We start from the raw sequence: 49431 nt of genomic DNA, 5'->3' as shown, positions 1-49431 counted from the left end.
GAACATGCCCTTGCCGTCGTCGATAGCCTTGATGTAACCGTCCTTGTCGCCGACGTAGAAGTCTTTCGGCATCTTGTCCGCGATCTCGGCAGCTGAATGCGTGTTGATGTAGCGCAGCGTCTTGACGAAGGCGTTGGCGAGCTTCTGCGCCTCTTCCTTGTGTGCGTCGACCCAGGAGGCTTCCATGTAGAGTGAGGCGGCCGGATAGGTGCCACCGAGCGCCTGACGGGTCGACTCGACCGTGCGCATGTCGACAAGCACGCTCGCCTCGCCGGTCTTGATCATGCGCGAGATCGTCGGCTCTGTCGTCATGCCGGCCTGGATCTGATCCTGTTGCATGGCGGCGATGAAGGTGCCGCCGGCGCCGACCGGGACCGTCACGACGTCGCCGGGCTTCAGGCCGGCCTTCGAGGCCATGAAGAGGGTCAGGAAGTTCGTGGACGAGCCGAGACCAGTGACGCCGAGGCTCTTGCCCTTGAAGTCGGCCGGCGACTTGATGTCAGGGTGCTTGCTCGAAACCATCTCGACTTCGCCCGGCGCCTGGCTGAACTGGACGATGGATTCGACGAATTTGCCTTTGGCCTGCAGGTCCACACAATGGTCGTAGAAGCCGACCACGCCCTGGACGGCGCCGGCCAGAAGCTGGTTTTCGGCATCGACGCCGGCAGCTTCATTCAGCAGTTCGACGTCGAGACCCTCGTCCTTGAAGTATCCCAGCGATTCGGCAAGCTTGGCGGGCAGATAGATCTGCTTCTCATAACCGCCGACCATGATGGTGATCTTATCGGCCGCATGTGCGGCGCTGGTAGCCAAAGATGCTGCGGCGAGAAGCGTCGAAAAAGCGACGGTGTGAAAAAGGCTGCGTGAAGAACGCATGGAAATCTCCTCCTGTGGTTTGCTAGCATCGTCGTCTCGCCACTTTGACCGTGTCTCCTCCACGATGCTGCCCCTTCCTATGACGTCGAAGCTTTCAATTAGCTTTCAGTCACGGATGGGTAAGCAGCCCGTGGAATTCCATCCATGCATCCCCCGTCGTGGCAAGCGCTTCAACGTGAAAATTGGGAGAGAATATGTCCGCGACCGTCATCGCGATCTGGTGACCGGTGGTGAGCAGCCTATGAACCTGCGGGCAGCCTTGCCCGCGCCGCGCTCGGCGGGCCGTCATTCAAACGGTTCCAGGCGCGGCGGAGCTGCCGCGCCGAGCCGAAGCCGGCGCGCATCGCGACGGCCTCCATGTCCAGCCGCGAACCAGAGAGCATCTCGCGGGCAAGAGCCACGCGCATGCGGTTGACGAAATCCGTAACGCTCATGCCCGTCTGCTCGTTGAACAGCCGTGAAAGGTTGCGCGGGCTGGCGCCGCTGAGGCGGGCGAGGGACGCCACCGACCAGTCCTGAGTGGGGTTGGCGACCACCGCATCCTGTGCACGGTGAATGACCGGGTGAATATGGTTGCGACCTTCAAGCCAGGGCGAAAGCTGCGGATCCGAGCCGCCGCGCCTGAGATAGACGACAAGATATCGCGCCACCGCAAGCGCGCAGGCATGCCCCACCGCTTCGGCGACGATATGCAACATGAGGTCTATGCCGGCGGTGATGCCGGCACTCGTGAGGCGGTCTCCGTCCTCGACATAGAGCCGGTTGTCCCGGACGCGCGCGGTGGGCGCGAGCCTGATCAGATCTTCCATACAGCCGTGATGGGTGGTGCATTCGCGACCGTCGAGCATTCCGGCCTCGGCAGCGAGCAATGCGCCCGAGCAGATCGAAGCCAGTCGAATTCCCGGACGGATGGCGCGCTTCAGCCATGCGATAATGGCAGCCTGGTCAGCGCGTTCCTGTTTGTCCCACGGACGACTGTTTGCCATCGGGGCGTCGGCGCTGCCGGCAATGACGACAAGCGCGCTATCGGGCAAGCGTTCCGGCAATGCGACGACACCCGTAACGGCAAGACCGATCGAACTGCCGACCGTCGCTGATGGGCCGATATAGGTGACGGTAAAGCGGACTGTGCGCTGTTCGAGGTTCGCCTTGCGCAGCACTTCGATCGGGCCGGCGACGTCGAGCAGCAGCACGCGCGGCGGCACGACGACGAAGACCGGGATATCGAAGGGCTGCGCGGCGTCCGTCATGCGGCGAGTGACTTTTCGCGCCCCGCCAATGCCTGTTCGACGGTCGCGATCCGAGCGAAACGGCCTGAGAGGACCAGTTCGGTCCGGTCCCGGATTTCCCTTGCGCTCCAAGTGCGTCCCGTTGCGTCGGTCATCGGGAAGGTCAGGGTCGCTTCGCCGACATAGTCGACCTGATAGCCGAGATCGGAGGCGTGTCGGGTGGTGGTCTCGCAGCACTGTTCCGTGCGAATGCCGGAGACGAGGATACGACGGACGCCGTTCTCGGTCAGCCACACGTCGAGACCGGAACCGACCAGGGCGCTGTGGCGCCCCTTCCTGAACGTCGCCTTGGGAGTGATCCTGAGCGGGGCGAGTGTGCTGACGAATCCGGATGCTTCCGAAAACGGCCCGTTTTCATCGACATGGAAGATCTGGATGATGGGTATTCCATCGGCTTCCGCGCCGTCGATCAGAGCCTGCTGACGATCGATGTAGGCGGATGCCAGGTTTTCATCCCAGTAATCGCGTTGTCTGAAAGACTCTTGGGCGTCGATAACGAGAAGGACAGTATCGTGGCCGGACATTTTTTGCTCCATGGCGGTTGATCATGAAGCCATATTCGGCAATTTGATGGCACGAGAAAATGCGCGCACCGGACAAATAGCGGACAATTCGCGCCAATCGCTGCGGACGCTTCCAGACAGTTCCGGGATCAACTATCAGCTCGTAAAGCTTCGCAGATCCTTCAGCAGGTTGCGGTACCTTGCCTGGCTGCCGACCAGGTGCTCACGCATGGCGTTGCGGGCAGCCTGATCGTCCCTGTCGGAGATGGCGATGACGATCGCTTCGTGCTCCCTGTGTATCAGCTTTCGGTAGGCGGTCTGCTCGGCTGTCCTTGTTTCAGGGACCAGCCGCGACTGCGGGATGATCGCCGAGCCCTGGGACTCCAGGAACTGCCGGAAGAGCGGATTGTTCGTGGCTTCGGCGATGGCGGCATGGAGTTCCAGATCCGCCTCGCGAATGGAGTGATCGCTCTCGATGCACAGGAGGATTTTCCGGTGGCATTCGAAAATCGCCTCCTCCTGCGCGGGCGAGCGGCGCAAGGCCGCAAGACCGGCGGCTTCGATTTCGACAGGCGTTCTGATCTCGAGCACTTCCAGATCGGAAACAACGCGGGCCTTGTCGGCTTTCCCAGCGGAGAGAACCGGATCGGCGCCGAGGACGAAGATACCCGCTCCCTGACGCACCTCGACAAGCCCGTCGGAGCGAAGCGCGGCCACGGCCTCGCGCACGACGGTGCGGCTGACGCTGTGCGTTTCGGTCAGTTCATGCTCACTCGGAAGCTTGTCGCCGGCCGAATACTGGCCGCTCAATATGGCTTGCCGGAGGCTTTCGCCGACCTGTGAGACCAGCGACCCGGAGCCTTTGCTGCGATCCTTCATCTGCATAGCCACGCACGCCCCCGCATCGGCTTTGATCCGCATGCCGTTCAAACGCGGCATTGCGAAATTCACAATTCATCACACATGTATGACAAATTTTTCCGACTTTCAATGCATAACGGCCGGCCAGTGAAAATCCGGCACTGCGCTTACATCTCTCGACGCGGCTTTGGCATATGCGTGAGGACCGGTGGAAGCACTCACAGCCGCCTGGTCGATTCCCCGCGCACGAATCTCGGCGTCAGGATGAAATCCTGCGGCGGTGCGGCGGCGCCCTCCGGGCTTGCTATTCTAGCCAGCAGACGCTGCGCCGCCAATTCCCCGAGCTTCTGCGCATCCTGCACCACCATGGTGATGCGGGGCGTGATGACATTGCTCCAGGGCACGTCGTCGACCATCGCTAGCGACACGTCGTCAGGGCAGCGGAAACCCATCTCCTGCATCACCTGAAGTGCTGCGAGGCCTGTCATATTGTTGGCGCCGATGATGGCGGTCGGCCGGTCGCGGCGGGTCAAGAGCCGCATCGCCTGTGCATGGCCGCCGGTCCTGGTGTAGCCGCCTTCGACCACCAGCGAAGGATCGATGTCCACACCGGCGCCGGCCATCGTGTTCATGAAGCCCTTCAGGCGCTCGTCGGCAGTGTGCAGGCCGCTCGGCCCGGAGATGAAGCCGATGCGCCTGTGGCCGAGCTGCAGCAGATGTTCCGTCAGGATGGTGGTGGTCAGCGGATTGTCGGAGCCGACAAAATCGCGCTCGGCGCCCTCCACTTTCTGGTCGAACATCACGATCGGAGTTTTGAAGTCGCGCAGGAATGTGGCGTACTCCTCGCCCCGCCCATTTGCCGCCAGCGCAATGCCGGCGATCTTCTGCGCCTCCAGCCGCTCCAGCAGCGCCCGTTCGAGATCGGCCCTGCCGGAGGAGTCGGCGATGAGGACGAAATAGCCGTGGTCGAGCGCCTGGTGCTCGATCTCTCGCCGGATGTCGCCGAAGAACATGTTTCCGAGATTGGCCGAAACGAAACCGATCAGCGAACTGCGTCCGCGCGCCAGCGTCTGGGCCACCGGGTCGATGCGGTAACCGGTCGATTTTATCGCCTGCTGGATGCGGTCAAGCGTCTCGGCGCCGACCCGCTTCGGGCTATTGAGCGCCAGCGAGACGGTCGAGATTGAAACCCCCGCAAGGCGCGCGACATCTCGTATGGTGGTCATAGCTATCGAACCGGTTCTAATGTCTTGTTATGTCCGATTTTATTGGTCGGCGCAACATGCATGCTTCAAATCAGTTGTTTTGCAGGGTTTGCTTTTCTGATCTTGTGATCGCGAATTTCGGCTTGACAGATATAGGATCAGGCGAGATGATCATTTGCCGAACCGGTTCGATATGACGTTCAACCGGAAAACAGGGAGGAGAAACCTGTCATGAGTTCGGAACGCCAGCCGGAAAATCCGGCATCAGGAGGGGCGGGCAAACACGCCTGGTTCAGCCAGGATCGCCTGGGCATGTTCATCCATTGGGGCCTCTATGCCTTGGGAGCCCGGCACGAGTGGTTGAAGAACCGCGAAGAGCTGACCGACGACCACTACCAGCGCTATTTCGACAATTTCGATCCCGATCTCTACGATCCCAAGGAATGGGCTCGCCGGGCGCGTCTTGCCGGCATGAAATATGTCGTGGTGACGACCAAGCACCACGAGGGTTTCTGCCTCTGGGACAGCAAGGTGACGGACTACAAGGCGACGAACACGCCCTGTGGCAAAGATCTGCTGACGCCGCTGGTCGACGCCTTCCGCGCCGAAGGGCTGAAGATCGGCTTCTACTATTCGCTGCTTGACTGGCACCATCCCGATTTCCCGATCGACGTTCACCATCCGCTACGCAACCATCCCGACGCCAAGGCGCTGAACGCTGGCAGAAACATAGCCAACTACGCTGCCTATATGCGCGAACAGGTGCGCGAGCTTCTGACCGGCTTCGGCCGCATCGACATCATCTGGTTCGATTTCAGCTATCCCGGGCGCGAATATCGCGGCCTGCCCGGCAAGGGGCGCGCCGACTGGGAGAGCGAGCGCCTGGTTGATCTGGTGCGCGAGCTGCAGCCTGAGATCATTGTCAACAACCGCCTCGACCTGCCGCCCGGCAACCTGCCTGACGTCACGACGCCGGAGCAATATACGCCGCGGGTCGCACCCGCCATCGCCAGCCAGGGGGTACTCTGGGAAGCCTGCCACACCTTCAGCGGCTCCTGGGGTTATCACCGCGACGAAGATACCTGGAAGAGCCCGGAACAGATCATCCAGCTGCTGATCGATTCCGTCGCGCTCGGCGGCAACCTGCTGATGAATGTCGGCCCGACCGGCCGGGGCACGCTCGATGCGCGCGCCGTCAGCGCGCTCGAGGTCTATCAGAACTGGATGGCCGTCAACGGACGTTCCATCTATGGGGCAGGGCCCTCCCGCTATCCGGTGCCGGCTGGCTGCCGTTATACCCAGCGCGGTAACCGCCTTTATCTGCACGTCTACAATTGGCCTTACCGCCACATCCACATCGAAGGTCTCGCCGACAGGATCGCCTATGCGCAGTTCCTGCACGACGCCAGCGAGGTGCACTGGCTGAGCCATGCCAAGGATGTGGATTCCAATATCGGCGTGACGGTGCCGGAAGGCATGATCACGCTCGAACTGCCGGTCCGGCGCCCGGACGTTACCGTGCCGGTGATCGAGATCGTCCTGAAGGCGTGAGCTCGATCGCACTCGCGTGTCCTTTGCGTTCATGGAGGGAGGAGAAACCCATGAAGGTTCTGCAGAAAACGCTTTTGCTTGCCGCTATCGGCAGCAGTCTTTTTGCCACTGCCGCATCGGCCGAACAGGTCAACCTGACCTGGCAGATGTGGACCGGCTCCGAAACCGACACCAAGAGCTGGCAACACCTGGCAGAGATGGTGACCGCCAAGTATCCCGACATCAAGGTGACGCTGACGACGACGGGCTGGGTCGATTATTGGACGAGGCTGCCGGTGCTGGCGGCATCGGGCCAACTCGCCGACATCGTTTCCATGCAGTCGCTGCGCATGCCGAACTTCTATTCGCTGCTCGAGCCCCTGAATGACCGGATCGAGGCTGACAAATTCGACGTCGGCGCCTTTACCCCCTCGATCATTGGCGGCATGTCCGTCGAAAAGCAGCTTTACGGCCTGCCCTACGATGTCGGTCCGTGGGTCATCTATTATAACCAGGACGCGCTCGAAGCCGCCGGCGTTCCGCTGCCGAAGCCGGGCTGGACGCTTGCCGAGTTCACCGATGCCGCCAAGAAGCTGACGAAGGACGGCAAGTATGGCTTCGGTATCACCCCGACCAACTATTCGGTCCTGGCCGCGGCCTGGGGCGATAAATACGTCAACGATGCCGGCGAGCTTGACTTGACCAGTGCGAGTGCAGTTGCCGCCGCCGAGAGAGTGGTCGGTTTCGCCGCCAAGGATAAGATCGCGCCGCTGGTTCCCTCGGGTGGCGCAGATCCCGGTGATGTCATCCAGGGGCGGTTCAATTCGGGCAATGTCGCCATGTATATCGACGGCCCCTGGTCGATCATCGGCATGAAGGATCAGGCCAAGTTCAAGATCGGCCTCACCACCCTGCCGCGCGATGAGGGCGAACTTTCCGCCGTCACCGCAGGCTCCGGTTTCGGCATCGCCACGACGAGCAAGAACAAGGATGCTGCCTGGAAGGCGATCCAGGTGCTGACCAGCCCTGAAGCCTTATCCTATCTCGCTGAGCAGGGCCGTGCCCTGCCGGCGCGCACGGCGTCGCAATCCGCCTGGTACAAGGTGGCGGCCAAGGACATCACCAATGGCGGCGAGGCCATCGACTATTCCCTGGCGCACTCCGTGCCCTACGTGATCACCAACAACTGGGCGGCGGTGGAAAACCTGTTCAACCAGTATTTCCCGCCGGCTTTCGCCGGCAGCGCCGATGCCAAGCAGACGATGGAGTCTATCCAGAGCCTTGCACAGCAATAGAGCCAGCGCGTCCGACAGGACGCGCGGTCGCTTTGAAATCTGCGCATGATCCTATCGGAAAATCGATTCCGATTTTCGGGTCATGCGCCAGCTCGCGCTGCGGCAGGTCCTGCCGCGCATGGAGGAAGACATGTCGCAAAGCGCTGTTGCCGCAGTTCCCTTGCAGCCCGGTCAGCCACGGCGCTTCCTGAAGCCGGAGACGCAGACAGCCATGCTGTTCCTGCTGCCGAGCTTCCTCGGCTTCATGGTCTTCATGGCGCTGCCGATCCTGGCGTCGCTGGCGCTCAGCTTTACCAATTGGCAGCTGATCTCGACGCCATCCTTCGTCGGCTTTCAGAATTATATCAGGCTCTTCACTGTCGATCCGGCCTTCTACACCGTATTGAGCAACACGCTGTTCTTCGCCGTCGAGTATCTGGCGCTGAATATAATCGTCTCGCTGACGCTCGCGGTCTGGATATCGAGCCTGAAGCGCGGCAAGGCGATCTTCCGGGTGATCTTCTTCCTGCCGACCTTCACGCCCACCATCGCCGCATCGGTGGTATGGCTGCTGATCTTCACGCCGGACGGGCTGGCCGACAGCATCATCCGCGCGCTCGGCCTCGGTCTGCCGAATTTCCTGTTGAGCTCGAGCTGGGCCATGCAGGCGGTCGTGCTCGTCACCCTGTGGGCGAATGTCGGCTACAACGTTGTGATGTTCAACGCCGCGCTCGACCTCGTGCCGAAGCATTACCTCGAGGCGGCGACGATCGACGGTGCCAATGCCTGGCAGCGCTTCTGGCGCATCCGCCTGCCGCTCATATCGCCGACCATCTTCTTTGGCACCGTGATGACGGCGATCACCTCGCTGCAGGTCTTCGACGAGATATTCGCGATGACGCGCGGCGGCCCGGGCTCGGCGACGGCCACGCTCGGTTTCGCCATCTACCAGAAGGGCTTCACCAACTTCCAGATGGGCTATGCCTCCGCATTGGCCTGGGTGATGTTCGTCATGATCATGGCGCTCACCATCCTGCAATTCCACATGCAGCGCAAATGGGTGCATTATGACGATTGATCCGACCTCACGGCATCCGCATTCCGTGTCCCAGCATCGTCACCGCATATTGCGGCGCGTCGGCGCCTTCGTCAGCTACACGGCACTTTCGCTGATCGCGCTGCTTTTCCTCTTCCCCTTCTTCTGGATGGTGTCGAACGCGGTGCGCTCCAATGCCGAGGTGATGGCCGTGCCGGTCCGCATCTTCCCCGAGGAGTATCGTTGGGGAACATTCGTCGAAGCCCTGGTTTCCCTGCCGTTCGGAACCTTCCTGTTGAATTCCTTCGTGGTCGCCTGCGGCGTCACGGCGATCGTGATTGCGGTATCCTGCCTGTCTGCCTACGCTTTTGCCCGGCTAAAGTTTCCCGGCCGGGAGGGGTTGCTGCTCACCTATCTCAGTACGCTGATGATCCCGCAGGTGATGCTGGTCATCCCGCTGTTTCTCATCGTCAGCAAGTTCGGCTGGATCAACACCTATCACGGCATGATCCTGCCGGTCGCCTTCAGCTCCTTCGGCACCTTTCTGCTGCGACAGTTCATCCTCGGCATTCCCAAGGATCTCGACGAGGCGGCGATGATGGACGGGGCTTCGCGCCTGCGCATCCTGGTCACGGTCATCGTTCCGCTTGCCATGCCGGCCATCGGCCTCTTGTCGCTGTTCACCTTCATCGCGCAGTGGAAGAGCTTCCTCTGGCCGCTGATCGCCACCAGCGGCGTTGAAAAAGCCACGCTGCCGCTCGGGCTCACCCTGTTCCAGACACAGCAAGGCACCGCGTGGAACTACATCATGGCGGGTGCGACGATCTCCATGCTGCCGGGCGTCGTCCTGGCCATTGTGCTGCAGAGGGTGATCTACAAGGGTATCACCGTCAGCTCCGGCTTTGGTGGACGCTAATAGTTAAAAAACAAAGATTTAAGCGCATCGCATCAAGTTTGTTGTGATGCCCTTCAAGTCCGCTCGGTTGCCGCCCAAGAAGGCGCTCGTGCCGTCGCAATCATAGCCTCGCGCTTAACTTTTGCTTCCGGCCGAAAAGTAAAATTTAACCAAAATTTGAAATAACGCATTTCATATACGAATTGTGCAGGGGAATTCATGAAAACGGCCACGCTTGCATCCATCGCCTTGGCGATATCGATCTCTGCTGCCCATGCCCAGACGATCGGGGTTTCGATGTCCGATCTCGACAAATTCAGAACGGTGCTTCTGAACGGCGTCGTCTCGCATGGGCAGACGATATCCGGCCTCAAGCTCGTCACCGAGAATGCCAAGGGCGACAACGAAGTCCAGAAGCAGCAGGTGCAGAAGCTCATTGCCGACAAGGTCGACGCGATCATCCTTGCGGTCTCCGATGGCGACCTCGGGCCGCAAATGACCAAGATGGCGGCAGATGCCGGTATTCCACTGATCTATATCAACAACGTTCCTTCCAACCTGTTGGACCTGCCGGACAATCAGGTGGTGGTCGCCTCCAACGAGAAGGAGTCCGGAACGCTGGAGACCAAGCAGGTCTGCGCGCTCCTCAAAGGCAAAGGCCGCGTCGTCGTGCTGATGGGCGAACCCTTCCACGCGGCGGCCCGCGCCCGCACCCAGGACATCTCCGACGTCATCGCCACGCCGGACTGCAAGGGCCTTCAGATCGTCGAGCGGCAGGCCGCCTATTGGTCGCGCGATTATGCCGACCAGCAGATGCAGGAATGGCTGTCGGCCGGCGTCAAGTTCGATGCGGTCATCGCCAATAATGACGAGATGGCGCTCGGCGCGATCCGGGCCATGAAGAAAGCCGGCATGCCGATGAAGGATGTCGTCGTCGCCGGCGTCGATGCGACCGACGACGCGCTCGCCGCGATGGTGGCCGGCGATCTCGACGTCACCATTCTCCAGAGCGCCGTCGGGCAGGGCGCTGCCGCTGTCGATGCCGCCGTCAAGCTTATTCGCAAAGAGAAGGTGCCGCGCGAAAACAACGTTCCCTTCGAACTCGTCACACCTGAGAACATTGCCACCTATCTGCCGAAGAGCCAGTGAGCATAAGAGGACTATGATGTTGCATATCTGGAATAAATTCGGCATTCGCGCGCAGATCACCTCCGGCTTCGTGCCGCTGATCCTGTTGATGAGCCTGCTCACGGTCAGCGCGATCTCGGGCATGAACGGGCTCGCCTCCATCTTCGCGTCCTATCGCGCCACGGCTGGTCAAAGTCTCGCCATCTCGGACTACAGCGACCAGCTGAACGAGATTCAGATGTCGGCGGAAGCCTTCCGCTCCACGCCGACGCAGGATGTCGTCGACCGCTTCCGCGCCGGTGTGAAAGCGTTCGACGCCGACGACCCGCGTTTTGCCGGTAACAAGGACCTGCAGTCCGGCCTTGCGGCGATCCGCCAAGACATTGCCGCCTACGGCAAGGCTTTCGAACAGATCGTCTCCCTTCAGGCCAGGCGTGACGCCTTGATTTCCAAGGTCACCGAATTCGGCCCCTGGACCAGCATCGCGCTCAACGACGTCGTGCGCAGCGCCTGGCGCCAGAACGATGTGGCCCTGTTGCAGATGACGGCGGCGACGCTGGAGGCTTTGAACCGCAGCCTCTATTTCTCCGAGCGCTTCGTGCATTCCAACGATTTTGCGGCCTATGACACCGCGCAGGCGGCACTCGCCGAAGCGGTCACGCTCAACGAAGCCGCCGCCAAGGCCGCGAAGAACGAACTGCAGAAGAAGCGCCTGATGGGCGCCGGCCAGCTCATGCAGAACTACACCGCCCGTCTCGGCGACATGAAGGACGTCTTGCAGGCCTCCGGCAATATTCGCCAGACGCAGCTCAGCGTGCTCGCTCCGAAAATATCAGGCGGCTTCAAGGACCTGCAGGCCACCGTCACGGGCGCGCAGAAGACGCTGGACGGTTCTGTAGACGCGACGGTTGCCTCTGCGACCAGCACGACGCTGGTCATCAGCGGGCTGTTGATCGTGATCGGTCTCGTCCTTTCCTATTTCGTCGGCCGGCTGATTTCCTCTGCGGTCCGTAACATGGCGCAGTCCATGGAGCAGCTTGCCCGCGGCGAGGAAGGGATCGTGATAACGGGCGTTGAGCACCGCCACGAACTGGGGGCCATGGCGCGTTCGCTGAAGGTTTTCCAGGAAACGGGGCGCGCCAAGCTGATCGCGGAAGCCAATGCCGAACGCGCTCGTCTTGCCGCCGAGGAAGAGCGGCTCCGCCAGGAGGCCGAGCGGCTCAGCGATGCGCAGGTGATGGAGCATGCCTTCCGCCAGATTTCCGTCGGGTTGGACGCGCTTTCCAAGGGCGATCTCACCGTCCGCGTCGGCGAAGTCGACCATCGCTATGTGAGGATCCGGGATCATTTCAACAATTCGGTCGCGAGCCTCGAAGAGGCGGTCGACTCGGTCATTCGCGCCGTCGCCACCATCCGGTCCGGCCTTGCGGAAATCTCCACGGCGTCCAACGATCTCGCCCGCCGCACCGAGCAGCAGGCAGCCTCGCTGGAGGAGACCGTCGCGGCGCTGGGTGACGTGACCCGCGGCGTCAACGGAACGGCGGAGGGCGCAAGCCGCGCGCAGGGTGTCGTGGCAACGGCCCGCACCAATGCCGAAAAGGGCGGCGAGATCGTTGCCCGCGCCATCGACGCGATGACGGAAATTCAAAATTCGTCGTCGAAGATCGGCAACATCATCAGCGTCATCGACGAGATCGCCTTCCAGACCAACCTGCTGGCGCTGAACGCCGGCGTGGAAGCGGCGCGCGCCGGCGAGGCAGGCAAGGGCTTTGCCGTCGTCGCCCAGGAAGTCCGCGAGCTCGCCCAGCGCTCCGCCAACGCGGCAAGGGAGATCAAGCAGCTGATCTCCACCTCCTCGGCGCAGGTCAAGACCGGCGTCCAGCTGGTGGGTGAATCCGGCCTCTCGCTCGAACAGATCGTCGAGCAGGTCACCGCCATGAATGCGACCGTGGCCGAGATCGCCGTTGCCGCCCGCGAGCAGGCGACGAGCCTGCGCGAGGTCTCGGCCGCCGGCGACCAGATGGACAAGGTGACGCAGCAGAACGCCGCAATGGTCGAAGAGACCACGGCGGCCGCCCAGAGCCTGACACATGAAACCGAAAGCCTCGCCGAGCTGCTGCGGCGGTTCAGGACGGGCAGCGGCCGGGCGGCGGAACATCGCCACTACGCGATGGCATCCTGACGTTCGGATGCAGGCAAGCAAACGCCGCCGCCTCGAAAGGGCGGCGGTGAGCGAATGTCTGGCGTCGCTTCAGTGGCTTCCGGATGCCGGACCGGCGGAGTGGCCGGCAATGCTCTTGCGAACGTGACGAACCGCTGTCCAGACGGCAAAGAGCACGAGCGGGATGGCGCCGAGAACGGCGAGCTTCGCCACGTGGGGATCGACACCCAGTTCGGAAATACTTTCGAGGCAGATCTTCGCCAGGCCGACGGTGTAATAGGTGATGGCGATGACGGAGAAGCCTTCGACCGCCTGCTGGATATGCACCTGGATGCGAGCCCGTTCTTCCATCGACGTCAACAACGATGCGTTCTGATCTTCGAGCTGAACCTGCACGGTGGTTCTAAGGAGGTCTCCGGCAAGGCTGACGCGTTCGGCCAGTTCATCGAGGCGGCGTTCGGCGGCTTCGACCGAGCGGACGGCTGGTTGAAAGCGCCGATCGATAAAGGTGCCGAGCCGCTGGCGCTGTTCGACACGTTCCTCACGAAGCTCCGACACTCTGCTCGCGACAATTTCGGCATAGGCTTTCGTCGCGCCGAAGCGGTGGCGGGCGAGCGCCGAGAAGTTGAGAACGTCCGAAGAGAGCCTGGTCACCTCGGAAAGCAGTGCCTTGTCGACCTTGATCGCACTCTGCATATGCGCGATCAGCAGGTCGAGGCGTCGGTCGAAGACGGAGAGCTTCGAGACCGTCTCGCGGGCCATCGGCAACGCCAGCAGCGCCATCATCCGGTATGTCTCGATCTCCAGGAAACGCCTGACCATGCGGCCGGTGCGATAGGCATTGAGGTTGCGGTTGAAGAACAGAAATTCGACGAAACCGCTATCGGTCAGCCGGAAGTTCGAATGCACTTCCGCGTCGCCGCCGCCGACCTGAGAGGCGACATAGTCGAGCCTCGGTTTTTCCGGACGCTGCCCGTCCTTCTCGTCCCGCACCAGCACGCGAACGGCCGCGATGATCTTCCCGTTGATCTGGCGGCAGCAGGCCTGAAAGGCTTCAGGCGGATTGCTGCCGGGTTCGGCCGACGCGGGAACGACGAAGGTCAGGGTGAGGAACTCGGTATGCGCCTCCCACTTCAGCCGGCCGTCGCCGATGCGGCCGATGCCGTGGTTGCCCTCGCGGGTCGTGGAGACATCCTCCAGCCCCGGCAGGGAATTCGGTATCTGAGGAGGGGCATTTTCTCCGACGATGGCGACGTGCCACACATCCGTGTCGCCATCGAAGTAAAGCGACGGCCGCGCGTGGAGCTCGTTGTGAAGTTCCCTTCGCAGCGGATGCTCGGAGCCCATCGGCATGGAAATGCACCTCTATAAGGTAGACAGTCGCTGGGTCGCCGGACGTAACCGGGTTGCCGGCATGTGTGAGTTGACCATGGCGCCCGCGAGCCGGCGAAGGCTGACAACGCCTATAGCCTCTCCCGAACCGGATGTCACGACGCCTTCGCCAGCGGAGGCGCCATGCACGAAACGAAAAAGCCACGGCCCTGTTGCGAGGCCGTGGCTGCAGCATGCGCGCATTGTGCGGGACAACGCGTGACCGGTTACTTGGCGGCGAGCGCCTCGTTGACCTTGTCGACGTCGGCACTCATTGCCTTGAAGGTCTCGTCGAGGGAGAGTTCGCCGACGATCAGCTGGCTCATCCTCTGAACGATGAGCTGATAGATGGCGGAGGATCCCTTGAGACGTTCCAGGTCCCGGGCTGCCTGCGGCACGCTATTGCGGCTTCCGAGGAAGACGGCCATCGCCTCCTTGGCATTCTTGCTCTCGAGCTTGTATTGCGGGTCCTTGATGTCGGCGCCCGTCAGGATGACGTAGTTTTCAGCGATTTCACGCTGGACCTTTTCAGAGCCAAGGAATTCGATGAACGCGGCAACGGCCTCCGGAGACTTGGTGCGCTTGAAGCCGACGATCGCGGTGCCACCCGGCATCGCATAGCAGCCGGCATCGCCGCACGGCGCGCTGATCGCCGTCCAGTCGAAGGCGTCGCCGATCTTCTTCTGGAACGGATTGACCATCCAGTTGCCGGCGAGATAGGTCACGACGTTGCCGTTGACGAACTCGTCACCCATGTTCTTGTACTGGGTTCCGCCGGCAGCACCCCACATTTCCTTCGGGAAGGAGCCGTCCTTCGTCCAGCCGTAGAGATCCGTGACATAGCGCTTGGCGGCATCGTCGGGGAAGAAAAACTTGCCGTCCTTAACGTAGTTCGAGCCGTAGGAGAATGCCGCGCCGGAAAAGCGATGGCCCGAGCGATCCATCGTGAAGGGGATCTGAGCGCCGGTCGCCTTGGCAACACGCGCCGAGGCTTCGACGATGTCCTTCAGCGTGGCGGTGGGCTTCGGAAGCGGTTCGCCGGCCTGTTCGAACAGCGTCTTGTTGACGAAGGGCAGGTTGAAGGTCTGCGACGCGATATAGCCGTTGATCGACTGCGGATCGTTGACGCCGGGGAAGCGAAGTGTGTTCAGGCTGTCGCCGTGCAGCTTGGCGAAGCCATCCGGGTCCTTCATGTAGGGACGCATGTCGAGGTAATAAGGGGCAAGCTGCCAGTCGGTGATCTTGGCGATGTCAGGGCCTTCGCCGACGGCAAGCTGTACCGGCAGCTGCTTGGCGACCGCATCATAGCCCGAAGAGACGAAATTGACCTTGATGTCTGGATGCGCCGTCTCGAATTCCTTGCTGAGCGCTTCCATCCGCTCGACGTAAGCCTGGTCGTCGTCGGTGAACAGAAAGGTGATTGTCTTGGTTTCCGCCATGGCCGCGCCGGACCATGCGAAAGAAGCGGTAGCCAGCGCCACTGCGAAGGCACCTGAAAGATAGGTTTTCATTTTCATCCTCCCATGAAAACATTTTCATCAATCGCGGCCTCGGCCATCGATAAATCAATTTCATATACTTGACATTCGTTCCGTCAAGCTATTTTCTGCGGCAATAGCGATGTTTTTGAGCAATATGCAAAAATAGCGCGCACAAAAACCTAATGAAAATATTTTCATAGGATTGCGGAGGAGGCGGTCTGTGAAAACGGAATGCATCAAGCAGCCGGACGATATGGCGCCAGCATACAGCGTGGCTGAGAGGCAAACGATCACGGCATGGGCCGTTTCCGGCCTCATCGCCAGCTATTTTCCCGGCGAGCCCGCGCCGGCCGAAGACCGCGTGAACTATCGTTTCATCAACGGTTTCGTCGATGTCGGCGACCTGCCCTGCCGCAAGGCCTTCTGGTCCACCATGGTGGGGCGGCCGCTCTCGCCCGACACCTCCTGGCCGACCGAAAGCCTCAATCTTCCCGGCTCGAACCGCCGCGTCGAGTTCACCGGCTTCTGGCATGTGCCGACGCATCTCAGGCGATGGCTGAAGGGCACGTTCAGGACGGAGACTGCGCGAACGCTAAATCTCAGACTGAAGACCTGCGGCGGCGTTCGCATATGGGTCAACGGGCAGGAGGTGGTGCGCTTCGAACCCTTCAAGCGCAATCTCGAGAGCGCGACCGACATAAGCCTGTCCCTTGAAACTGGCGACAACCAGATTCTCGTTCACACCGAAGACCTCGCCGAGCGCGACACGACGTGGTTTTTCGAGCTCGAGATGCTGGACGAGGAGCCACTCTGCGTATTGTTGCCCGTATCGCTGGATCAGAATGAGGTCCGCGAGCTGGAGGCCCTTGCCCGTGGCGTCCGCCCGGCCCGCGACGTCTTCGTCAATCAGCCGCTGGAGATCATATTCGGCACCGCGCCCGAACGCGACTTGCCTGTCGAGATCAAGGTCATCGGCCATGGTCACGAACGGCCCGTTCTCGCGCACTCACGATTGACGCTGCGCGCCCATCAGAGCAGCCTCACGGCCGACGATGTCTGCGGCATTGCGGACGGTTATCACGGCGTCCACATGACGATCGGCTCCGGCACGGGCTCGGTCACCCGCGTCATCGATGCTGCCTTCATGAGCAGCATTTCACCGTTGCCATCAGAGGCATCGCTCGCCGCCCGCAAGCGGCAGGCGCTCGAATACAGCGCCCGCTTCGGCGCAAACCGCGTCGGGCGCCTCATTGCGATGATGGAAACCGGTCACCACGACCAGGAAAGCTTCGATCGCATCATCGACGCGACACTCGCCTCCATCGATGCGCGGGAGGATTGCTCGGATTTCATCATGGTGCCGCTCTTGTGGCTACTCGGTGCCTATGCCGACCGGATGTCCGATGCCGTGGTCGCTCGCATTCGGCATTCCGTTCGTTCCTACCGTTACTGGGTCGACGAGCCGGGCAACGACGCGATGTGGTTCTGGAGTGAGAACCATGTGCTCTGCTTTCACACGAGCCAGCTGCTGGCGGGACTTCTTCTGCCCGACGAGGTGTTTTCAGCCTCGGGCCGGACGGGGCGGCAGCAGGCGGAAATCGCCGGCGAGCGGCTCGGGCGCTGGTTCGACAGCGTCGAAGCCCATGGATTGGCGGAGTGGAACTCGGCGGCCTATTACCCGATCGACTTCATTGGCCTGCTGGCACTGGAGCGCTGGGCCGAGATGGCGATGTCAGCGCGCGCCCGCGCCCAGATCGATCTCATCTTCCGCATGATCGCCCTGCATTCGCTCGCAGGCGTTCCGGCCGGATCGCAGGGGCGCGCTTACGACAAGGAGTTGCGTGCCGGCCCGCTGACCGAGCTTGCGCCCTTCGCCCAGGTCGCCTTTGGAACCGGTTGGTTGAACAACGGCGTTGCGGCATTGACCATGTTCTGCGCCGGCGGCTACGAGCCGCCCGCCGATCTGGCCGAGCTTGCCGCGCTCTCGCGCGCAAGAAGCGTCGAGGCGCGTTACAGCCAGGGCCTCGAGAGCGGAAAACTCGTGCTGTTCAAGAACGAGGCGGCGCAGCTTTCGACGGTCGTCGATCATAAGACCGGCCAGAAGGGGCATCAGCAACATGTCCTCGACATCCGGCTGGCCGGCCACCCGATGGCGAGGCTGTGGATCAACCATCCCGGCGAGGACGATCCCTGGGGCAATCAAAGGCCATCCTATTGGGCCGGCAATGGCATCCTGCCGCGCGTTGCCCAGCATTGCGACGTCGCCCTGCTGGTCGAGGACACAAGCGACGCACGCCATGCATGGACGCACGCCTATATCGGCCGCGACGGCCTGGACGATCTCATCATCGAAGACAAGTGGCTCATCGCGCGATCGGGCAGGGGATTTTCCGCCCTCTGGGCGTCGAACGGGCTGGAGCTGATCACCGACGGCCCGACCGCCGGCCGCGAGGCACGCTCCCACGGACCGCTTTGCGGCTGGGCTGGTATCGTCGGATGCGGCGATGGCGACGCTTTCAAGGCATTCACCGAACGCCTGTGCCGGACGACGGTTTCCTTCGATCCCGGGCTTCGGCGCCTCTCCCTGACGCCGCCGAGTGGCCCGGCGATCTGCCTGTCCTATGCCGACGGTCTTTCGATCGGCGGCGAGGCGAGGCCCTTCACCCACGATCAGCCGCACCCGATCCTCACACACGACAGTGCTGCCTCCGGCGCCGGCACTGACGGACCCTTCTACTCTTGAAACATAGGTCTCCAACATGAACACAACATCTGTCGATAACGCCGCGCTCCTGACGACGATCGATCGCGTGGCAACGGCTTTCAGCCGGCTCAGGGGCATCAAGGAAGGTCTCGTGACCGGAAATTCCGCCTCCGGAATCCAGTTCGACGAATGGGACTGGGAAGTCGGCGTCGGTCTCTACGGCTTCCTGCGGCGCGCCATTTCCACCAATGATCAGAAAGCGCTGCAGGAACTGGTGACCTGGTATGCCGGACAGATCGAACGCGGCTTGCCGCCGCGCCAGATCAACAGCACGGCGCCGATGCTGCCGCTAGCGATCCTCGTCCAGCATGTCGACCGTCCGGATTTTCGCGCTCTCGTCGAGGACTGGGCCGAATGGCTCGTCAAGGAACTGCCAAAGACCGAAGACGGCGGCTTTCAGCACGTCGTCAAGGAGCGCCTCAACGACGGCGAATTGTGGGACGATACGCTGTTCATGGCCTGCCTGTTTCTCGCCCGGGCCGGCGTGCTCTGCGAACGCAGTGAATGGATCGACGAGGCCGTCTATCAGTTCGTGATCCACACCCGTTACCTTTCCGATCCGGTCAGCGGGCTCTGGTATCATGGCTGGACCTTCAACGGGCGGCACAATTTCGCCAATGCGTTCTGGGCGCGCGGCAACGCCTGGATCACGGTCGCCATCCCCGAGCTCTTCGATCTCGTTCCGACGCTCGGCGAGAAGGACCGGCGTTTTCTGTCGAACGTCCTCGTCAGCCAGGTGCGCTCCTTGAAAGCATACCAGCGGCCAGATGGCATGTTCACCACGCTTCTGGACGATCCGTCTTCGCCGTTGGAAACCTCAGCCACGGCAGGCATTGCCTATGGCATATTGCGCGCCATCGATGCCGGCATTCTCGACAAGGACGACAGGGCCCATGCGGAGCGCGCTCTTGCGGCGGTGTTGGCGCAGATCGACGAAGAAGGCGTGGTCCACGGCGTCTCGGACGGCACGCCGATGGGCCATGACCTCGATTTCTACAGGCGCATCCCCAACGTGCCGACGCCTTATGGCCAGGCGCTGACCATGCTGCTCCTGACGGAAGTCTTTCTCGAGAACGGCGAGCGCCAATGAGCCCCGTGTCCCTTGTCGCGATCGAGCCGGCAGAGGGCGACGATACGGTCCGCCTGCAGGCGGCCATCGACGGCTTGTCGGCTTCGGGCGGCGGACGCGTGGAGCTCATGGCCGGCATCCATGTCTGCCGCGGGCTCCAGCTCAAATCCGGCGTCGACCTTCATCTGGCCGCCGGAGCGATCCTGCGTCCCGTTCCGGATTATGCCGCCTACACGCATACGACCGTTTCGGTGATTGCCGAAAAGTCGGACCGTGGCATGATCGTCGCGAGCGGTGCGCGGCGGATCAGCCTGACGGGAGCGGGTCGCATCGAAGCCGGTTGCGACAGCTTCATTGTGGGGGACGACGAGACCGTTGGAACCTTCATCCCGGCCGAATTTCGGCCCCGTGTCGTCGTCTTCGAAGGCTGCGACGAGGTCGAGATCAGCTCCATCCATATCAGCCGCTCGCCGATGTGGACGTTGCACTTCGTCAACTGCACCGATGTCGCCGTCACGAACGTGACCATCGACAACGACCGCCGCCTTCCCAACACCGATGGCATCGTGCTGGATGCCTGCCGCGGCGCCGTCATCGAGGACTGCCGGATATCGACGGCCGACGATGGCATATGCCTGAAGACGAGCATCGGTCCCGACCGTGTCGCCATCGGGCGATGTGAAAACATTCTCGTCCGCCGTTGCTCCGTTCAGAGCCTCAGCTGCGCGCTGAAGATCGGCACGGAAACGCATGGCGACGTTACCAACGTCGTGTTCGAGGATTGCAGCGTCTCTTCCTCCAACAGGGCGCTCGGCGTCTTTTCCCGCGACGGCGGCAGGATATCCAACGTCAGGTTTTCGAGAATTGCGGTAGAGTGCCGCGAGACCCCCGATGGTTTCTGGGGCTCGGGGGAGGCGCTGACGGTCAATGTTGTCGACCGTGTCACGGAACGCACGGCGGGCGCCATCGAAAATCTCATCGTCGAGGACATAACCGGGCGGATGGAGGGGGCGATCACAGTCATTTCGACCTCGTCGGCCGGCATCGGCAACGCATCGCTGGCACGCATCGCCTTGGACCAGCAGCCTGGGCAACTCGGCACTGCGCGGTCCTACGACCTGCGTCCGACAAACGCGGACCTTTCCCCGAAAGCCGATGGCGGCGGCCGTGCTAATGCCTGGACCCGCGGGTCGGACGGCCGGGTGATCGGTCTTGAGCACTATCCGGGAGGAATGCCGGCCGTCTACGTGGCGGGGGTCACCGGGATCTTGATGAACGAGGTGCGGGTCACAAGGCCGACACCGCTGCCGCAAGGCTGGAACAAAAACGACGCCGTCTTCGAAACGGCGGCACCTGATGGGAGTGGGGCATGGCAGAACTGAAGCTTTCCAACGTCAACAAGTCGTATGGCTCGGTCAAAGTCCTGCATGACGTCGAACTCGATATCAAGGACGGCGAGTTCGTCGTCTTCGTCGGTCCGTCGGGATGCGGCAAGTCTACCCTGCTGCGCGTCATCGCCGGCCTCGAAGAGGTGACCTCAGGCGCAATCGCGATCGGGGCGCGCGACGTCAGCGCGCTCTCGCCGGCCGAGCGCAAGATCGCGATGGTCTTCCAGTCCTACGCGCTCTATCCGCATATGAGCGTTCGCAAGAATCTCGCTTTCGGCCTGGAGAACCTGAAGTTCAAACGCGCCGAGATCGAGGCGCGGATTGCCGAGGCTGCCAGGATGCTGGCGATCGAACCCTATCTGGACCGGCGTCCGAAGCAGCTTTCGGGCGGCCAGCGCCAGCGCGTGGCGATCGGCCGGGCCATCGTGCGCGAACCTGACATTTTCCTCTTCGACGAGCCGCTGTCCAATCTCGACGCGGCGCTGCGCGTCCAGACCCGCGCCGAGATCACCAAGCTCCACCGCGACATCAAGACGACGATGATCTACGTCACGCATGACCAGGTCGAGGCGATGACGATGGCCGACAAGATCGTCGTGCTGCGCGCCGGGCGGGTCGAGCAGGTTGGGGCACCGCTGGACCTGTTCGACAGCCCGCGCAATCTCTTCGTCGCGGGTTTCCTTGGCTCGCCGCGCATGAACATCATCAAGGGCAAGGTATCAGGCATCGACGAAAGCGGCGTCACCATCGATGTCGGCAATGGCGGCAAGATCGTCAGCGACGTCGATCCTACCGGCATTGCTGTCGGCCAGGCCGTTCTCGCCGGCATCCGGCCCGCGCATTTTTCACGCTCCAGCGAGCAGGGCCTGCCGTTCATCGTCCAGTATCACGAGGGCCTCGGCACCGAGACCTATGTCTATGGCAAACTTGCAGGACAGGACGAGCAGATCATCATTCATGAGGCCGGCCATTTCGCGCCGGCGCCTGGGGATCACATCCTGATCGACGCCGTGCCGGGGCGGGTTCATCTGTTCGATCCCGAAAGCGGCCTGGCTTTTGCCCGGCGGCCCGGACAGGGGAGGCGCTGAACATGGCGGCGCTCAAGGCAGGTGTATTGCTGTCCCAGGCAGGCGAAGCGGCGATGAGGGTGGTCGAAGCGCCGATGAATGCGATCGAGCGCATCTTCGGCCGCAAGCGCATGCCATGGCTGTTCCTGGCGCCGAACCTCGTTCTGTTCGCCATCTTCACGTTCCTTCCGATCGCGATTGCGATTGGTTACGCCTTCACCGGCGGCACCAATCTTTTCGTGTCGGAGCGCCCCTTCGTCGGCTTGGACAATTTCCGCACGCTGCTTTCCTGCGGCAATTATCTGCAGCCGGGAACCTGCCAGGAATCGCTGTTCTGGACGGCCGTGTGGAACACGCTCTGGTTCGTGGCGTGCAATGTTGTCGCCACATTGCTGGTGGCGCTGATCACGGCGCTGATCCTCAATCGGGCGATCGTCGCGCGTGGTTTCTTCAGGGCGATGTTCTTCTATCCCGTCTTGCTGTCTCCCGTCGTCATCGGCCTCATCTGGAAATGGTTCCTCGATCGCAACGGGCTGCTGAACGCCTTCTTCCAGATGATCGGCGTTCCCCCTGAAATCTTCCTGCTCGATGTCGGCTGGTCGCGCTTCTTCGTCGTCGTGGTGTCGGTCTGGTTTCATATGGGTTTTTACACCCTCATCCTCTTGGCCGGCCTCCAGGCCATTCCGAAGGAGCTCTACGAGGCTGCCTCCATCGATGCCGCCTCGCCACGCCGCACGCTTTTTAGGATCACGCTTCCCCTGCTGGCGCCGAACCTGCTGGTCGTGTTCATTCTGTTGATGATCAAATCCGTCCAGATCTTCGACGAGGCCTGGGTTTTGACCAATGGCGGCGGTCCGGGCACGGCCAACAGCTTCATCGTCCAATATATCTACCAGATGGCGTTCGGCAGCGATCTTCGCCTCTTCGGTCTCGCATCCGCGGCATCGGTTCTCATGGGGCTGGTGCTTCTGGTTCTCACCCTCATACAGCTGCGCATCGGCAAGCGAATGGAGTCCTGAGATGAACCCGATCAGCTTTTTCACGCGCACACGCCGGGCCGGACGCATCGATATAACCGACATATTGTCATGGGTCTGGCTGATCGGCGGAACCTTTGTGGTGTTGCTTCCGGTCCTCTGGGCGGGCCTCTCCTCGCTGAAGCCGGCCGCCGAGATCACCCGGTTTCCGCCGACGCTGCTTCCCCGGGCCGCCGTCGAACAGACCGTGCCCGGCTTCGACAAGCCGCTCAGCCTCTGGCAGGTTACCGTCGACGGCCAGCAGCGTGAAATGGCCATGGTCCGCCGCATCGGCCTCAAGGCCCAGATGGTCGACCCCGCAAATCCGGGACCACCCGTCAGCGTCGACGTCAAGGGGATGACGCCGGTGCAGAAGCTGACGGTCGCCACGCAGAATTACACCGATCCGCTGACGCGCTTCAACTTCCTGACCTTCCTCAAGAATTCGGTGTTCGTCACCTTCGTCGCAACGCTCCTGACGCTGATCGTCAACGCCATGGCGGCCTTCGCCCTATCGAAATACAAATTTGCTGGTGATACGACGGTCTTCGTCATCATCATTTCGACTTTGATGATTCCGCTCGCTGTCGTCATGGTGCCGGCCTATCTCGTCATCGTCGGGGTCGGGCTTGCCGACAATCTCTGGGGCGTCATCCTGCCGACGGTCGCCTCTCCGACCGCCGTCTTCCTGCTGCGGCAATATATGCTGACCATACCCGACGAGCTGATAGAGGCGGCGCGCGTCGATGCGGCGAGCGAATTCTGCATCTTCTGGCGCATCATCCTGCCGCTGACGGCACCGGCTCTCGCGGTGCTGGCGATCTTTTCGGTGCTCTGGCGGTGGAACGATTTCCTCTGGCCGCTCATCGTCCTCAATAGCCGCGAGAATTTCACCCTGCAGGTCGGTCTGAACGCGTTCCAGGGCGAGTTCTCGGTGCAGTGGCACTATATCCTGGCGATGACGTTCCTCAGCCTGCTGCCTGTCACCGTCGTCTTCCTGTTCCTGCAGAAATACATCACCACGGGCATCGCCGGAACAGGCATGAAATGAACGGTGCTGGCGTGGAGAAAGACCTCCTCGCAGCCGCCGAAGAACCATACTGTCTTCCTCCCGGCTGAGGCGCGTCGCATTGAACTTGTTTCATGCGGCGCGCTTCGGTCTTTGTCTTGGACATGCTCTCAAGCGGTCGTCGATTGTTGAGTGACATGCACCCTTGCCTGGGCAGTAAAGTTCACACCTATTCGTCTGAACCGCTCCAATTTTGTTTAGGCAAATACCAGGGATTCAGCACAATTCCCGGGACCCAAACATCTAGCGCGGCGGCGCGATGCTGCCGCGCAGGACGAGATGACATCCGAGTTCCAGGCGATGGGCGGGCCGCTGCGGATCGTTGGCAATCAGCCTCTGTTCGATGAGCGCCAGGGCGGCGGCACCGAGCCTGTCGGTGGGAACGCTGATTGTCGAAAGCGGCGGACGGCTGAATTCGCCGGGGACGATGTCGTCGAAGCCCAGGACGGAGATCGCTCCGGGCACGCGTATGTCGCGATCGGCCAATGCCTTCAGGCAGCCGAGCGCCAGGTTGTCGGCGGCGCAGAAGACGGCGGTCGCCCCTTTCATCGTGGGATCGCGGTCGAGCAGCGTGTTGATGGCAGCCTCGCCGTGCCTGGGCTCATATCCCTCGGCCTCGACGATCATGTCGTCCGGTACGGGAAGCTGGGCGGCGAAATAGGCGTCGGTAAAGCCGTCATATCGGCGCTGGATCGTTGTGCGGCCCTTCCAGGTCAGGTGCAGGATGCGGCGATGCCCGAGTGCGAGCAGGTGCTCGATGCCGAGCCTTGCCCCGAAGCGATTTTCGGGGGTGACCGTATCGACCAGCATGGCCGGGTCTTCGCCGTTGACGATGACGACGGGCATATCAGGGGAGGCGAGGCTTCGGATGAGTTCCGGCTGATCATCGTTCAGAACCACGATGCCGTCGGCGCGCTCGGAGAGGGCGATCTGCCTGACCTGGGCGCCGTCGATGCGACGGCCGGTGCTGACAAAGGGCACGATCCTGATGCCGCGGCGCTCGCACTCCCTGCGAAGGCCGTTGAGGATCGTCCAGCTCACCAGGTTGAGGTCGCTCTCCGGCGCGGCATCGTCGGGAATGGCGAGAAGCAGGACGCGTAAGGTCGCGATCGTTGCCTTCTTCCTCCGGCGGTCGAGGTAACCCAGGCGTTTTGCCGAATCCAGAACCCTCTCGCGCACCTCGATTGTCAGCGGTGCGGTTCCGTTCAGTGCGTGCGAGGCCGTGCTCAGCGATACGTCAGCATCGCGCGCGACATCCTTGAGATTGACTTTGCGTTCCACTTTTTCCGTCACGAATTGAGGTCATACCTTCGAAGGCATGGCTAACTCGATGTTTTTACATAAAAACTTGAGAAAAGCTACGTGCCTTGCGCGGTATTTTTCGTCATTCGGCGATCAGTTCTTGGCAAGCAGGCCGTTGAGCAACAGGTCGAAATAGGCCCGCAGGAAGGCCTCCTTGTTGGGAGTGGGCACGCGGCGGTCGTCGAATATCAGCCGCAGAACTGTCGTCGTCAGGATGGGGGCGACGACGATTTCGGAGAATTCCACCGGAATTTCGCGAAACTCCCCCGACGCCACACCCTCCAGAATGAGAGCGTCGACCTTGGCGATGATCGGCTCAATGAACTGATCGTGGTGGCGGTCGATCAGGTCGGGGAACCGGTGTCCTTCGGCAATGACGAGCCGCGTCAGCTCGCGTGTCGTGCGATCCTCGGCGATTTGGTCGTAGAGCAGGCCGAGAATGGAAAGCAGCCGGTCGGTGGCGCTGCCGCTGAGGCTTGCGGTGATCCCCAGCAGCTCCTGAAACGGCACGGAGAAGTGGTTGATCATGGCTTCGAAAAGCTTCTCCTTCGTCTCGAAGTAGACGTACACCGTACCCTTGGTGACGCCGACCCTGTCGGCGATGTCTTCGACGCGCGTGCCGGTGAAACCGCTTCTCACGAACTCCTCGAAGGCGGCATCCAGGATCTGGATGGGCCGCAGCGCTTTCTGTTCCGCGCGCGTGATCTTCTTCTGATTCTGAGCTGCCATTTGCCTCGCCTCCCGTGTTGCGCACGCCCTCGTTCCTGCGGCACAAAGTTTCATTGACTAATGCGTCAGTCAATTATATAGGAGCTGCCGTTGAGAGCAAGAGGTCAACTATGAGAACCATTCTGGTCGCCACAGCGATCGTATGCGCCATCGGTCTCGGATCATGCAGCGATGAGCGCGGACCGACTGAGCCAACCCCACGGCAGGTCGGCGTTGTCGTCGCCAAGCCTGAGCCGTTGGTCCAAGGTGGCGCAATCACCGGAGATGTCCGCGCCCGTGTCCAGACCGATCTGTCCTTCCGCGTCAGCGGCAAGATCATCGAGCGGCTGGTGGAGGTCGGGCAGTCCGTGAAGGCGGGGCAACTCCTCGCGCGCATCGATCCGGAAGAGCAGAAGGCTGACCTGGATGTGGCGGCAGCCAATCTTCAGTCGGCTGAGGCGCAACAGACCCAGGCGCAGCTCGCATACGACCGCCAGCAGAGCCTGTTTCGAACGCAGGTGACGACGCGTGCGGCACTCGACCAGGCGCAGGAGGCACTTCTGACCGCGCAGGCATCGACGAAGTCGGCGCAGGCGCTTTTCGAAACCGCCCAGGATACCCTGTCTTATACGGAGCTGAAGGCGGATGCCGACGGGGTGATCACCGCGCGCAACGCCGAGGTCGGGCAGGTGGCGCAGGCCGCCCAGGTCGTCTTCACCCTTGCCCATGACGGCGACCGGGATGCCGTCTTTGAGGTGGTCGAAAGCGCGTTCCTGCGCCCGATCGACGGCGACGGGACCGTGACCCTTCTGTCGAACCCGACGCAGAAGATCGCGGCGAAGGTTCGCGAGATTTCGCCGACGATCGATTCTTCCACCGGAACCATCAAGGTCAAGGTCGCGATATCGAGCGACGCTCCGATCCCTCTCGGCGCTCCCGTCGTCGGAAGATTCAATTACGTCTCGCAGGACGTCATCCAGCTTCCCTGGTCGGCCATGACGTCCAAGGGCGGCAAGCCTGCCATCTGGATCGTCGATCCCGCATCCTCTGCAGTTTCGGCAAGGGCAGTGGATGTCGCTGGCTACGAGACCGGCAGCTTCATCGTGAAGTCGGGCGTGTCGGAAGGAGATGTCGTGGTGACCGACGGGACCAAGTTCCTCAGGGCGGGTGAAATCGTGTCTTATGTCAAGGAAGCTTCCAAGTGAGTATTCGTTTCAACATAGTCGCACTGATGGTGGGCACGGCCCTGATTTCCTCTTGCGCACCGCAGGAGGAAAGCAAGGACGAAGCGCCCCGTCCCGTGCTGTCGATGACAGTCAAGCAGATGGCCGCTACGAGCCTAGGCCTGACCGGTACGATCGAGCCGACGATCGAGACCGAACTCGGCTTCCGGATTCTCGGACGGATGATCGCCCGCAACGTCAATGTCGGAGATCTCGTCAAGAAGGATGATGTCGTTGCCGCGATCGATCCGCTGGCGCTGGAGCTTGCCGTGCGCAACGCGCAGTCGGACGTGGAAAATAGCGACGCCCAGCTCAGAAACGCGGTGACGACGGAGCAGCGCCAGCGCGCGCTGCTGGAGTCGCGCTCCGGCACCGAAGCCTCACTCGAGGAGGCCGAGCAGGCAAGGCGAACCGCCGCAGCCGCCGTCGCCAAGGCGCAGGCCAATCTCGACAAGGCGAGGGAGCAGCTCGGCTATGCGCAGCTGCGGGCGGAATTCGATGGCGTGGTGACGGCGACCTCGGCCGAGGTCGGCCAGGTGGTGTCGGCCGGCCAAACGGTCGTGACCATCGCCCGGCCGGACAAGCGCGACGCTGTGGTCGACGTGCCCCAGGCCGCCGCCCAGAAACTGAAAATCGGCGCGCCCTTCGAAGTGACGCTGCAGCTCGCCCCGACGATCCGCACGTCGGGCGTCGTGCGCGAGATCGCCCCGGAGGCGGAGACCGCTACCCGCACGAGCAGAACCAAGATCGCGCTCGCTGATCCGCCCGAGGCCTTCAGACTCGGCTCGGTCGTCACTGCTTCTGCAACCATCGCTGCAGATCCTGAGATCGTGCTGCCTTCCTCGGCAATCCTTGCCGGCAGCGACGGCCCGAGCGTCTGGATCGTCGATGCTCCCGCCAGGAAGGTATCGCTCCGCCGCGTGAAGATCGACGGCGACGTCGAAGACGGCGGCACCGTTCGCGTCACCGAAGGGCTCGTCCCCGGAGAAAGGGTAGTCGTGGCAGGCGTGCATAAACTTGAAGATGGCCAGGCCATCAGGATCGACCAGGAGATCAGCCAGTGAAGTCCTTCAATCTTTCCGACTGGGCGCTCGAACACCGTTCGCTCGTCTGGTACTTCATGATCGTCTTCATTCTCGCAGGCGCCTTCTCCTACGTGAAACTCGGCCGCGAGGAAGATCCGAACTTCACGATCAAGACGATGGTGATCACCGCGCAGTGGCCCGGCGCCTCCGCCGATGAGGTGACGCGGCAGGTGACCGACAGGATCGAGAAAAAGCTCCAGGAACTGGAATCGCTCGACTACACGAAGAGCGAGACCGTTGCCGGCCAGACGACCGTCTTCGTCGAGCTGCTGCCGACCACCAAGGCAAAGGATGTCGCGCCGACCTGGCTGCGCATCCGCAACATGATCGCCGACATCAAGGGCGATTTTCCCACGGGGGTCGTCGGTCCTTTCTTCAACGATCGCTTCGGCGACGTCTTCGGAAACATCTACGCCTTCACCAGCGATGGGCTTACCCAGCGCCAGCTTCGCGATCTGGTGGAAGATGCCCGTTCCAAGGTTCTGACCGTGCCCAACGTTGGCAAGGTCGATGTGGTCGGCGCTCAGGACGAGGCGATCTATCTCGAATTCTCCACACGCCAGATCGCAGCGCTCGGGATCGACCAACAGTCGGTCATCCAGACCCTGCAGGCGCAGAATGCCGTGACTCAATCCGGCTTCGTTGACGCCGGGCCGGAGCGCATCGCGTTGCGGGTCAGCGGACAATTCACCTCCGAGGACAGCCTGAGATCGATCAATCTCCGAATAAACGACCGCTTCTTTCCGCTGAGTGACGTCGCCACGATCAAACGCGGCTACGTGGATCCGCCCTCGTCGCTGTTTCGCTTCGACGGCCAACCGGCGATCGGGCTTGCCATCGGCATGAAGCAGGGCGCCAATCTTCTGGAGTTCGGCGAGGGGCTCGACGCGCAGATGAAGCGTGTTGTCGCTGACCTTCCGATCGGCGTGGACGTTCACCGCGTTTCCGATCAGCCGGCCGTTGTCGACGAAGCGGTGTCCGGATTTACCCGCGCGCTGTTCGAAGCGATCGTCATCGTGCTGATCATCAGCTTCATCAGCCTTGGTCTTCGCGCCGGCATGGTGGTGGCGATCTCCATTCCGCTCGTCCTGGCGATCACCTTCGTGGTGATGGAATATTCCGGCATTTCGCTTCAGCGCATCTCGCTCGGCGCGCTCATCATCGCGCTCGGGCTGCTTGTCGACGACGCCATGATCGCCGTCGAGATGATGGTGGCCCGTCTGGAGGCGGGCGACGATCTGAGGAAGGCCGCCACCCACGTCTATACATCGACCGCCTTCCCGATGCTGACGGGAACGCTCGTCACCGTTGCCGGCTTCATTCCGGTTGGTCTCAACAACAGTGCTGCCGGTGAATTCACCTTCACGCTTTTCGTGGTCATCGCAGTTTCGCTGATCGTTTCCTGGGTGGTGGCGGTGCTGTTCACGCCGCTTCTCGGCGTCACGATCCTGCCGAAGACGATGAAATCGCATCACGAGAAGAAGGGCCGCTTCGCTTCCATCTTCTCCTGGCTTCTGGGGCTGGCAATGCGCTGGCGCTGGGTCACCATCATCCTCACGGTCGGCGTCTTCGGGCTTTCCATTGGCGGCATGGGGCTGGTGCAGCAGCAGTTCTTCCCGAACTCGGACAGGACCGAGCTCGTCATCGACTGGAACCTCCCCCACAACAGCTCGATTGCCGAAACCAACAGGCAGATGGCCAGGTTCGAAAAGGAGATGCTGGCCGACAACAAGGATATCGATCATTGGACGACCTATGTCGGCCAGGGTGCGCCACGCTTCATCTTGTCCTTTGACGTGCAGACGCCCGACGTGTCGTTCGGACAGACTATCATCGTCACCAAAGGGCTGGACGTGCGCGACAAGGTGCGGGCGGAACTGCAGGACTATCTGACGAAAACCTTCCCCGGCACCGACGCCTTCGTCAAGCTTCTCGACATCGGTCCGCCGGTGGGCAAGCCGGTCCAGTACCGGGTCACCGGCCCCGATATTCAAAAGGTCCGCGATCTCTCGCAGCAGTTTGCCGGCGTCATGGGATCACACCCGCTTCTGGCAAACCTGGTCCTGGACTGGAACGAGCCGTCCCGCGTGGTGAAGGTCGATGTCCTGCAGGACAAGGCGCGCCAGCTCGGCGTATCCTCCGAAGACATTGCCACCGCCCTCAACGGCATCGTCGAAGGCTCGACAGCCACCCAGGTTCGAGACGACATCTACCTGGTCAACGTCATCGGCCGCGCCAGGGCATCCGAGCGCGACTCCATCCAGACGCTTGAGAATCTGCAGCTCTCCACCTCCAACGGCAAGGTCGTGCCTCTCTCCGCCGTGGCGAATTTCCGCTACGAGCTCGAGCAGCCGACGATCTGGCGTCGCGACAGGCAACCCACCATAACGGTCAAGGCAGCCGTCGTCGGTCCGACGCAACCGGCCACGATCGTCGACCAGCTCAAGCCCAAGGTGGAAGAGTTCCAGAAAAACCTTCCGGTGGGATACAAGGTGGAAGTGGGCGGCGCGGTCGAATCCAGCGCCGAGGCTCAGGGGCCGATCGCGGCGGTTGCTCCGCTGATGCTGTTTGCGATGGCGACGATCCTGATGATCCAGCTGCAAAGCTTCAGCCGCCTCTTCCTGGTGTTCGCCGTCGCGCCGACGGCCCTGATCGGCGTGGTCGCGGCGCTCTTGCTGAGCAATGCTCCTATGGGCTTCGTCGCGATCCTCGGCGTGCTGGCGCTCATCGGCATCCTGATCCGCAACTCCGTCATTCTGGTCGTCCAGATCGAGCATCTGCGCAGTGAAGGAATGGCGCCCTGGCAGGCCGTCATCGAGGCCACCGAACACCGCATGCGGCCGATCATGCTGACGGCCGCGGCGGCCACGCTGGCGCTGATCCCGATCTCGCGCGAGATCTTCTGGGGCCCGATGGCCTACGCCATGATGGGCGGCATCGTCGTCGGAACGGCGCTCACCCTGCTGTTCCTGCCTGCGCTCTACGTCGCGTGGTTCAGGATCCGGCGGGATGAAGGCGTCGTCCAGGCCGATGTCGTGGCAGAGGCGTGAGCACGGGCTTCGACGTCCATCGCATGCGGCCGTCGCGGCGGCCGCTGCAGGTCCTGGCTTCCAAGGAGAGAACTCGATGACGGGCCAGCGGTTGAATGAGTTTCCGTTGGGGGCCAAGATGATGCTGGTCGCGATCGGCCTGGCGATGCTTGCCGGTTGCGCTACACGACCGTCGCCTGATGTGTTGAACCCGGTCCATCTGCCGGTTCATCTCAATGCATCGCTTCAATCCGATGAAGCCGCCTCGAGCCGCGTAAACGTGCTCGCTGCGACAAACAGGAACCCCGATACCGCGCGCGGCGGGTTCGGGAGCGCATGGGCTGACAATCTCACCTACGAGCAATATGCGTTTTCGGTCCCTCCCAACCGGAAGGACACCGCGATCACATATCCGACCTCGAGGCCGGATCCCGAACGCCAATTTGCCGTCATCCAGCGCAAGCAGCTTCCAAAGGACGCATTCGTAGAGGAGGCGCTCCGCTCCACGCAGTCCGATGGCACCGTCGGCATCTTCGTCCATGGCTACAATTATAGTTATCAAGAGGCGTTGTTTCGCACCGCGCAGATCGCCGCGGACGCCAATATTCCGGGCTCTCCGATTCTGTTTTCCTGGCCATCGGCCGCCGCCGTCGCAGGCTATGTCGCCGACCGCGATGCGGCGCTGTCCTCGCGCAGCGACCTGGACTCGCTTGTCACCTCGCTCTCGGCTTCAGGAAAGGTGAAACGCATCATCCTTTTCGGACATAGCATGGGAGGATTCCTGGTCATGGAGACCGTGCGCCAGCTCAAACTGCAGCATCGTGACGACGTCATCGATAAACTGGCGGTGATCCTGGCCGCCCCTGACATTGACATCGATGTTTTCCGGTCCCAGCTGAAGGATATCGGGCGGATGCCGATCCCGATATCTCTTCTCGTTTCGAAGGACGACCGGGCGCTGGTGGCCTCGAGCTTCATAGCGGGAGAGCGGGCGCGTGTCGGACGTCTCGATATCGACGATCCCGTCATCAGGGAGGCTGCCTTGAAGGAAAGGCTTCGGGTCATCGACATTACGTCGATCCAGGCGTCCGACGGGCTGGGGCACGACCGCTACGCATCGCTTGCCAAGTTCGGCGCGCAGCTTGCCTCCTTCGAAAGCGGGAGACGGTCGAGCGCCGGCGACGTTGGCGCCTATGTCTTCGATGCCGCCGGCGCAGCAGTCGCAAGTCCCTTTCGGCTGGCCGGACGTGTTGTCGGCTCGCAATGATGAGAACTGGTGTCTCAGGCAGGCGCACATGGCTAATCCTGAGGCATCGTCAAGAGATGTGTACAATGTGACTATTAAATTGTCAGCTGCACAAATGAAGAGCAGACTTCCGCCTGTGGTCGATTTGGCCTCAAGGATAGGGGAGGGCATTCATGAGCGTACGAAATCCGTCTCCCTCGTTATACAACGAGGATCTTGCACCCGCCGAGGAGCGTAAATGGGGTGCATTCAGCATCTTTAACGTCTGGACGTCAGACGTCCACAGCCTGTGGGGTTACTATCTGGCGGCGAGCCTGTTCCTGCTGTGCGGCAGCTTCGTCAATTTCGTCATCGCCATCGGCATCGGATCTCTGGTCATCTTCTTTTTGATGAGCCTGGTCGGCAATGCCGGCGTGCGCACCGGCGTACCCTTTCCGGTCCTGGCGCGCGCCTCCTTCGGCACGTTTGGGGCGAATGTTCCGGCACTGGTCCGGGCGGTGGTCGCCTGCTTCTGGTACGGGGCGCAGACCGCCGCCGCATCCGGCGCCATCGTCGCCTTGCTGATCCGCAACGACAACCTGCTCGCCTTTCACCAGAACAGCCACTTCCTCGGCCACTCGACCCTCGAGGTCATCTGCTACGTCATCGTCTGGGCGCTGCAGCTACTGATCATTCAGCGTGGGATGGAAACGGTTCGCAAGTTCCAGGATTGGGCCGGTCCGGCCGTCTGGATCATGATGCTGGTGCTCGCAGTCTATCTGGTCGCCAAATCAGGCACCTTCTCCTTCGGGTCCGAAATCCCGCGCGACGTGCTGATCGAAAAGACCAAGGATGCAGGCGTGCCGGGTGAGCCTGGTTCGATTGCAGCGCTTGCCGCCGTGGCCGCCACATGGATCACCTATTTCGCGGCTCTCTACCTAAATTTCTGCGATTTCTCGCGCTACGCAACGAATGAAAAGGCTCTCAGGAAAGGCAACCTCTGGGGGCTTCCGATCAACCTTCTGGCGTTCTGCCTGGTCGCAGGTGTTACGACCACCGCCGCCTTTACGGTCTACGGAGAGGTGCTGCTGCATCCGGAACAAATATCGGCGAAATTCGACAGCTGGTTCCTGGCGCTGCTGGCCGCGCTGACATTCGCGATCGCAACGCTCGGCATCAACGTCGTGGCGAACTTCGTGTCGCCGGCCTTCGACTTCGCCAATGTATTCCCGCGCCAGATCAACTTCAAACGCGGCGGATATATCGCCGCCCTGATCGCTCTCGTGCTTTACCCGTTTGCTCCCTGGGAGACGGGTGCGGCGCATTTCGTCAATTTCATCGGATCGACGATGGGGCCGATCTTCGGCATCATGATGGTGGATTACTATCTCATCCGGAGAAGCCAACTGAACGTCGAAGCGCTCTATCATGAGAATGGCGAGTTCCGGTTCCAGAACGGATGGCATGGCAATGCCTTCATCGCATTTGCGGTTGGCGTGCTCTTCTCATCGATCCTGCCGACCTTCACCACCATCCTGCCGGACTGGTGGGGAACCTACGGCTGGTTCTTCGGCGTCGCCATCGGCGGGGCGATCTATTTCGTGTTGAGAATGGGCGCGCGGCGCAATCCGGCCTTCGCGTCATGATCGAATGAAAGCGCCCGGCAATCGCCGGGCGCCTTTTCATGTCTGGTTTTCTGCTGCCGCCTGGTTCAACGGCGAGCCGCAACCGCATGCACGGCTGCACGAGCAGCGGGCTGCGCCATCGTTCTCGCCGTCGACCGAAGGGCCGAGGAATGGCTGGTGGCCACATCGTCGAGCTTGAACTGGGCGATGAGCTCGCGAAGCTTCTGGGCTTCCTGCGCGAGCGAATCGGATGCCGCCGTCGACTGTTGCACCATGGTTGCGTTCTGTTGCGTGGTCTGGTCCATCCGGTTGACCGCGACGTTGACTTCGCTGAGGCCGATGGACTGCTCCTTCGCTGAGGTGGCGATCGAATCCATATGGTGATTGATCTGGGTAATGAAGCCGCCGATGGTCTTCAAGGCCTGGCCGGTATCGCGCACCAGCTTGACCCCGCCTTCCACCTCCTTCGAGGAGTTCTGGATCAGGCCCTTGATTTCCTTGGCCGCACTTGCCGAGCGCTGGGCGAGTTCGCGCACTTCCTGGGCGACGACGGCGAAGCCCTTGCCGGCCTCGCCGGCTCTCGCCGCTTCCACGCCGGCATTCAATGCGAGTAGGTTGGTCTGGAATGCGATTTCGTCGATGACGCTGATGATATTGGAGATCTGCTGCGACGACGTCTCGATGCGTCCCATCGCCTCTTCGGCGTGGGAAACGACTTCCGCGGAGACCCCGGCGCTGCGATTTGCCTCCGTGGCCACCGTGCGCGTCTCCTCGGTTCGCTTGCTGGAGTTCGACACGTTCGCCGTGATCTCTTCCAGCGCGGCCGCCGTCTCTTCGAGCGAGGCGGCCTGCTGCTCCGTGCGCTTTGCAAGATCGCTCGCCCCGGAAGAAATTTCCCGCGTGCCTTCGTCGATCGTGCCGATGCTGTCGGATATTGCTCTCAGCGTCGCGCCAAGCTGGTTGACGGACTGGTTGAAGTCATGGCGTAGCGCCTCGAAGTCGGGGGCGAAGGTCTCGCTGAGCTGGAAGGCGAGGTCGCCTGCGGCCAGCCGCTTCAAACCGGCGGCGAGACCCGAGGTAGCGATGCGCAGCCGTTCCGAGGCGTCAGCCTCCGCCTGCTGCTGGGCGGCAAGGCGGTCGGCCTCCGCCCTGTTGCGGTTTTCGTCGGCTTCCATTGCCATTCGCTTGTTGGTGATCGCGGCCTGGCGGAAGATCTCCACCGCTCCCGCCATCGATCCGATTTCGTCGGCGCGGTCAGCGAACGGAATCTCTGAACCGGTGTCTCCCTCGGCCAGCCGCCGCATCGAGGCGGTGATGCCGGTAATCGGATTGGCGATGCCCGTCAGAACGAAGACGACGGCGCCGAGAACGAGCAATCCCGCAAAGCCGATCGCGGCAAACAGCTCGAATTCTATCGAGGCGAAGGTCTCCTTGCTGAGTTCGGCGGCCTTGTTGCTGCCGCTGACGTTCAGTTCGACCAGGGCCGCAGTTGCTTCTTTGAGCTTATCCGAATGCGAGCGCATCTCTCCACCCAGATATTGCCCGGCTTCCTCGGTCTTGTTGGCCCGGGAGAGGACGAGCAGTTGCGAGCTGCTGGCGATGTAGCCACCAACGCTCTCCTTGATCGTCTTGATCAGTTCGCGCTCGTGGTCGGACGAAGCCAGCGGGAGATAGGCGTCTACCGCTTTGCCAACTGTATCCTCAGCGACTTTAATGGCCTCTTCGCGCGTTTTCTTTTCTGCATCCGACTGCGCGATGATGTGATCACGATAGGCGAGGCGCAAATTCGTCATGGCGAGATTGATCGCTTGCGACGCCTGCACGCTCGGCAGCCAGTTGGTCGCAATTTCTTCGGTGGAGCCGTTCGTATTTCGAAGACCGTCGACCGCGAGATAAGCGACAAGCCCGAAAAGAAGAGCTATGCCGCTGAAAATCAACAGCAAACTCGATTTTATGTTTGGACGACGCATTGAAAGCCCCCATCGAACATCCGGTTTCATATCGGATTGGCCAAGGACTTTTTTATCCAAAAAAATTTAACGATTTGTTCCATATGTAAAAACGCCGTTTACCAGTTTTCCGGAAAACTGCTGCCGCCTTCGCGCTCCGGCTCCCGCTAAAGCAGCAAAATGCCTATCGATGCTGCGGCACGGATGACAGGAGCCAGAGATGATGAAGCGCATATATTCCGCCCTTCTTGCATTGATTCTTCCGGTGCAGGCAGCCGTTTCGCAACCCGCTGACGAGGCGGGGGCACGCAAAGCCCGGTCTATCGCCCAGCTTCAGTCGGAAGGCGTGCCGACCATCGATCATCTGCCGACCATCGAGCCCGAGAGCGAGAGCACTCGCCGAAATACAAAGGCTGTCGTTCAGCGCACGATTGCGCTTGCGATCGTTGCCGTGAAAGGCGAGACCGGCGACCACGAAATGGGTCAGGCTCTCATCCGGCAGTTCGACGCCGCAAGTTTTTTCACCCCGAAAGAACGGGTCTTCATGGACGATCCCGATCCCTCGGATCAGGACCGGACCAACTTCGCCTGGCGCTACGAGGGCGTGCACGTCATGTTATGGGCGCTCGGGATCACTTCCGATCTTGAACGCCCCGACCATATTTGCGACGTGCCATTCATTGCCAACACACTTCGCGAACTGGGAACCGACGGCCTGATGCGTCGTGCCAAGCTGCGTCCGCAGAAAGAACTGCTCGACGCTACCGATCTCATTTACCGCTACGATTGGGCCGCAGTGAACGCGCGGCTGAAGGGAGAGGAGCCACCTGCCGGATTGGACAAGGGCGTGGTTTACGAACGGCATTATGCCCTCAACTGGCTGACCGGCTATATGGATCAGGATTGGGACGATATTTCCACGGACACATGACGCCGCCCGGCGCCCGGCCACGATGAAGGCGCCTGGTCAGACCCCGCACCGACGCGGATGATGCATGTTTTACGAAATAGCATTATGATCGGTTGAGCGCCTGACTGGCGGAGGGGCTGGCCGCGGATTTGTGATCCGCGCGAAATGGAGGACGGCAGGATTTGGAACGGCTAAAGGATCTGGACAGTATTTCCGCGCAATCAGGTGGCGGTTCCACATCGCCTCCGTATGAACGGCCCGGCGTCGTGGCTGCTGCCGTTTACCAGCATGGGCAACGCATTCGCGACATCAGGATAGAAGAGGCCGGCGAATGGCGAAGCAGGGAGAATGCCATCGTCTGGATCGGCCTGCACGAGCCGGATGAAGTGCTGCTGCACCAGGTCCAGGCCGAGTTCAATCTCCATCCGCTGGCGATCGAGGATGCAGCGCAGCCCCACCAGCGCCCGAAGCTGGAGATTTATGGGGACGCGATGTTCATCGTCGCCCGGACCGCCCACATGAAGGATGACGAAATCATCTTCGGCGAAACGCATTTGTTCGTCGGTCGCGGTTATGTCGTCTCCGTTCGCCACGGGGACTCGTCCTCGTATCTCGCGGTGCGGCAGCGATGCGAGGCCACGCCGACAGCGCTTGCCCACGGCGAGAATTATATTCTCTATTCCATCCTCGATTTCATCGTCGACAATTATATGCCGGTGATCGAGGTCGTGCAGGAGGAGGTCGAGAAGCTCGAGGATCTGGTGCTGCGCGAACAGCTGGCAAAGTCTGACATCGAGCGCCTTTACCTGTTGCGGCGCAAGCTGCTGCGGCTCCGCAATGCCGTGGTGCCGCTGGTAGACGTCTGTCGGCGATACGAGCACATCGATCTTCCCGGCATGGATCCGACGCTCCAGTCGCTGTTTCGCGATGTGACGGATCACGTGCGCCGGGTTCAGGAAGATATCGATGCGCTACGCGAGGTTCTCGCCTTTGCCTTCGAGGCCAGCGTGATGATTGGCCAGACGGAGCAGACGGCGATCGCCCGCCAACTCGCCGCATGGGCGGCGATCCTGGCCGTTCCCACCGCGATCGCCGGTATCTACGGGATGAATTTCAGCGATATGCCCGAACTGAAATTCCAATATGGCTATTTCGTCGTGCTTGGTGTTATCGCCTTCTTGTGCCTGTTTCTCTTCAGTTTCTTCCGTCGGAGGAAGTGGCTCTAGATATGAAGCCTGGCGAAGGCGTCAGCACAGAGCTTCGAGCAGTCGATCCCGATGGCTTCTGATATAGTCGATATCGCTTAGATAGAGCCGGGCATCTCCTGTGGCGACGTCCTCCGCGAATGTCGCCTCTCCAGCCGAGGCGTTCGCCAGCATGAAATCGACCAGCGCCTGAAGCCGCCTGCAGATCATCTCGGGGAGCTGGAGCCGTTCGTCCACCGTCGCCCCATATGCCTCACAGAAGAGTTCCGCTCGCCGCAGCTGTTCGTCGAGGTTGAATGCCACATGTGGGTTGGCGGGATCGGATAGGGGCGCCCAGCGATAAACCGAGTAGGCCAAATCCCAAAGGCGCGACGCGGGATGGGCGGCGTCGAAATCGATGATGCCGACAGCCGCCTGACCTGCCGTGGCGACATTGTAGGGCGCATAATCTCCGTGGCATACGATCTCGCGCGGCTCCTGTGGCGGCAACATCCATGTCTGGACCTCGCGATCCGATTCCAGAAATCCTTGAGATGCCGAATGAAAGTCGCGCAGAAGCTTCGCTGCGGAAAGCAGCATGGGCTCCGATCCGACAAATTGGTCGCTCAAATCTTCGCAGACGCGCCCGGCGACATAACTGATGACCTCCTGGTTCCCCGTTATTTCAATGGGATCCGGCGCTCCCGAAAAGCCTCTGCTCCTCAGATGGCGCAAAAACCGGTGCACCGTCGGCGTCCACGCGCCGGAAGGCCTGATCACGGTATCGCCACCACGCCAGATCTGCCCGGTTCGACCGCCCTCCAACAGTTTCATTTTCCGGTCTCTTCGATATGGGCCTGAACCGTCGCGCCAAGGTTTGTCTCATGGCAGTTCCGGTAGAACGCCACCACCTCGGAAGGCATTCCGTCGGGGATGGGGACGAAGTCTTCAAGCCGCAGGCCGATTGAGCTGCCGAGTTGTGGATCCGCCAGCTGGCTCTCGCTCAAACTGCCGATACGATCGGCTAGGGCTTGGAAATAGGCGAGGTTCGCATCCACCGTCGAAGGGGAGTACGTCCGGCCGTGCGCAGGGATAATCAGCCTTGCATCCAGGTCACGTATTCGCTCGAGCGAGGAACGGATAAGGCGGAGATCATCAGTACTTTTGCTCCAGACTTCGGGAACGGGATACTCCACCGCGTCGACGGCCAGGCAGATGCGAAGTTCGGGAATCCATACGGCGATATGGTCGGGCGTGTGACCCGGCGTATGAATGAGTTCCAGCGTCAGATCACCGCCATTGAGGGTCATCGAGGCGGAGAACGTAATGTCGGGACCGATGAGGTCGACGTTCCGAAACCTCGAATCCTGGCTTGCCTTGTCCCTCAGGACCTCGCGTGCGGAAGGGTCGCGTAAACGGTCGAGCGCTGCGGCATGCGCGATAATCGGAGCGCGCCCCGCAACGGCGGCATTCCCCCAGAAATGATCCCAATCCATGTGCGAATTGATGACGATCATCGGGCGTTCCTTCGTCTGTTCCTCGAGCAGGTCCAGCGCCGCCAGGCATAATTCGGGCGTTCCGAGCGTATCGATCAGCACATTGAACCTCTCGGTCTGGACAAACACGCTATCAACCTCATCCCCCGCCCTGACGATCACGATTCGATCATCGAGTTCGGGATATGAACACAATTCCACCGATGGATTCACGTCTGGTCGCCTTTATTGCAAATCGCAGAGATTCATTCGGATACATCAAGTCCCGTTCGGGCGCCTGCTCTTTCCGAACGGTGCGGGGCGGCGGGGCTTCCCGTCAGATTTGGCTTGCGCTCTACCGGAACATGGACATCCCAACGTCTCATCACGCTGTTCGGCACCGCGACCGTGCATATCACCATCACGCTCAGTTTCGAGCGGCCAAGGCTCTTCGGCGTCCACTGTGTTTCGAGCGGCACCGCACAGCGGGGAACCAGAATCTTCAGGTTGGGCTCCAGCACGTCCCATTGCTGATGCCCCTTGGCGTTCTCGTGCGAAATGAAGCGCCTGGCCTCCTCGCGGATTTCGAACAGGCCATGGGTGTTCTCAGTGGAACGATCGGTGTCGATGCTCCAGGAGGCCAGGCACAGCGCGCAAGCCGACAGGGCGGCGCTAAAGCATATCGATCGAAGCAATGGTGCGCCGTCAGCAGCCAAATGGGTCACCCTCCCAGGAAGTGAAAGACTACCGAAATGCGGCAGTCCTTCAAGGTCTCTCTTCTGACGCAAGCGCCTTTGATGCTCGAAATTAACGCGTCCTATCGGTCCCGCGCCAATGCGGCCGGTGATGTCCAGCGCATCGCGAATTGGCAGTTTCGGTGGAACAACGGCCGCCAACAGAAGTTTGCCTGTAAAGCAACTCGAGCGGCGGCCGATGTTATTCTCTCCAAAACAGGGTGTGTTGAGCACCCCACCCCGGATTTATTATGTCAATCCACTCCTTCTTCAGGGTATCGATGCGTGGCGCGAGGTTTTCGACCATGCAGCGGATACGGGTTTCGACCGTGTGCTGACGGCGCCTCTTTTCGACCGGGGCGGGGAGCGCAGCGTCTTTGCCTCCCGGGACCTAGGCCGCCTCGATCCTCAACTGTCGCTCGGAAGCGCAGTCGAGGAGGGGGTGGGACGCCTGGCGGAGGCCGCCCGCAAGAGCGGCGTCGCCTTGATGATGGACTTGATGCTCGACGGTAAGGCCCGGGATCCCAAGGCGGGCTTTCACCCTGTCGATCCGAGGCGCTCGCCATTGGACCCGGCGGAACCGATGACTGCGATGGGGGCGGAGTCTCTATCCCGGCTGTTGGAAGAATGGACCGAACGGCTGCGAGGACTGACTGGTCTCGGCCTCTCCGGCTACAGGGCGCTCGGGATCGATCGCATTGCGCCGGCGGTTTTCAAATCACTGATTTCGGCGGTGCGCGAGAAGGCGGACGCGCAATTCCTCGCCTGGACGCCCGGCACTGACTTTGGAGCCAGGGCCGCGGTCAAGGATACAGGCTTCGACGGATGTTTTTCATCGATGGCTTGGTGGGATTTCGATGAGAGATGGTTCATCGAAGAACACCGCGTCCAGAAGGAGCTTGGCTGGCAGGTCGCTTTTCCGGAGCCGCCCTTCGCCAGGCGGATCGCCCACGGAACCGAAAGTCGCGAAATCCTCGAACGGCGCGCTATAAGGGCGCTCCGGCTGGCTGCTTCACTCGGCGGCGGCCTGATGGTTCCGATGGGCTTCGAATATGGCGCAGTCACGCCGCTCGATCCGACCCATGGGAATGGAGCGGGCTTGCGGAGGATGCGCCATGACCTTGCCTTCGATATCTCCTCCGAAATTCGCCTTGCGAACACCGAGGTCGGCAAGAAACCCCATGCGCCGACCTCGTCGCTCCGGCTCATCCGCAACGCCAACGGACCGGTCTCAGCGCTGCTGCAGGCTGAGGCGGAAGACCTTCGTAGCACTGAGAATGTGCGGTTCATCCTGCTCAACAGGGACCTTCGGAAAAGTGCGCCCGCTCCGGTGACCGCACTGCGCGAAGCGGCCTCCGGTTTTCTTCCCGCCGCAGCCGACGGCACAGCTCTGCGGCTGCGGGCAGGGGAGACCCTGGTGGTCGAAGGCAAGGCGCCGGCGCCGATCACATCCCGGCCGATCCTCGACGTCGCACAGGCGATAGCATCACCGCGGCTCGCCATCGAAAACATCATGCCGCGGGTCGATGAAGGGCGCTTTCCCGTCAAGCGGGTGGTCGGCGACATCGTCACCGTCGAGGCGGATATATTCGCCGACGGCCATGACCCGATCGCCGCGGTCCTGCTCTGGCGGCCGCTCGATGCGGCGGACTGGAATGAGACGGAGATGCAATTGGTCGAAAACGACCGCTGGCGCGCCGAATTCCTGCTGGAGCGCATTGGACGTTATGAATTTGCCGTCGAGGCATGGAAGAACCCGTTTGCGATTTTCCGCTACGAACTGACGAAGAAGAACGATGCCAGGCTGGATCTGAAGCTCGAACTGCAGGAGGGGTTGAACCTCGTCCGCTCGGCCGAGATGCATGCCGGCCCAACGCTCAATGCCGAATTGAAGGCCCTCGGCGACAATCTCGAAAGCGCCTCCGATGCCGAGCGCACGGCGATCCTGCTCGATGCCGAAACATCCGAATTGATGAACAAGGCGGATTGGCGGCCGTTTCGGCTTCGCTCGACGGCAAGCGCCGTCGATGCCGAGCGCAAGGAGGCTGCCTTTGCCAGCTGGTACCAGATCTTCCCGCGCTCGCAGAGCGGCGATCCGGACCGACACGGCACCTTCGACGACGTCATCCCGCGACTGCCCGCCATCCGCGACATGGGTTTCGACGTGCTCTATTTCCCGCCGATTCATCCGATCGGTTCGACCAACCGGAAAGGCCGCAACAACAGCCTGAAAGCCGGGCCGGGCGACCCCGGAAGCCCCTATGCCATCGGCTCCGAGGATGGCGGCCATGACGCCATCCATCCCGAGCTCGGCGAGTTCGAGGATTTCCGCCGGTTGGTCGAGGCGGCAGGGCGGCATGGCCTGGAGATCGCTCTCGACCTTGCGATCCAGGCGTCGCCGGATCACCCCTGGTTGAAGGAGCATCCCGGCTGGTTCGACTGGCGTCCCGACGGCACGATCAAATATGCCGAAAACCCGCCGAAGAAATACGAGGACATCGTCAACGTCGATTTCTACACGAAAGATGCCCTGCCTTCGCTTTGGGTGGAGCTCAGGGATGTCGTGCAGCTTTGGGTGGACCAGGGCGTCAAGCTGTTTCGCGTCGACAATCCGCACACGAAGCCCTTTCCGTTCTGGGAATGGCTGATCGGCGATATCAGGGCCCGTCATCCCGATGTCGTCTTCCTCTCGGAAGCCTTCACCAAGCCGAAGGTCATGTACCGGCTGGCAAAGATCGGCTTCTCCCAGTCCTATACCTACTTCACCTGGCGCAATGCCAAATGGGAACTCGAGCAATATATGCGGGAGCTGACCGAGACCGCGCCGAAGGAATTCTTCCGCCCGCATTTCTTCGTCAACACCCATGATATCAATCCGGATTTCCTGCAGAACGCACCGCGCCCGGCCTTCCTGATCCGCGCAGCACTTGCCGCCACTCTTTCGGGATTGTGGGGCGTCTATAATGGTTTCGAACTTTGCGAGGGGCGACCCGATGCCAAGCGCAAGGAATATGCCGACAGCGAAAAGTACGAAATCCGGGCCTGGGACTATGACCGGCCGGGCAATATCATTGCCGAAATCAGGACGCTCAACCGCATCCGGACCGAAAACACCGCGCTGCATTCGCATCTCGGGCTGACGCTGCTGAATGCGCGAAATGACAATATCTTGTTCTTCGAGAAGGCAAGCCGCGCCCGCGACAACGTCCTGCTGATCGCCATCAGCCTCGACCCCCATAATTTCCAGCAAAGCGACGTCGAGCTGCCGCTCTGGCACTGGTCGCTCGGAGACGACGGCACGCTGGATGCGGAAGATCTGATCGGCGGCCATCGTTTCAAGTGGACCGGCAAATGGCAGAGCATCGGGCTCAATCCTGAGATCCTGCCCTATGCGATCTGGCGCATTCGCTCAAGGGAGGCATGAATGGACACGATGAATGCAGATAGCGCGCCGCAGCCGCTCTGGTACAAGGATGCGATCATCTACCAGCTGCACATCAAGTCGTTCTACGATGGCAATGGCGACGGGGTCGGCGACTTCGCCGGCCTGCACCAGAAGCTCGATCATATCGCAGCGCTCGGCGTCAATGCCATCTGGCTCCTGCCTTTCTTTCCCTCTCCGCGCCGCGACGACGGCTACGACATCGCCGACTATGGCAATGTCAGCCCCGATTACGGGACGATGGAGGATTTCCGAGCCTTCGTCGACGCCGCCCACCAGCGCAATATTCGCGTCATCATCGAACTCGTCATCAACCACACCTCCGACCAGCATCCCTGGTTCCAGCGCGCGCGCCAGGCGCCGGCGGGATCGCCGGAGCGCGACTTTTACGTCTGGTCGGATACCGATCAGAAATTTCCGGAAACACGCATCATTTTCATCGATACAGAAAAATCCAACTGGACATGGGACGCGGTGGCCGGCGCCTATTACTGGCACCGCTTCTATTCCCATCAACCCGACCTGAATTTCGACAGCCCTCTTGTCATGGAGGAGTTGCTGAGGGTTATGCGCTTCTGGCTGGAAACCGGCATCGACGGGTTTCGTCTCGATGCGATCCCCTACCTCGTCGAGCGCGAGGGGACGATCAACGAAAACCTGCCGGAAACCCACGGGATCCTCAAACGCATACGCGCCGCGCTCGATGCCACTCATCCCGGCGTGATGCTGCTTGCCGAGGCCAATCAATGGCCGGAGGACACGCGCGAATATTTCGGAGAGGGCGACGAATGCCACATGGCCTTCCACTTCCCGCTAATGCCGCGCATGTATATGGCGATCGCCAAGGAGGATCGGTTTCCGATCACCGACATCCTGCGCCAGACGCCGGAGATTCCAGACAACTGCCAATGGGCGATCTTCCTTCGCAACCACGACGAGCTGACGCTCGAAATGGTGACCGACGCCGAGCGGGATTATCTCTGGGAGACCTATGCATCCGACAAACGTGCCCGCATCAATCTCGGCATCAGACGGCGCCTGGCGCCATTAATGGAGCGCGACCGCCGGCGGATCGAGCTGATGAACGCGCTTCTTCTCTCGATGCCGGGAACGCCGGTGATCTATTACGGTGACGAGATTGGCATGGGCGACAATATCTATCTCGGCGACCGGGATGGAGTGAGGACGCCGATGCAATGGTCTCCGGACCGCAATGGCGGTTTCTCCAGGGCAGATCCGGCGCGTCTCGTCCTGCCGCCCGTCGCCGACCCGCTCTACGGTTTCGAGGCCGTCAACGTCGAGGCGCAGAGTACGGACGCGCATTCGCTGCTCAACTGGACGCGCAGAATGTTGGCGTTGCGCGGCAGGCATCCGGCCTTCGGGCGTGGCACGCTGCGGTTCCTTTCACCGGAAAATCGCAAGATCCTTGCCTATCTCAGGGAGTATGAAGGCGAGGTTCTGCTCTGTGTTGCAAGTCTCTCGCGGCTGCCCCAGGCCGTCGAACTCGACTTGTCGAGCTTCGAGGGGCGCGTGCCCATTGAACTGACCGGGATGTCGCCGTTTCCGCCGATCGGCCAGTTGACCTATCTGCTGACCTTACCGCCCTACGGTTTCTTCTGGTTCCAGCTGACGGCTGATGCCGACCCGCCGGCGTGGCGCACCGCACCGCCGGAACAGCTTCCCGATCTGTTGACGATGGTCATCCGGCGTAGCCTGCTCGACCTCGTGGATGAACCGGGTCATGCGCGCATTCTGAGCGGCGAAATCCTGCCCGCCTATCTCTCTAAGCGGCGATGGTTCGGGGCAAAGGACCAGGCGGTTCAGGCCGCTCGACTGATCTCCGCGACACCAATCCCATTCGCCGACGGCGTCGTCCTCGGCGAATTGGAGGTCGAGCTGCCGAACCACAGCGAATCCTACCAACTGCCGCTCACGGTCGCCTGGGACGATGCGCATCCTTCCGCGCTTGCCCAGCAGCTTGCGCTTGGGAGGATTCGCCAAGGTAGACGCGTCGGTTTCCTCACAGACGGATTTGCCGTGGAGGCAATGGCGCGCGGCATTCTGCACGGACTTCGCGACCGCTCGCGCACCACCGGCCGGACCGGCACGCTCGAATTCATTGGGACAGAACGGCTCGACAGTCTCGATATTTCAGACGAGCTGCCGGTGCATTGGCTATCGGCTGAACAGTCCAACAGCTCGCTGCTCGTCGGCGATGTAGCGATGATCAAACTGATCAGACACATCTTCCCGGGCATCCATCCGGAAGTCGAGATGACGCGCTATCTCACCCGCGCCGGCTATGACCACACGGCGCCCCTGCTCGGAGAGGTCGCGCATACCGATTCCAGCGGACGCCGTTCCACCTTGATCATCGTCCAGGGCGCGATCCGCAATCAGGGCGACGCCTGGAACTGGATGCTGAACAATCTACGCCGCGGGGCCGACGAACTCGTGCTGAACGATCCGGCGGTCCAACCAGACGATGACGTCTTCCGGTCGCTGATCAGTTTCGTCGCGATGGTGGGTCTCAGGCTCGGCGAATTGCATGTCGTACTCGCTGCGAAGACCGGGGACGAGGCCTTCAGCCCGGTGGTATCAGGCGACAGCGAGGTCGAGGCGATGAGGAAGGCCGTTGCCGGGGAGCTCGCCTATGCCATGTCGAAGCTCGAGGAACGCGACGAGAATGCCGACCCTGCAATCGACCTGCTCGCAAGGCCGCTTCTCGAGCGTCGTTCCGAACTCGCAGAGCTCGCCGCGACGCTGGCGGAGAGCGCCCGCCATACGCTGATGACACGCACGCATGGCGACTTCCATCTTGGCCAGATCCTTGTCAGCGAGGGTGATGCCGTCATCATCGACTTCGAGGGCGAGCCTGCGAAAAACCTGGCCGAGCGCCGCGCCAAGACGAACCCGCTGCGCGATGTCGCCGGGCTTTTGAGATCGCTGAGCTACCTCGTGGCCACCGCCCAGCTCGATAACGACGCGGTCATCGAACACGACAACGAGGTCCGCCGCGAGGCGATCGCCCGCTTCGGGCGCCATGCCGAGGAGGCCTTTCTCGATGCCTATTCGCAGGCGGTTTCCGTATCGAAGGAGCTTGACATGCCACCCCACCAAAGACGCCGGGTTCTCGATGCCTTTCTACTCGAAAAGGCCGCCTACGAGATCGCCTATGAAGCCCGCAACAGACCGAAATGGCTTCCGATCCCGCTATTCGGCCTTACCGAAATCGTAGCGCGTCTGACGGGAGTCAAGGCATGAATGTTGAGCGCTCGGAACTTCTGGCGGGCATCGGACAGGATGCGCTATGGGCCCTGATCGAGGGGCGCCATGGCGATCCCTTTTCGATCCTCGGTCCCCACCAAAGCGGCGGCATGACGATCATGCGGGTGTATCTGCCCGGAGCGGAAGCGGTCGATCTCATCGATGCGACGAGCGGCCGGGTGGTGGCGCCGTTCAGCATCGCCCACCCGTCCGGCCTGTTTGCGGCGGTGGCGGCCTCGAGGACGGGATACCGGCTGCGGATCACATGGCCGGATGCAGTTCAGATCACTGAGGACCCCTACAGTTTCGGTCTGCTGCTCGGAGAGCTCGACCTCCATCTGATATCGGAGGGCACCCACTACAGTCTGAGCCGGACGCTCGGCGCAGTTGATATGTCGATCGACGGGATATCGGGCGTTCGTTTCGCCGTGTGGGCCCCGAATGCGCGCCGCGTCTCGGTTGTCGGCGACTTCAACGCCTGGGACGGGCGGCGCAATCCGATGCGGCTGAGACCGTCGGCGGGCGTCTGGGAGCTGTTCGTTCCGCGCCTCGCCCCCGGTGAAAGATATAAGTTCGAGATCATCGATGCTGAGGGGACATGCTTGCCGCAGAAGGCCGATCCGGTCGCGAGGGCGAGCGAGGCGGCTCCGTCCACCGCCTCCATCGTCGCATCGTCGACGCCGTTTCGATGGACCGATGACGGCTGGATGAAGGGCCGGTCCCGCCAAGACAGGCTGGAGGGCGCATTCTCGGTCTATGAGGTGCACGCCGGCTCCTGGCTTCGAGATCTAAAGGACGGCAACAGGTCGCTCGACTGGGTTGAACTCAGTCAGCGGCTGGTTCCCTATGTCAGCGACATGGGCTTTACCCATATCGAGCTGCTGCCGATCATGGAGCATCCGTTCGGTGGGTCCTGGGGTTATCAGCCGCTCGGGCTATTCGCGCCCACCGGCCGATATGGGACGCCTGAAGATTTCGCCTATTTCATCGACCGGTGCCATGGCGCCGGGCTCGGCGTCATCCTCGATTGGGTTCCTGCTCATTTTCCTACAGACGTCTGGGGGCTTGCCCGCTTCGACGGCAGCGCGCTCTACGAGCACGAAGATCCGCGCGAAGGCTTTCACCGCGACTGGAACACGCTGATCTACAATCTCGGCCGCAACGAGGTGAAAGGGTTCCTGATCGCCAGCGCGCTGGAATGGCTCGAGCGCTACCATATCGACGGTTTGCGGGTCGACGCCGTTGCCTCGATGCTTTACCGCGACTACAGCCGCAACGAGGGCGAATGGATCCCCAACCAATATGGCGGCCGCGAGAATCTGGAAGCGGTCGAATTCTTCAAGCACCTGAACAGCATCATTCACGAGCGCTGCCCGCACGCGATGACGATCGCCGAGGAATCAACTGCCTGGCCCGGCGTGACGAAGCCGCCGGAGCAGGGAGGGCTGGGGTTCGACATCAAATGGAACATGGGCTGGATGCATGACAGCCTGAGCTACATCGAGAAGGATCCGATTTACCGGAGCTACGCCCATGGCACGATGACCTTCGGCATGATCTATGCCTATTCCGAACACTTCATTCTGCCGATTTCACATGACGAGGTCGTCTACGGAAAGGGCTCGCTGCTGACGAAGATGCCGGGCGACGAATGGCAGAGATTCGCCAATCTGCGCAGCTATCTCGCCTTCATGTGGGGTCATCCCGGCAAGAAGCTCTTGTTCATGGGGAGCGAAGTCGCACAGCCGGGCGAGTGGAATCATGATGGTTCGGTGACCTGGGATGTGCTGGACCGGCCCCAGCATGTGGGGATTCAGCGGCTGGTGAAGGATCTGAACGGCCTCTACGCGGACGAGCCGGCATTGCAATTCGGCGACTTTCATCCCGAGGGCTTCGAATGGGCGGCAGCCGACGACGCCGTCAATTCCGTGCTCGGGATGCTCCGTTATGCACCCGATCGTGCTTCGTCGATCCTGGTCATGTCGAATTTCACGCCGGTGCCGCGTTACGGCTACAGGGTCGGCGTGCCCAGCGACGGTGTGTGGATCGAGCGGATGACGACGGATGCGCGGGAATATGGCGGCTCGGGCCTTGTCAATGGCGCGGTGTCGACCGAACCGGTGCCCGCCCACGGCAGGCCCGTCTCTCTGTCGCTGACGCTGCCGCCGCTGTCCACGATCTTTCTGCAGGGGCCGTCGCCTTGACAGTGGTCACGTCGATGACGGTTCCACCGTCATCTGAGACGACCGTAGATAGTCAACTCGGTGACAGTTTCACCGTCACCTGAGAT

At 61.5% G+C, this 49431-nt stretch carries 35 protein-coding genes; 22 read left to right on the top strand and 13 right to left on the bottom strand.

Annotated elements, in window-relative coordinates:
• The 5 genes from AC1D1Z_RS14995 to AC1D1Z_RS14975 all read right to left on the bottom strand — a co-directional run.
• The coding region (locus AC1D1Z_RS14995) for an ABC transporter substrate-binding protein (RefSeq protein WP_477851022.1) at positions 1-876 on the bottom strand (876 nt) is incomplete at its 3' end.
• Positions 877-1115: 239 nt separating this feature from the next.
• Positions 1116-2126 carry a GlxA family transcriptional regulator gene (locus AC1D1Z_RS14990; RefSeq protein ID WP_018245926.1) on the bottom strand — a complete coding sequence of 337 codons (1011 nt, stop codon included), beginning with the start codon at positions 2124-2126 and terminating at the stop codon, positions 1116-1118.
• The gene (locus tag AC1D1Z_RS14985) at positions 2123-2701 is read right to left on the bottom strand and encodes an isochorismatase family protein (RefSeq protein ID WP_018245925.1); all 579 of its coding nucleotides are present in this window, start codon (positions 2699-2701) and stop codon (positions 2123-2125) included. Before AC1D1Z_RS14985 ends, AC1D1Z_RS14990 begins: the two co-directional genes overlap by 4 nt.
• Positions 2702-2824: 123 nt before the next feature.
• Positions 2825-3607: a FadR/GntR family transcriptional regulator gene (locus AC1D1Z_RS14980; protein ID WP_020493439.1), complete on the bottom strand. Its 783-nt coding sequence runs from the start codon at positions 3605-3607 to the stop codon at positions 2825-2827.
• A gap of 140 nt (positions 3608-3747) precedes the next feature.
• Complete coding sequence (locus AC1D1Z_RS14975; protein WP_018517828.1) at positions 3748-4755, bottom strand: LacI family DNA-binding transcriptional regulator; 1008 nt, start codon at positions 4753-4755, stop codon at positions 3748-3750.
• Between the two features lie 210 nt (positions 4756-4965).
• On the opposite strand from AC1D1Z_RS14975, the gene AC1D1Z_RS14970 reads away from it, so the two are divergent.
• The 6 genes from AC1D1Z_RS14970 (at position 4966) to AC1D1Z_RS14945 (ending at position 12779) form a co-directional block, all read left to right on the top strand.
• Positions 4966-6285: an alpha-L-fucosidase gene (locus AC1D1Z_RS14970; protein ID WP_018245922.1), complete on the top strand. Its 1320-nt coding sequence runs from the start codon at positions 4966-4968 to the stop codon at positions 6283-6285.
• Positions 6286-6335: 50 nt separating this feature from the next.
• The gene (locus tag AC1D1Z_RS14965; RefSeq protein WP_018245921.1) at positions 6336-7559 is read left to right on the top strand and encodes an ABC transporter substrate-binding protein; all 1224 of its coding nucleotides are present in this window, start codon (positions 6336-6338) and stop codon (positions 7557-7559) included.
• Positions 7560-7641: 82 nt separating this feature from the next.
• Positions 7642-8616, top strand: coding sequence for a carbohydrate ABC transporter permease (locus AC1D1Z_RS14960; protein ID WP_018245920.1), 975 nt, complete (start codon positions 7642-7644; stop codon positions 8614-8616).
• Positions 8606-9490 carry a carbohydrate ABC transporter permease gene (locus tag AC1D1Z_RS14955; protein WP_018245919.1) on the top strand — a complete coding sequence of 295 codons (885 nt, stop codon included), beginning with the start codon at positions 8606-8608 and terminating at the stop codon, positions 9488-9490. The genes AC1D1Z_RS14960 and AC1D1Z_RS14955 overlap by 11 nt, the downstream gene beginning before the upstream one ends.
• A 198-nt stretch (positions 9491-9688) precedes the next feature.
• Positions 9689-10618 (top strand): substrate-binding domain-containing protein, encoded by a 930-nt coding sequence (locus tag AC1D1Z_RS14950; RefSeq protein ID WP_018245918.1) that lies wholly within the window; start codon positions 9689-9691, stop codon positions 10616-10618.
• Positions 10619-10634: 16 nt separating this feature from the next.
• A complete protein-coding gene (locus AC1D1Z_RS14945; protein ID WP_026188719.1) occupies positions 10635-12779 on the top strand; it encodes a methyl-accepting chemotaxis protein in 2145 nt (714 codons plus the stop codon).
• A gap of 69 nt (positions 12780-12848) precedes the next feature.
• Here AC1D1Z_RS14945 and AC1D1Z_RS14940 read toward each other — a convergent pair whose 3' ends face one another.
• Together AC1D1Z_RS14940 and AC1D1Z_RS14935 are read right to left on the bottom strand one after the other, a co-directional pair.
• Positions 12849-14111 carry a DUF3422 domain-containing protein gene (locus AC1D1Z_RS14940; RefSeq protein ID WP_018245916.1) on the bottom strand — a complete coding sequence of 421 codons (1263 nt, stop codon included), beginning with the start codon at positions 14109-14111 and terminating at the stop codon, positions 12849-12851.
• A 245-nt stretch (positions 14112-14356) separates the two neighbouring features.
• Positions 14357-15640, bottom strand: a complete 1284-nt coding sequence (locus AC1D1Z_RS14935) for an ABC transporter substrate-binding protein (protein WP_026188718.1) — start codon at positions 15638-15640, stop codon at positions 14357-14359.
• Between the two features lie 190 nt (positions 15641-15830).
• Here AC1D1Z_RS14935 and AC1D1Z_RS14930 point away from each other — a divergent pair, with 190 nt between their 5' ends.
• The 6 genes from AC1D1Z_RS14930 to AC1D1Z_RS14905 are packed head-to-tail and all read left to right on the top strand — an operon-like array spanning position 15831 to position 23965.
• Positions 15831-18353, top strand: coding sequence for a hypothetical protein (locus AC1D1Z_RS14930; RefSeq protein WP_018245914.1), 2523 nt, complete (start codon positions 15831-15833; stop codon positions 18351-18353).
• A gap of 16 nt (positions 18354-18369) precedes the next feature.
• The gene (gene bglB / locus AC1D1Z_RS14925) at positions 18370-19464 is read left to right on the top strand and encodes a beta-galactosidase BglB (protein WP_018245913.1); all 1095 of its coding nucleotides are present in this window, start codon (positions 18370-18372) and stop codon (positions 19462-19464) included.
• Entirely contained in the window at positions 19461-20825 is a 1365-nt protein-coding gene (gene pglB, locus AC1D1Z_RS14920; protein ID WP_018245912.1) for a polygalacturonase PglB, read from the top strand. The genes bglB and pglB overlap by 4 nt, the downstream gene beginning before the upstream one ends.
• The gene (locus AC1D1Z_RS14915; protein WP_018245911.1) at positions 20813-21919 is read left to right on the top strand and encodes an ABC transporter ATP-binding protein; all 1107 of its coding nucleotides are present in this window, start codon (positions 20813-20815) and stop codon (positions 21917-21919) included. The genes pglB and AC1D1Z_RS14915 overlap by 13 nt, the downstream gene beginning before the upstream one ends.
• 2 nt (positions 21920-21921) lie before the next feature.
• On the top strand, positions 21922-22917 hold the full coding sequence (locus tag AC1D1Z_RS14910) for a carbohydrate ABC transporter permease (RefSeq protein WP_018245910.1): 996 nt from the start codon (positions 21922-21924) through the stop codon (positions 22915-22917).
• Position 22918: 1 nt separating this feature from the next.
• The gene (locus AC1D1Z_RS14905) at positions 22919-23965 is read left to right on the top strand and encodes a carbohydrate ABC transporter permease (RefSeq protein WP_003562795.1); all 1047 of its coding nucleotides are present in this window, start codon (positions 22919-22921) and stop codon (positions 23963-23965) included.
• 261 nt (positions 23966-24226) lie between these two features.
• Here AC1D1Z_RS14905 and AC1D1Z_RS14900 read toward each other — a convergent pair whose 3' ends face one another.
• Positions 24227-25276, bottom strand: a complete 1050-nt coding sequence (locus tag AC1D1Z_RS14900; RefSeq protein WP_245268279.1) for a LacI family DNA-binding transcriptional regulator — start codon at positions 25274-25276, stop codon at positions 24227-24229.
• 102 nt (positions 25277-25378) lie between these two features.
• A complete protein-coding gene (locus tag AC1D1Z_RS14895; protein ID WP_018245908.1) occupies positions 25379-26014 on the bottom strand; it encodes a TetR/AcrR family transcriptional regulator in 636 nt (211 codons plus the stop codon).
• 110 nt (positions 26015-26124) lie between these two features.
• On the opposite strand from AC1D1Z_RS14895, the gene AC1D1Z_RS14890 reads away from it, so the two are divergent.
• From AC1D1Z_RS14890 to AC1D1Z_RS14870, 5 genes are all read left to right on the top strand, one after another.
• Positions 26125-27198, top strand: coding sequence for an efflux RND transporter periplasmic adaptor subunit (locus AC1D1Z_RS14890; protein WP_018245907.1), 1074 nt, complete (start codon positions 26125-26127; stop codon positions 27196-27198).
• Positions 27195-28280 (top strand): efflux RND transporter periplasmic adaptor subunit, encoded by a 1086-nt coding sequence (locus tag AC1D1Z_RS14885; RefSeq protein ID WP_018245906.1) that lies wholly within the window; start codon positions 27195-27197, stop codon positions 28278-28280. The genes AC1D1Z_RS14890 and AC1D1Z_RS14885 overlap by 4 nt, the downstream gene beginning before the upstream one ends.
• Complete coding sequence (locus tag AC1D1Z_RS14880; protein ID WP_018517829.1) at positions 28277-31351, top strand: efflux RND transporter permease subunit; 3075 nt, start codon at positions 28277-28279, stop codon at positions 31349-31351. The genes AC1D1Z_RS14885 and AC1D1Z_RS14880 overlap by 4 nt, the downstream gene beginning before the upstream one ends.
• Positions 31352-31427: 76 nt before the next feature.
• Positions 31428-32597 carry an alpha/beta hydrolase gene (locus AC1D1Z_RS14875; protein ID WP_018245904.1) on the top strand — a complete coding sequence of 390 codons (1170 nt, stop codon included), beginning with the start codon at positions 31428-31430 and terminating at the stop codon, positions 32595-32597.
• A 152-nt stretch (positions 32598-32749) separates the two neighbouring features.
• Entirely contained in the window at positions 32750-34201 is a 1452-nt protein-coding gene (locus AC1D1Z_RS14870; RefSeq protein WP_018245903.1) for an NCS1 family nucleobase:cation symporter-1, read from the top strand.
• 65 nt (positions 34202-34266) lie between these two features.
• On the opposite strand, the gene AC1D1Z_RS14865 is transcribed toward AC1D1Z_RS14870, so the two are convergent.
• The gene (locus AC1D1Z_RS14865; RefSeq protein WP_018245902.1) at positions 34267-36150 is read right to left on the bottom strand and encodes a HAMP domain-containing methyl-accepting chemotaxis protein; all 1884 of its coding nucleotides are present in this window, start codon (positions 36148-36150) and stop codon (positions 34267-34269) included.
• Positions 36151-36349: 199 nt separating this feature from the next.
• Between AC1D1Z_RS14865 and AC1D1Z_RS14860 the strand changes: the two genes are divergently transcribed.
• Together AC1D1Z_RS14860 and AC1D1Z_RS14855 are read left to right on the top strand one after the other, a co-directional pair.
• Entirely contained in the window at positions 36350-37060 is a 711-nt protein-coding gene (locus AC1D1Z_RS14860; RefSeq protein ID WP_018245901.1) for a DUF4272 domain-containing protein, read from the top strand.
• A gap of 161 nt (positions 37061-37221) precedes the next feature.
• A complete protein-coding gene (locus AC1D1Z_RS14855; RefSeq protein WP_018245900.1) occupies positions 37222-38265 on the top strand; it encodes a magnesium and cobalt transport protein CorA in 1044 nt (347 codons plus the stop codon).
• A 21-nt stretch (positions 38266-38286) separates the two neighbouring features.
• Here the strand turns inward: AC1D1Z_RS14855 and AC1D1Z_RS14850 are convergent, their stop codons facing one another.
• From AC1D1Z_RS14850 to AC1D1Z_RS14840, 3 genes are read right to left on the bottom strand one after another with little or no spacing between them, the layout of a single operon-like run.
• On the bottom strand, positions 38287-39057 hold the full coding sequence (locus AC1D1Z_RS14850) for a phosphotransferase enzyme family protein (RefSeq protein ID WP_018245899.1): 771 nt from the start codon (positions 39055-39057) through the stop codon (positions 38287-38289).
• On the bottom strand, positions 39054-39932 hold the full coding sequence (locus tag AC1D1Z_RS14845) for an MBL fold metallo-hydrolase (protein WP_018245898.1): 879 nt from the start codon (positions 39930-39932) through the stop codon (positions 39054-39056). Before AC1D1Z_RS14845 ends, AC1D1Z_RS14850 begins: the two co-directional genes overlap by 4 nt.
• A gap of 32 nt (positions 39933-39964) precedes the next feature.
• Positions 39965-40393, bottom strand: coding sequence for a hypothetical protein (locus tag AC1D1Z_RS14840; protein ID WP_050566360.1), 429 nt, complete (start codon positions 40391-40393; stop codon positions 39965-39967).
• 238 nt (positions 40394-40631) lie between these two features.
• Here AC1D1Z_RS14840 and AC1D1Z_RS14835 point away from each other — a divergent pair, with 238 nt between their 5' ends.
• The 3 genes from AC1D1Z_RS14835 to glgB are packed head-to-tail and all read left to right on the top strand — an operon-like array spanning position 40632 to position 49345.
• The gene (locus AC1D1Z_RS14835; RefSeq protein ID WP_018245896.1) at positions 40632-43856 is read left to right on the top strand and encodes an alpha-1,4-glucan--maltose-1-phosphate maltosyltransferase; all 3225 of its coding nucleotides are present in this window, start codon (positions 40632-40634) and stop codon (positions 43854-43856) included.
• The gene (treS, locus tag AC1D1Z_RS14830) at positions 43857-47138 is read left to right on the top strand and encodes a maltose alpha-D-glucosyltransferase (protein ID WP_018517831.1); all 3282 of its coding nucleotides are present in this window, start codon (positions 43857-43859) and stop codon (positions 47136-47138) included.
• On the top strand, positions 47135-49345 hold the full coding sequence (glgB, locus tag AC1D1Z_RS14825; protein ID WP_018245894.1) for a 1,4-alpha-glucan branching protein GlgB: 2211 nt from the start codon (positions 47135-47137) through the stop codon (positions 49343-49345). The genes treS and glgB overlap by 4 nt, the downstream gene beginning before the upstream one ends.
• Positions 49346-49431: the final 86 nt, after the last annotated feature.

This window comes from Rhizobium sp. P1_E1 (assembly GCF_056406015.1).
Note: the sequence above shows the minus strand (reverse complement) of the source record. Positions and strands in the feature narration are given on the sequence as shown.

Excerpts from the sequence above, each read along its gene's own strand:
- AC1D1Z_RS14875 (WP_018245904.1), top strand. The coding sequence starts at position 31,428 with ATGACGGGCCAGCGGTTGAATGAGTTTCCGTTGGGGGCCAAGATGATG.
- AC1D1Z_RS14870 (WP_018245903.1), top strand. The coding sequence starts at position 32,750 with ATGAGCGTACGAAATCCGTCTCCCTCGTTATACAACGAGGATCTTGCA.
- AC1D1Z_RS14940 (WP_018245916.1), bottom strand. The coding sequence starts at position 14,111 with ATGCCGATGGGCTCCGAGCATCCGCTGCGAAGGGAACTTCACAACGAG.
- AC1D1Z_RS14990 (WP_018245926.1), bottom strand. The coding sequence starts at position 2,126 with ATGACGGACGCCGCGCAGCCCTTCGATATCCCGGTCTTCGTCGTCGTG.
- pglB (WP_018245912.1), top strand. The coding sequence starts at position 19,461 with ATGAGCCCCGTGTCCCTTGTCGCGATCGAGCCGGCAGAGGGCGACGAT.
- AC1D1Z_RS14985 (WP_018245925.1), bottom strand. The coding sequence starts at position 2,701 with ATGGAGCAAAAAATGTCCGGCCACGATACTGTCCTTCTCGTTATCGAC.
- bglB (WP_018245913.1), top strand. The coding sequence starts at position 18,370 with ATGAACACAACATCTGTCGATAACGCCGCGCTCCTGACGACGATCGAT.
- AC1D1Z_RS14860 (WP_018245901.1), top strand. The coding sequence starts at position 36,350 with ATGATGAAGCGCATATATTCCGCCCTTCTTGCATTGATTCTTCCGGTG.
- AC1D1Z_RS14890 (WP_018245907.1), top strand. The coding sequence starts at position 26,125 with ATGAGAACCATTCTGGTCGCCACAGCGATCGTATGCGCCATCGGTCTC.
- treS (WP_018517831.1), top strand. The coding sequence starts at position 43,857 with ATGGACACGATGAATGCAGATAGCGCGCCGCAGCCGCTCTGGTACAAG.
- AC1D1Z_RS14915 (WP_018245911.1), top strand. The coding sequence starts at position 20,813 with ATGGCAGAACTGAAGCTTTCCAACGTCAACAAGTCGTATGGCTCGGTC.
- AC1D1Z_RS14895 (WP_018245908.1), bottom strand. The coding sequence starts at position 26,014 with ATGGCAGCTCAGAATCAGAAGAAGATCACGCGCGCGGAACAGAAAGCG.
- AC1D1Z_RS14910 (WP_018245910.1), top strand. The coding sequence starts at position 21,922 with ATGGCGGCGCTCAAGGCAGGTGTATTGCTGTCCCAGGCAGGCGAAGCG.
- AC1D1Z_RS14955 (WP_018245919.1), top strand. The coding sequence starts at position 8,606 with ATGACGATTGATCCGACCTCACGGCATCCGCATTCCGTGTCCCAGCAT.
- AC1D1Z_RS14950 (WP_018245918.1), top strand. The coding sequence starts at position 9,689 with ATGAAAACGGCCACGCTTGCATCCATCGCCTTGGCGATATCGATCTCT.
- AC1D1Z_RS14965 (WP_018245921.1), top strand. The coding sequence starts at position 6,336 with ATGAAGGTTCTGCAGAAAACGCTTTTGCTTGCCGCTATCGGCAGCAGT.
- AC1D1Z_RS14905 (WP_003562795.1), top strand. The coding sequence starts at position 22,919 with ATGAACCCGATCAGCTTTTTCACGCGCACACGCCGGGCCGGACGCATC.
- AC1D1Z_RS14975 (WP_018517828.1), bottom strand. The coding sequence starts at position 4,755 with ATGACCACCATACGAGATGTCGCGCGCCTTGCGGGGGTTTCAATCTCG.
- AC1D1Z_RS14935 (WP_026188718.1), bottom strand. The coding sequence starts at position 15,640 with ATGAAAACCTATCTTTCAGGTGCCTTCGCAGTGGCGCTGGCTACCGCT.
- AC1D1Z_RS14865 (WP_018245902.1), bottom strand. The coding sequence starts at position 36,150 with ATGCGTCGTCCAAACATAAAATCGAGTTTGCTGTTGATTTTCAGCGGC.
- glgB (WP_018245894.1), top strand. The coding sequence starts at position 47,135 with ATGAATGTTGAGCGCTCGGAACTTCTGGCGGGCATCGGACAGGATGCG.
- AC1D1Z_RS14850 (WP_018245899.1), bottom strand. The coding sequence starts at position 39,057 with ATGAAACTGTTGGAGGGCGGTCGAACCGGGCAGATCTGGCGTGGTGGC.
- AC1D1Z_RS14970 (WP_018245922.1), top strand. The coding sequence starts at position 4,966 with ATGAGTTCGGAACGCCAGCCGGAAAATCCGGCATCAGGAGGGGCGGGC.
- AC1D1Z_RS14835 (WP_018245896.1), top strand. The coding sequence starts at position 40,632 with ATGTTATTCTCTCCAAAACAGGGTGTGTTGAGCACCCCACCCCGGATT.
- AC1D1Z_RS14960 (WP_018245920.1), top strand. The coding sequence starts at position 7,642 with ATGCGCCAGCTCGCGCTGCGGCAGGTCCTGCCGCGCATGGAGGAAGAC.
- AC1D1Z_RS14980 (WP_020493439.1), bottom strand. The coding sequence starts at position 3,607 with ATGCCGCGTTTGAACGGCATGCGGATCAAAGCCGATGCGGGGGCGTGC.
- AC1D1Z_RS14945 (WP_026188719.1), top strand. The coding sequence starts at position 10,635 with ATGTTGCATATCTGGAATAAATTCGGCATTCGCGCGCAGATCACCTCC.